We start from the raw sequence: 57,671 nt of genomic DNA on the forward strand, positions 1-57,671 counted from the left end.
AGCAATGGAAAAACAATCTACGATTCAGGTTCAGGGTATAAAGAAAACAACTTTATTACCGTAAAAAACCCAACGCACGTAAACAACAATGGAGATCAAAATGTGTACAATATGTATGCAGATAGAGAACCCCGTTTTTATGCTGCGGTAGGATACAACGGTAAAAGCTGGCACCTTCATGCCAATGAACATAATAATCCAAGTGGCGTGTACTACCAATGGTATGGTCGAGGAAAACCATCGGGAATTGCAGGAGGCGAAAACTGGCCTAGAGCCGGATATCTGTTGTACAAATTCAAGCATCGCAGAATTGCACAAGGAAGGACATCTATAGCAGTTGCTGGCGCATCAGGATCACCATTTACCGTGTACACCTCATGGTCTAGGCCATCCATCCTATTCCGACTGGCAGATTTCTACTTGTACTATGCAGAAGTGTTAAACGAGATTAATCCAAATGATCCCAAAATTATTGAATACATAGACAAAATTCGTATCCGAGCAGGTATACCAGGCTACGCGCAAATGAACGCGAACCAAACAAAGACCGGTGTGATAGGCAATAAAGAGGCACAATTCAAAGCTATTGTACAAGAACGTCACGTGGAATTACTCGGAGAAGGCCAACGTTGGTTTGATTTACGCCGCTGGATGATCTGTGATCCCGTAGAGACAAATCAACCCGATAAAGGCGGAGTCGATGGTGATATGACACGAATGTCAGGGATGAATATGAATGGTTTTGATAATGTCGCAATAAAATATGGTAATACCACAACAACGGTAAAGCCTTTGGGAGATCCAGACTCTTTCTTCCAACGAACAAAAATAGAAAACCGTCGATGGGTCAAAGAATACTACTGGTATCCGGTGCCACAAAATGAAATTAATAAAAGCAAAGGCCGCCTGTTGGTGCAAAATCCATTATGGCCTGTTGTTATTTAATCGCAATCAATTTTAATGCTTTCCAATAAAAAAGCGCCCTACTAATCAGGGCGCTTTTATTATTTAAAAAACTAGCGTCGGTGCGTACTATTTTGCAAACTTGCGAAACTTACCAAACACCCCTAAAGGTAATTTTGGTCCTGCTGTCGCTTGCAAATACAATTCACCAATTTCTAAATTCTCTACCGCCGGAAAAGCAGTTTTAATCAAATTCTCTACAATTACAGAAGAAAAACCTAACGAATAGGTATTTAAAATCAAGAAGTGCTCCTTCGGATCCAACAACTGCACAACATCCGTCATCATTTCCATGATATGATCTTCGAGTTTCCATTTCTCCCCTTTAGGACCATGCCCATAGGCTGGTGGGTCCAAGATAATACCATTATACGTATTCCCACGTTTCAGCTCGCGTTTCACAAACTTCAACGCATCTTCAACAACCCAACGGATATTATCTAAATCCGAAATCTCCTGATTCTCATTGGCCCAGGTTACAACCTGCTTGATCGAGTCAACATGCGTTGTATCTGCCCCAGCGGCCTTCGCCATTAATGAAGCTCCACCCGTATACGCAAAAAGGTTAAGTACTTTAGGTTTCTCCGTCTGGAAACTCTTTACAGATTCCGAGATATAGTCCCAATTGACAGCCTGCTCCGGAAAAATACCAACATGTTTAAACGAAGTCAATCCTAAGCGAAATTTAATCGCAGCGTCTTTATTTTTATACGTAATGTGCCAACGATCCGGTGTATGTGGATTCTTCTTCATCCACTCCCCAGAAGTTGCCGACCGTCCCCTAAATTTAATGTGGTAACGTTTATTCCATTCGGCATCGCCTAAAGTTTTCGGCCAAACGGCCTGTGGCTCCGGACGAATCAAAATTAGATCACCAAAACGTTCTAATTTTTCGAAATTACCACAGTCGATTAATTCATAATCTTTCCAATGTTGTGGTGTAAGAAGTTGTATTTGTGTTGTTGTCGACAAAGTATTAAAATTTGGGGCAAAGATACATCATTTATTTTATTGTTGATCGTGCGGCTTTCATCAACGGACTGGCAAACACAAAATCGTTTAATTCCTGAACGTCTGATTGAAGCATATCTTTGTTCGAACCTTCCCAAAACTTCATTCCTTTGTACAAAAAGAGAATGTAATCTCCAATACCCATTACCGAATTCATATCGTGCGTAACCACAATAGTTGTACACTGATACTCCTCGGTAAGTTCCTGAATCAGCTCATCAATAAGGATGGCTGTTGCCGGATCAAGTCCAGAGTTAGGTTCATCACAAAAAAGGTACTTCGGACTCATACTAATCGCCCGAGCAATTCCCACCCGCTTCTTCATTCCGCCAGACAGCTCTGAAGGATAAAGCTTATTTGTGTCCTTTAAGTTTACCCGATCCAAGCAAAAATTTGCACGCTCCAACTTCTCTTTACGACTCATGTCCGTAAACATATCTAAAGCAAAAACAATATTCTGTTCCACCGTCATAGAATCAAAAAGAGCCGAATTTTGAAACAACATACCAATCTCTCGACGAATAGATACGCGTTCATCGGCATTCATGACCGTAAACTCCTGTGCATCGAAGAAAACATGGCCTTCCTCCGGTTCATGCAAACCAACAATACACTTTAATAAGGTACTCTTTCCCGATCCTGACCCTCCAATAATCAAACTCACTTTCCCCGGCTCAAAAGTAGCATCAATCCCGTTAAGGACATGATTATCACCAAAGGACTTATGAATATTTTGTATTTCAATCATCTTTACAACATCAATGCAGTAATTATATAATCACAAGCAAGAATAGCAATACAACCGATTACCACCGCTTGCGTCCCTGCCTGCCCAACTTCGAGCGCTCCCCCACGCACATAAAACCCTTTGTACGCCGGTACCGAAGTAATAATGAAACCGAATATAAACGCTTTCACTAGTGCAACGACAATGGTAAAACCATTAAAGCCACCCTGAATACCCTGAATATAGTCATTCGGTGCAACGGCACCCGACATAGCCCCACCGATCAAACCTCCACAAATAGCACAAAATATAGCGATAATAACGAGTACGGGCATCATGATAATGCCGGCAACTATTTTAGGTAAAATCAAGTAACCCGGCGCGTTAACACCCATAATTTCTAAAGCATCAATCTGCTCTGTCACACGCATAGAACCGATCTGCGAAGAGATGGAAGAACCGACCTTTCCCATAAGAACCAATGCCGAAATCGTAGGGCCTAATTCTAAAATATTAGAATCTCGATTTATCTGCCCAATTACAGTCGACGGAATCAAATCGGAAACCAACTGAAACGCGATTTGCAAGGTCATGACGGCACCGATAAAAGTAGAAATAATCAAAATCAACCCCAATGAACCGATACCTATTTCATTCATTTCATGAAAAATCTCTTTCAAATAAATTTTCCATTTCTCTGGTCTTCTAAAAACGCTCCGTAGCAGGAGTACATACTTACCGAAGTGGTGGAATATCATAGAATGCTATTCATTTATTGTTAATACTATCGCAATATACGCATTAGGGGAAGAAAACTTACCGATACAAAGGTTTATTTCACCGACTATAATAACAAAGTAGCCTAAAAGAGGTTTGATAAAACGACCGTAAATTTTACTTTCGCATCATACAAAGTGACGCGCTGCAAACCGAAAACAAGGTGAATTAAAGCAAAGTGAAGGTGCTTTTGGAACGCTTATCCGTGCGCCATTAAAAATTGCACATGAAAGCAAAATTATATAAGTTTACATAGAATTAGAACGTATGGAAAATAAAATAACTTCGGGAATCTGGTTTGTCTTTATAGGATTGATTCTGCTGCTGCATAATTTAAACGTTATTGACTTCAATTTCTGGGCTACCCTAAAATTTTGGCCGCTCCTGATTGTGATCATCGGAATAAATCTGATGGTACAGAATAAGACATATGGCACCTATATTAAGATTGGCGCGAACGTTCTCTTTTTGGGATGGATATTATTCGTCGGTCTTACCTCCCGCAGTTCCGATTGGCGGGAAGCATTATTTACAAACAGGAACGTAAACATAAGCGACCTGGATGGTGATGAGCACTTCGCTAGTGAGGTCAGTTTACCATTAGACAGCCTCACCACAGAAGCAAAACTGGAATTCAATGGTGGAGCAGGCACATTCAACTTAAAAGCTGAAGCCTCAAATAACCTCATTCACGGAATCAACAAAGACAACTCTTCGGGACTATACGTAAAAGGAACGGTGTCAGATAGCATGCCAAAGGTAGAACTCAACGTGAAACCTATGGAAAAAAAACAAAAGAAAGCTGGTCCAACAGACATCACACTTAATTCCAATGTACTATGGAACATGGAGTTAAATTATGGCGCAGCAACCATTGCCGGAGACCTTTCGACCCTACGGGTTAAAACACTGGAAATTAATACCGGAGCAAGTACCATGAGCCTGAAGCTAGGCATGCCCCAATCGGGAGTATCATCAATTGAAATCGCAACAGGAGCATCCACAATTGATTTCAATATTCCAAAGGATGCAGCGGTACGCGTGAAATATTCAGCCTTCTTATCCAGCAACAGTTTCGAAGGATTAGAAACCAAAGGAAAGGGAGTCGCGCAGACACAAAACTTTGATGCCGCTACAAACAAATATGAAATCCAGATTGATGGAGCAGCAAATACCTTTTCGATTCACCGTTACTAAGTAGAAAATACCTAACTTTGTAGGTAGAGATGGACACAGAAAACGCAAGCACACTGCCGGGGTTATATTGTAACTCCAAAACAACATATAGTCGCTTTTTAACCAGAGAAGTTACCATTGGAGATGTTCCAATGGGCGCACATCACCCAATCCGTATCCAAAGTATGACAACAGTCGATACCATGGATACGATGGGATCCGTAGCCCAAACCATGAAGATGGTTGATGCCGGTTGTGAATATGTGCGTATCACGGCTCCAAGTATCAAGGAAGCAGAAAATCTTGGTAACATAAAAAAAGAACTTCGTCTACGAGGATATAATGTGCCCCTAGTAGCAGATATACATTTTACGCCGAATGCAGCCGAAGTTGCAGCACGGATCGTCGAAAAAGTACGTGTCAATCCCGGAAATTATGCCGACAAGAAGAAGTTCGACCAACTGGAATATACCGATATGGCTTACCAGGGGGAGCTCGAACGTATCTATAAAAAGTTTGCCCCATTAGTCGGTATCTGTAAAGAATACGGGACAGCCATGCGTATCGGCACCAATCATGGATCCCTATCGGATCGCATTATGAGCCGCTACGGCGATACCCCAGAAGGGATGGTAGAATCAGCCTTGGAGTTTATGCGTATCTGTGAGGATCTCAACTTCTACAATCTTACGGTCTCAATGAAATCGTCCAACCCACAAGTGATGGTACAAGCGTACCGTTTGCTGGTGGAGAAAATGGTAGCCGAACAAATGAACTACCCGCTCCACTTGGGAGTCACCGAAGCGGGAGACGGTGAAGATGGCCGGATAAAATCGGCAGTCGGCATCGGCACTTTATTGGAAGACGGTCTCGGGGACACGGTGCGTGTTTCGCTTACCGAAGAGCCAGAAAAAGAAGCCCCTGTAGCCATTGCTCTAGTCAACAGGTACAGCAACAGAGCCAAGCAATTATCCACTGCGCCAACGCGCGAAATCATTAATATATCAGGAAACACAAAGACCGAACCCTATCAAGCTGCCGAAGTAAATACATTTGTGGGCGGAGCCTTGGTTCCACGTGTAATCGTAGATATCTCTCGCGAAAACCTTAAAGACCCGTTCATCTTGACCGCCGTAGGATATCGATACGATGCCCTAAATGACAAATACCATATGGGCGATCAGTCTGTCGATTTTGTGTATTTAGGAGATGCCTTGCCATCGTTCACTTTACCAGGAAACCTGAAAGTCTTGTACAATTATGCAACATGGTTGACACTAAAAGACAAAGCGAATAAACATCCGGTATACACCATTACTGCTTTTTTGGACGCAACCGATAAGGACGCCTCCTTGAACCTCGTTCGAATCACGAATGACGACCTCCTGACAGATGAGTTTGCACATCTATCGTTGGATAAGACTGTCGTTTTCCTACTCGAAACAACACATACCCACGGTATGGCAGACCAGCGTCAATTTTTTAATAATATAAAGTCAATCGGTCTCGACACACCGGTGATCATCCGAAGAAGCTACCCCGCAGCTGAATTTTCAGGACCTGTAGGCGACATCATGGACCCGGAAGAACCGATTTCCAAATTACAGCTATACGCAGCGACTGACTTAGGTGCTTTGTTAATCGATGGACTAGGCTCCGGTATTTGGATCGACTCTCCTGCCACATCAATAAACCACCTGGCTTCGATTTCCTTTGGTGTGTTACAAGCTACACGCTCACGCATCTCAAAGACCGAGTATATATCGTGCCCAAGTTGTGGCCGTACACTTTTTGATCTGCAAGAGACAACACAGATGATCCGAAGCCGCACAAGCCATCTAAAAGGACTAAAAATAGCCATTATGGGCTGTATTGTAAATGGCCCAGGTGAAATGGCAGATGCCGATTATGGATATGTTGGCGCAGGCCCAGACAAGATTACTTTATACCGTGGAAAGGAAGTCGTAAAAAGAAATGTAGGCGCGACAAAAGCGCTCGATGAACTCATAGATATTATCAAGAACGACGGACTTTGGGTCGATGTCGACCTTGCGGAATCGATCGAAAATTAATCCAAAAAAACGATCCGTACTTAGTACGGATCGACATCAATTGAAATCCGTACGGATCTATTCTGTTTATCAATCTCAAAATGGGTGATCGCCTGTCGGATCAGCTCCTTCACTTTTACGATGCTAACCTGCCCACGTTCAATTTTTAACGTAATCGTTTGAATAAAATAATTCCTTACCCGTGATATCAAAGGCGGCTCAGGACCTAAAACACGTGCGCCTAAACTTCCGCGAAGCAAACTCGCCAATCGCACTGCAGCATCATGAGTTAGCTGCAAGTCTGTATGTTTCACATCAAGTTTAATGATACGATAAAACGGTGGATATTGATAATTTTTTCGCTCCTTCACCTCCGTCATGAACATCCCCTCATAATCATTGTGCAGCACTTGCTCTAAAACCCGATGATTGGGCGTATGTGTCTGAATAATCACCTTTCCTTGTTGATCCCGACGTCCCGCTCTTCCGGCCACTTGAGAGAACAAAGAAAAGGCCCGTTCATAAGCGCGGAAGTCTGGGAAATTAATCATCGCATCTGCACTGATAATACCAATAAGACTAACACGACCGAAATCTAATCCTTTGGCCACCATTTGCGTTCCGATCAGAATATCAAACTCATGATCATCAAATGATGTTATAATCTTATCAAAGCCATGCTTCCCCTTTGCCGAATCCATATCAAGTCGACCGATGCGCGCTTCAGGCAACAGCAGCTCAAGCTCCTCCTCGATCCGCTCCGTACCAAAGCCTTTACTTTCAATATGTGCCATCCCACACCCCGGACAAATCTGAATCGGTGGTTCATGATGTCCACAGTAATGGCAATGTAGGTGATTGGTCGACTTATGATACGTTAAGCTCACATCACAGTTCACACATTTTGCCACCCACCCACAGGTGTTACATTGCACAAAAGGCGTATGTCCACGTCGGTTCTGAAAAAGAATAACCTGCTCCTTTCGTCCGAGTGCATCCGTGATCCCTTGCAATAGAGTACCACTAAAATAATTGAACATTTGTCCTTTGCGGCCGGCCTCCGCAACATCCACCAATTCGATGATTGGAAGTTGAGAAGCACCGTAACGTTCCTTCATTTCCACCAAACCATATTTTCCTGCTTTTGCATTGTAATAGGATTCGATCGATGGCGTGGCCGATCCCAATAATACCTTCGCTTTATGAATACCAGCTAAATAAATCGCGGTATCCCGTGCATGGTAACGTGGGGCTGGTTCATATTGTTTATAGGAACTCTCATGTTCCTCATCAACAATAATCAATCCCAGCTCCTGGAACGGTAAAAACACAGATGACCGTGCACCAATAACAACTTCATACTCCCCATTTAGAACCTTACGCCACACCTCCGCACGTTCATTATCATTGAACTTCGAATGGTATACTCCTAGCTTATCTCCAAAATGAAGACGCAACCGCTCCGTAATTTGCGCAGTTAGTGCAATTTCCGGCAACAGGTACAATACTTTTTTTCCAGATGCAATCGCAGATTCGATTAATCGAATGTAAAGTTGGGTTTTCCCTGAAGCGGTAACACCATGGAGCAAAACCACATCCTTTGCTTGAAAGTCAGCCTCAATGCTCGCCAATGCTGCCTCCTGCCTCTCATTCAATGTAAAGTCGGCCGTAATCTCCAGATCTTCCCCACCCAAGCGAGAAACAATCTTTTCTTGAAGGACAAATACGCCCTTCTCAATTAACGAAGCAACCACGCCGGCACTAATACCTGCCGCCTCCATAATATCTTGCCGAGTAATATCTTCTTTCGTCTTTTGTAACTGCAGCAAAGCCAACACCGCATCTTGCTGCTTAGGAGCTTTATTCAAGGAATCTAACAAAATACGTTTCCCCTCCGCATCCGAAAATTGAGAATCCAAAGAAAGAAACGTCTTGACTTTCGGCTTATACCGATCCTTAATTTCCTCTGAAATCAAAAGGTATCCTTCGTCAAACAAGGTTTTTAATAGCGGAAAAACTGTTTTCTGTCCCAATAACTTAACGACATCGTTAATCGTTAATTCTCCAGCAACATCCAACGCCTCCATAATCATATATCCCTTATCGGTAAGGAGAGAACGATCCAGGTCTTCATTTTCCGCAGCAACAATTTTGGTCTCACTGGCCATTTTCATAGCCGCAGGTAATGCGGCCTGCATAATCTCCCCCAGATAGCACAAATAATAATCTGCCATCCATTCCCATAAAGTCAATTGCGTGGGATCGAGGATCGGTTGATCATCGATTACATTCAGGATATATTTTGCTTCATAGCCCAAAGGAGCCTCATGGCTAACCTTATGTACAACTGCAGCATAGATCTTATTGCGCCCAAATTGCACAATAACACGCTTCCCTACCGCCACATGATCGTTCCATTCCACAGGAACACGATACGTATAGGTCTTTGCGATATACAAAGGCAAAATAACTTCCACGAAGTAGGTTTCCTGACCGGCACTAAACAAAGATGATGCTACCATACCCAACAAATATAACGGAAGTTTTTCGGTCTCTATAGTGGGTACCTATAAAAAGATACGTTACCTTTTCATGGTAACGTATCTCCTATAAAATCTAAAACATAAACGTATTAATAGGTATACAACACCTGATGCATTTCATGCAACTCGTCAACAGGTATCTTAATAATTTTACGATCATACGTCATCAATCCATTCGTTTCAATCTCCACATCGGTAGTCTGGGTATAGACAGCAGCCGATAGACCACGTGGGATCAACTTATGAAGGTCTTTTACCAAACCCGCATACCTTTTCTTAAGCTCCTCCCCATTTTTAAAAGACTGATAACCCCAGTTATCTTTTTGTTGCCAGGTGTGTCCTTCTACCGGTAGACCTAATCCTCCAAATTCGCCCAACGCCAAGACAAAATCCTTTCCAAACAGCCCTGGATCAGGCATTGCAGCATCCGGGTAATTATGTAGATCAAGGATATGGCCCACATACGCAAAGTTACCTCCACTAGCACTATTGACCAATCGGGAAGGATCATACTTCATGGTCCAATCTGTAATTTCTTTCGTCTTAAATTGCCCCCACGCTTCATTAAAAGGAACCCAAATAACAATGCTTGGGAAATTGTGTAAAGCATCCATTATTGATCGCCACTCCTTTCTATACATCTTTTCAGAATCAGCACTCCGATCTTTATCATGCTGGCCACTGGAAATCTTTCCAGGATGCATATCCCATGCATTCCCGCCTAAATCCCCGCTAGGCATGTCTTGCCACACCAAAATACCAATGCTATCGCAGTAACGATACCAGCGAGCAGGTTCTACTTTGATATGCTTGCGAATCATATTGAATCCCATCTCCTTCGTCTTTTCGATATCAAACTTCAATGCTTCGTCCGACGGAGCAGTATGTAAACCGTCCGGCCACCAGCCCTGATCCAATGGTCCGTAATGGAAAACAAACTTATTGTTCAACAACATGCGCTGAATCCCTTTATCATCTTTTTGCATACTGATCTTCCGCATAGCGAAATAGCTCTTCACCTCATCCACAACCTTCCCACTTCGCATCAATTTCACGCGTAAATCGTAAAGCTTAGGATGGTCCGGGCTCCACAAAGAAATACCCGGTAACGACAGCTTAGTCTCTACACCATGCTTCGTTTTCCAATCTCCAATTTTAGTCGCACCATCATACGCCTCCACAACCACCTCCTCATCCCCTCGAGCCGATGCAATATCCGCCGAAAAGAACAAAGCGGATTCATCAACATTTGGCGTCTGTTTTGTTTTAGCAATATAACTGGTCGGCACACCTTCTAACCAAACGGTCTGCCAAATACCAGTAACAGGGGTATACCAGATACCATGTGGATTTCTAATTTGCTTCCCACGAGGCTGAGGGCCGTCGTCTGTCGGATCCCAAACACGCACCACAATCTCTTGCCGCTCTCCTTTTTTTAACACGTCGGTAATATCAAAACTAAAAGGATCAAAACCTCCCTCATGTTGACCGATATGCTGCTTATTCACGTACACATCACAACTCCAATCCACAGCGCCAAAATGCAACAACACTTTTCCTTTCCGTAAGCTGTTATCTACGGATATTTCCCGTTGATACCATAAAGATTGGTTGGTAGCAACGGTTTTCCCCACGCCAGAAAGCGCAGATTCGATCGCGAAAGGAACAACAATATCGCCATCCCAATGTGTTGGAATCTCTTTTTGATCTTGGTCAACAACGGTATATCGCCATTTTCCATTTAAATTTTTCCAATTGCCTTTTCGCTCAAGCTGTGGCCGTGGGTACTCTTGATGCGGACGTAGTGGATCAAGGGTCTCCCCCCATCTCGTCTTTATCTTATGCCCAACGACATTTCCCTCCTGCCCAGACGTGGAAAAAAAGCTTACCATCATCAAGCAAAAGGCGGTCATTTTCATTTTCATAAAATAATGTGGTTTTTATAGGTGATTAGTTTGATTTAAATCTTATTTAGCTTTCGTGCGGAATTTTATATCCGTTGTGGTACGGTGCGGCCAGGTATTTGTTCGCCTCACTATCGGTAAACCGCTGCTTACCCTTATCCCAATAGATTTTTCGCCCCGTCCGATACGCCACATTTCCCATCTGCGAAAAAATAGCGATATGAGCCCCCGCTTCTAAGGGTGCTTTTAACATCCCTTTATCTTTAGCAACAATAGCATCTACAAAATTAACCATATGCTTTTCTAGTCCATTATCACTTGATTTCTGCAACGGAACAGCCGGCCCGCCATCTTTCTCCGGAATAACTTCCCAACCGTTTCGATTCACAATCAATGTCCCGTTATTCCCAATAAATGCAACGCCATGTGTCCGGTCATAAGGACCTAGATCCATCCCCAATGCATGCTCCCATTGGATATAAAAATTATCAAATTCATAAACAGCAGTCAATGTATCAGGTGTTTCAGCAGCACCATTAGGATCCGCAAAATTACCACCGGTAGCCATAATCGATTTGGGAGTAGTCGCCTTCATCCCCATCAACGCATAGTCCAACATATGCACCCCCCAGTCTGTCATCAATCCCCCGGCATAATCCCAGAACCAACGAAATTCAAAGTGAAAACGATTGGGATTAAAAGCTCTTTTTTGTGCTGGGCCCAGCCATCTATCATAATGCACACCAGCGGGCACAGCGGTGTCCGGTTTCTTTACAATATTCTTTTTCCACCCAACATAGGACCACGCTTTCACAAGTCGTATATTCCCGAGCTTACCTGAGTGAACATAGTCTAACGCATCCTGAAAGTGCTGCTGGCTACGTTGCCATTGCCCAACCTGTACAATAACATTCCCCTTCTTTTCCGTAGCTAGCATAACCTCACACTCGCGGATAGAGTTCCCAATTGGTTTTTCTACATAGACATGCTTTCCGGCCTTCACGGCATCAACAAACTGCAGACAATGCCAATGATCAGGCGTAGCAATAATAACGGCATCCACATTACTATCACGAAGCACATCTTTATAATCCACACAAGTCTTCACCTCGATACCACGCTCTTTGAGCTCATTGGCACGTTTTTGTAACACATTCTCATCGATATCGCACAATACAGTACAAACTGCTCGATTCGTTTTTAACAAGGCATTTAAATTAGACCATCCCATACCATTAGCGCCAATAAGAGCGACGCGAATCTGTTGATTAAAGGAGGTAAGAGGATGAGCAAACGACTTCAGGTAAACAGTAGAAGCTGCTAATATAGCAGATGCTTTAATAAAATCTTTTCTATTCATTCGGTTTAGTTATTGATTAGCTGGTAAAAGGCTCACGTACTTTTTCGTATCACACTGTAAGATAGCATTGTTTCGCGAATTTTCGAAAGACCAACACTATGCTACAAAAATATTACAATGTCCTAAAAACAACAAAAGCCACGCTGCGAGCAGCGTGGCTTTCCATTTATTCTTTACGTGCCTTAGGAACGATTTCTCAAGGCGGCGATAAATAACCCAATCCAACCGACAATGAAAAACAATCCACCGATCGGGGTCACTGGACCCAAAAATTTAAACCCCTCTAAGCCTATTAAATCTCGCACACTTAAGAGATATAAGGAGCCCGAAAACAAAATAATACCTACCGTAAATGCCCAAAAAGAAACCCGGATAGAAGCATTTTTTGCCCGCGAAAAAGTAGATAAAAACAAAAGAGCAAGCGTATGATAAAAGTGATACTGGTTTGCTGTTTTCCACGTCCCCAAGTGGTACTCATCAACTTTACCTTCCAAACCATGTGCTCCAAAGGCACCTAATATCACGGCAAATACGCCAAACAACGACGCCATTAATATAATCTGTTTATTCATAAAAGGGATTAATTGCTCAAACTTAATTACGCTTATAAATGTATAAAATATACTCCATAAAAACACGATTTTTGTCTTTTTTGTGGCGAGAATCACTATTTAGCCCCCTTATTGGACGCCCTTAAAGGAGGCACCAAAACGGCACATGACAACTATATAATTAAGTGATATTTTACTATTTTTGTTTTATTCACCATCAAAACCTAAACCGAAAACACACATTACCTGAATGTTTATGATTTTTATGATACATAAGCAAAGGCATTAAGGATATTGTTTACTTTTGGTTTTGATACAGATTTGTGCGTAATGAGAAACACCATAATTGTCACCGTTTTACTGTTTATTGCCGTAATAGGTGCTTCGATATACTATTTTTCAGGATTAAATAGCGAGAAAAAGGAAACCGTAAAACCCCTTACCTTCTTGCCAGAGGAGACTTTTTTGATTACTGCTTTTCAAAATGATCCAACTACCGATAATATTTTCAAGGATTTTGAAATATTTGAAGCCATCCTCGGAAAGCAAGAAACAAAACAACTGCAACTACTAAAATCCAAACTACTACGAAGCACTGCATTGCAACCCTATGTGGAGGCAACGGAAATATACGTCTCTTTCCACCCCGAAAAAGATAAAATTAGCACCTTGATCACAATTCCTACAGTGGATAAAATTAAAGATGTTGATCTTCCGGCTCTACTCACCAGTTTAGAAAAAAGCTTTAAAGTCAACAAACAAGATACCTTGGGTCACACCCTTTTTAGTATGGACTATGGTGCTAAAGACTCTCTATTATATGTTACCTATGTAAAAGATATTTTCTTTGCCTCACCATCGAAAGAACTCATACTCCTGGTTCTGGATAACAACAAGCCTAAACTAGATAAAGCCCATATCAATTATTTTGTAGATAACAACAGTAGAAAAGCGCCATTAAGCGTCTATTTTATTCATGATCAGGTAAAGAATATGGGGTCGCATATACTTCGTTCCAAGTACGGTAAGACAATAGCCCTTTTCGATAATCTTGGTGGACAATCCGCATGGAATCTCAATTTTAAAAACGATGCGCTCATTCTCAGTGGTGAGAGTGAAACGGAACACAAAAAAGAAAACTACATCGAATTGTTCAGTTACCAAACAAAAACAACACAAAGTTTATACAATTACTTCCCCGACAATACGGCCTCCTATTTATCGTTCTCCATCAGCAATAATGATCGATTCAAAGAAGACCTACGCCAACTTTTTGAAAAAAGGAACGAACTCAAGACGGTCAACACCTTGCAAGAAAATATTCAAAAACAAAAAGGGATTCATATTGGAACAGACATCGGTGCCATACTGGGCAGTGAATTCGCTGTTGTGGAGCAAAGTAACCAAGCAGAACTTCTCTTTATAAGACTAAAAAACAAATCGACCATTACGTCACGATTGGCACGACTAGCCTCAGCAGTAACAGATTCCATACAACGGTTTGACCAATCAAATATTCTATACAGCCTATTGGGTGATCCCGCAAAAGCCTTCCCTCGGCCATATTTCACACAAATAGGTGATGTATTGGTGTTAGCAAATAGCTTACAAACTTTACAGGAATACCAAAAAGATTGGCGACGCGCAAACCTATTGGTAGGCACATTAGGGTTTAAGAACTTTGAAAAAATACAAGGTAACGAAGCTAATATAACCTACTTCTTACGCATGAGGACATCCTCTTCGTTAATTCAGAGATTGTTGAAACCAGCCTATCAGAAAACATTCACCAATAAAGACAACTATGGATACCAAGATTTCTTCTCTTGGTCGTTCCAGATTTCGGGAAACAATGGTCGTTTCTTATCAAGCATATACGGTATTTTCAAAAGCAAAGCTGCCCTGGGAGCCACCCCGGAATGGACATACGAATTTGAAAACCGACCGATTACGCAGCCCTGGGTCTTCCAACATTCGGACACCAGTCAGTTTATTGTAGTACAAGAACAAGACCATACGATTCATGGTATACATCCCGCAGGAAAAAAACTGTGGTCAACCGTATTCTCCGGCAGAGTGGTCGGTGAAGCACAACAACTAGACGATCGCTCCATTATCCTTCTCACCGATAAAGACAGACTTTATCGCTTTGACACATCCGGCAAACCTTTGCCTGGTTTCTCCATTTCACTGCCAGCAACGCCAACAGCAACGCCAACGATTGCCCAAATAAACAACGAACAATTGATATTCATACCCGCGGGACGCCGAATGCTCGTATATGATATTCAGGGCAAAGAAGTCGAAAGTTGGAAGAATAAAACAATAGACGGACAAATCCACTTTGATATAAAAATACAAGAAGGTCATGTCTATGTTGGAACAGATAACGGGCATTTTTACCAGTATGATGACCATGGAAAACTTCTCAAGGAAGAAATTCTATACAGTACGACCTTTAAGAATCCTATTACTGTAGCCCCGAACAGCGACAACAAATCTGTACTATATACGGTCGACACCGATGGTTACCTGTATACCCTGGACTTTGTGAACAAACCAACAAGAAGAAAGATATCCAACTGGGATAGCAAAACACGCTTAGCCTTTGAAAGTACCGTGAACCGGAACAACCCGTTGATGGTTAGTTTAAATAAGAAAGAGCTGGCCACATACAGCGTAAGGGACACGAGTAAAATATTCGGATTCAACTTTACGCAAGAAGTAACAGATAGGCCTCAATTTTTCCGAAACGACGCGAACAGTGTCTTTATTGGTGTCGCAGAACGCGCGAATAGCTTAATTTATCTATTCGACGAAAAAGGGGCTGTCGTAAATGGTTTTCCGATCGAGGCTCTTCCTAATTTCTACTACGGCAAGATCGATTACAACAGTGGAAACTACCTGCTATGTATACGGAGAGACAAGAAGTTATACGCTTTCAAAAACTAAAAAAAACTGCGCCTAGAAATACATACTCTCAAGTAAAAAATTTCAATAAACAACAAAATTGTAGTAGGTTTGCAGTCTTATACTATTTATGCTTACAGGAGAAAATAATTTACAATTACTAGCCACACCGCAAAACATTATCATCACAACACATCACAAGCCTGATGGCGATGCGTTGGGTTCATCACTTGGACTATACCATTGGTTGCAGGCCAAAGGACATCACGTTGAGGTGGTTCTATCATCCGACTTCCCATCCTTCTTGGATTGGATGCCTGGACGGGACAATGTAATTATTTACCCCCAAGAGGTGGAACGGACAACTAAATTAGTTGAATCTGCGGATATCATCTTCTGCCTGGACTACAGTGCGTTGAGCCGGACAAATATTTTGGAGCCTCTTATTCGCGAAGCCAAAGGACAAAAGTGGATGGTTGACCACCATTTAGACCCCGAAGATTTCGCACAATTAACCTATTGGGACTCCAATGCCGCAGCAACAGCCCAGTTAATCTACACCTTTATTGCCGAAGTAAACAACGATTGTGAAGGCATAACAGCAGATATTGCAACCTGTTTATATGCAGGTATTATGACAGATACGGGATCTTTTCGCTTTCGATCCACAACCGCTGCCGTACACCATATCCTAGCTCATCTTATTGATGCTGGGGCAAAAAACTGGGAGATCCACGAAAAAGTATATAATAGTTCCACCGAAAACCGGTTGAAATTCTTAGGATATAGTCTTTTAAACTGTTTAGAGGTTATCCCCGAATACAACACGGCTCTTTTTGCGATTACCAAAGAAGATTTAGCAAAATTCCAGGTTACAACCGGAGACACGGAAGGTTTAGTGAATTATGCTTTATCGATTAAAGGAATTCGTTTGGCCGGTTTATTTATTGACAGAACTGAATTAATTAAATTATCTTTGCGCTCGATAGGGGAAATCCCTTGCAATGAGATTTGTAAGAAATATTTTAACGGAGGAGGACATCTCAACGCATCAGGTGGTAGCTCAACAGAAGAGCTCGAAGCTGTTGTAGAGCGGTTCAAATCTATATTACCAGAATACAAAGAAATATTAACAAAGTAACTTAGTGATTATATCAAAAAAATGAAGAAATCAATTTTATTCCTATCGGCAGCTGTTACCCTATTAGCGACGGCAGCTTGTCAGAATTTCAAAAAGGGAGATGGTGGTCTTGAATACAAGATCGTGAAGGATGAAGGTGCTGAAAAAGCAAAAGCAGGTGATTTATTATCGGTAGATATGACAGTAACGTCAGACCGTAAAGATTCGTTGCTACAAAGTACGTACGATATTGGTTTACCACAAATTATCAACATAGCACCAGATTCAATCCCTGGCTTATACGCGGGAGATTATAACTCTATGTTTAAATTCTTAGGTGAAGGCGATAGCGCTGTTTTCCGTTTAAACTTGGATACAATGGCCGCAAAAACAGGTCAACCAAAACCTGAATTTGCAGATAAATTTGTTACATTCACTGTTAAAGTTAGAAAGCACTTCAAAAAAGGCAACCTAACAGACTCGGCACTTTATGCACAAATCGACACTTACTTTAAAGGCGAAATCGAAGGATTGAAAAAAGCCGAAGAAGGTAAATTAGCAAAATACGTTGCCGACAAAAAATTAGAACCTAAAAAATCTGCTTCTGGTTTACAGTACATCATCAGCCAAGAAGGTAAAGGTGATAAAGTTGTAGTGGGTGATACAGTTGTTGTAAACTACACTGGAAAATTAGTAAACGGTAAAGTATTCGACACAAACAGTGCAGAGACTGCGAAGAAAGAAAAAACATTCAATCCGATGAAACAATACGAGCCTATTCGTTTCCGCGTAGGTCACGATCCGGTTATCCAAGGATGGACTGAAGGTATGCAGTTATTGAACAAAGGTGCAAAAGCTACATTCTTAGTTCCTTCGAACTTAGGATACGGCGAGCGTGGTGGTGGTACAATCCCTCCATATGCTCCTTTGGTATTCGAAGTAGAGGTTGTGAATATCATTCCTGGTCCAAAAGGGGATGCTCCAGCAGCAACTTTACCAGTAGATTCAGCAGCAACAAAAAAATAACATCGCTGAAAAAATAGCAAGGAAAACGCAAGATTTTTAAAAATCTTGCGTTTTTTTATGTTCTATTAGGTCGTCTAATACGAAAAGCCTAAATTTAGGCCGATTATCAAGCATATATGCATTCTAAACCCTACATACTTACCGACACACATACGCACATCTACTACCATGCCGGCACAGAAAAGCTAAAGGAACAGATGGACCGTTGCTTTGATCGGAACATCCAGAAACTGTTCCTCCCAAATGTCGATACGGAGTCAATACCCTTGGTAATGGATACCGTTCATGCATATCCAACACATTGTTTCCCCATGCTCGGCCTACACCCTTGCTCCGTAAAAGAAAATTACAAGGAAGAATTGGCTAACATAGAAAAAGCTATTGCAGAACATAAAATATATGCGATTGGTGAAATTGGTTTAGATCTATATTGGGACAAGACAACACTCGAAATACAAAAAGATGCCTTTCGGACACAAGTAGCATGGGCCAAGTCATTGAACTTACCCATAGACATACATTGTAGAGCAGCATTTGATGAATTGTTCGTCTTACTCGAAGAACTGAAAGATGACAAACTCTTCGGCATCCTCCATTGCTTTACAGGAACGCTGGAGCAGGCTAAACAGGCAATTGACCTGGGATTTGCACTCGGTATCGGAGGCGTAGTGACATACAAAAATTCAGGCTTGGATCAAGTAGTTAAACAAGTTGATTTAAAACATATCGTTTTGGAAACAGATGCACCTTACCTGGCACCTACCCCATTTCGAGGAAAAGAAAACGAAAGCAGCTACCTATACCATGTAGCCGAGAAAGTCGCCGATCTACAGGAAGTAACGATCGAGACCCTAGCTACAATTACCACCGAAAATGCGAAACGTATTTTTGGAATTTAACAACAAACGATGCAGAATATATTTATTGTTTACACAGGAGGTACGATCGGGATGGTTCAGGATCCCGAAACAGGCACATTTGTACCTTTTGACTTCGAGCTGATCGCACGTAATTTGCCAGACCTAGCTCGCCTTAATTACAAACTTACCGTACATTCCTTCAACCCAATCATCGACTCCTCAAACATGAAGCCTTCGATATGGGTAGAAATGGCACAAATTATCAAAGATAACTATGACCATTACGATGGTTTTGTAATTCTACATGGTTCAGATACTATGTCCTTTTCCGCTTCGATCCTCAGCTTTATGTTGGAAGGACTACAAAAACCCGTCATCCTATCAGGGTCACAACTTCCAATCGGAGAAATACGAACAGATGCCCGGGAGAATATTATGACCGCATTAGAAATAGCATCTGCCAAAGAAAATGGTAAATCTATTATTCAAGAGGTATGTGTCCTTTTTGATAATAAGTTATTCCGAGGCAACCGCTCTTTTAAATACAATTCAGCCAAATTTGAAGCCTTTCGTTCACCAAATTATCCGGTTTTGGCAGAAGCAGGAATCTATATAAACTACAACCGCGAAGCCCTTTTGGACAATACAGATAAAGAGTTTATTATGCACACCAAAATAGACAACAAAGTGGCCGTGCTTAAACTCTTCCCTGGCATAGACCCCGAGACGATCAAAGCAATCTTGAATTCTAATGCACGAAGTATCATTATGGAAACATTCGGCTCCGGAAATACGATGACCGACGAGTGGTTCCTAAACCTTATCGGTGAAGCAATCCGTAACGGAAAAAACATTCTAGATATCTCCCAATGCAAAGTTGGATCTGTAGAGCTGGGGCGCTACGAGACTTCCCAAGGACTAAAGGTACTCGGCGTATTGAATGGATACGATATGACTTTTGAGGCCGCTGTAACCAAACTGATGTACTTACAAGGCCACTTCGAAGACCAAGCATCTGTGGCCTATTGGATTGAAAAAGATATTCGAGGAGAACTTACGGTTAACGACTAGTCGTTAACCGGTTTTCTCGGTTCCATACGTACCAAATACTGATCATTCTCATCCTCAAAGAGAATCTGTACCACCCAATTCTCCTCCCGAGCAATACGTATCAACTCCGTTTGATCAATATAAAGCCAATCAAATGGTTTCCCCTTATGCCCTTTATACTCATATTGATATTTTATCTGCCCCAGGTAATGGCTAGGTTTAGCAATACGGTACTCTTCATAGAGATACGATATATCGGAAGAATCGAAAATCAACTGGCCTCTTTCCGTTAATAAATTTTTACTGTACCGCAGTAGATCTCTAAAGCCTTCTACGGATCCGGCCAAACCTATCCCATTCATCAAAAAGAGTAACGTATCGTACCGTTGTTCTTTTAGTTCAAAGAAGTCTTCGTGAAGCAAATGCTGCACCCCCCGTTTTGCCATAATATCGCATGCCGTCGCAGATATCTCTAAAGCCGTTACATCAAATCCCTTTTCTTGTAAAAAGAGTGCGTGACTACCAACACCAGCACCGACATCCAACACCTTACCATCGCACAGTGCCAATGCAATATGCTCTAATTCAGGAAAATCATCGGCATCACGGTAAAAAACCTCAACAGGCATCTCTTCAATATCCCCATAGCTACTATGTAAAAGCAAGGGCTCACCCAGCTCACCGAGCGCTAAATAATCGTACAGCGCTTCGCCATACACATCTCTCTCCATTAATCGTTTATATTAAGAATCTTTTTTGCAATCGTTATCTCATCCTGTTCACCGGTATGTTTATTGGGTTCATCCGATAGTTTAATTACAGGCGTCCAAGCACTATCTTCAGGCTTAGCCTCCACCATCTTTAGCACGATATTCATACGTGGTAAACCCACATCATTCGTAAAGTCGGTACCGATACCAAAGGAATGACCAATCTTACCTTCGCAGAACCGAACAATGGTTTCTACTTTATCGTAATCTAATCCGTCAGAAAAAATAATCTCCTTCGATCTCGGGTCAATCCCCTTACTTTTGTAGTGATCAATCGTTAATTGGGCAAACTCAACAGGATCACCACTATCATGTCGAACACCGTCAAAAAGCTTGGTGAGCTTCTTATCGAACTGCTTAAAAAACACCGCTGTCGTATAGGTATCCGAAAGTGCAATACCAAGGTCCCCACGATACACGTCAGACCAATGTTCCAAACCCAGAAGGTTTGCCATTTTGTACCCATACTTAGCCGCATGAAACATAAACCATTCATGTGCATGCGTGCCAATAGGCGTGGTTTGGTATTTCATCGCAAAGTGTACATTGCTCGTCCCAATAAATGTTTTCGAAAGATTTGCCTTTAGGGTTTCAATAACCAAATCGTGCACCGCGTAGGAATGACGACGACGCGTACCAAAATCGGCGATGGTAATATTCAGTTTGTCGTACTTTACCATTTTATCTTGCACAATCTGTCGTACCGCATCATCATCAATCCGTTCTTGTTCAGTAAATTCATAAAAAAGCTCACAGATCAAAGACATGATAGGCACTTCCCATAAAATCGTACGATACCAATAGCCTTCGATACGTACCGTTAGGTCTTCCCCTTCTTGAACAATATGAACCTCCTCCGGGTCGTACCGATAGCCTTCTAGAAAATCAAAGTAAGTAGGATCTATATAGGGACACTTAGCGGCAAAGAAAACCTTCTCTTGTTTCGATAATTTCAAACCCGCCATCTCGGCAATCGCCTCCTTTAATTTATGATCAAAACCAGGGGGAAACTTGTGTTTTCCCCGATTTATAAATGCATACCGGGCACGAGCCTTCGGAAATAATTTAACCACTGCATACTGCATGGTAAACTTATAGAAATCATTATCTAAAATAGACGTTAGTTTTGCCATCTTTATACCTTTATTCCTAAAAATAACAGATGAAGTTATGAAATTGTTAGGGCAAAACAAGTAATAATCCTAAAAACACTCAGTATCAAGTTGTACAAAAAACCTAAATAAAAGAAAAGCCCCTGTGTGTCGCCTAGTAGCAGGCGACACACAGGGGCGCATTTTTTTTACAGTAAACCTTTATCTACTTCCTCGTTCGCCAGAACGCTCTCCTCTACTGGCAGAGCGACCTTCAGACTGCCCTCTAGAGCTTGTACTACGCTCCACAGCAGGTGCGCTTGTACTCCGTTGGCTCGCTTGGAAAACACGTTCACTACTACCCGTTGATTGTCTAGAAGGAGCCCCCTCCCCACGACTAGAACGCTCCCTAGTAGGTTGTTCCCGACTAGGTTGTTGTCTCGGTGTAGCTTCCCGATTGGATGGCATTGCTTCCCGGCCAGATGACGCTCTACCGGAATTGTTAGGGGTAGAACCAGATCGCATATCGGTGCTTGTTCCACGCTCCGGCGTAGTTCGACGTTCAACGTTTGTGTTACTACGGTCCGAACGACCGCCTTCCGTTCTTGATATGGAAGAATTACCGCGAGAAGACTCTCGTGTACCTACCGTACTTCCGCTACGTCCCGATTCGCGAGACACCGTTCCTTCACGACCATCACCGCGTGAACTTGTTCCCGTACGCGTTCCTACACGCGAAGAGTTATCGATCCTGTTATCACGTGTCGATGTACGGTCATCTCCGCGTGAAGAAGATGTACCCCGTGTAGCACTACGATCCGGTCTATAAATCGAAACCGAACGGTCATCTACCCGTGTACCTGTCCGCGAATTCGACGATCGAACTGTACGCACATCTACACGACGTCCTATGCTACGTTCAACATCGCGGTGGCTAGGCCCGCCATAGTAATGATGATTATTTACAATATACGTGTTATTAATTATCGTAGTTCTGTTATACACATTTCTATGCCCATAGCTCCAATAGCGGGGCATATTCCGTTCATAGATACGTCTCGAAGGCATAAAGATCCACAAGTCAATAGGCAAACCAACCGATACCGATACATGCAAAGAAGGTCCCATTGGTGCCCATCCGTAGTAACCGCCACCTGTGCGCCAATCTACCCAAGCAGGTCCCCACTCGTATCCGGGAATCCAACCCCAACCATTGTATCGGGTATATACCCAACGGCCGTAATGAAATGGTGCCCAACCCCAATCGTAATTAGAAACCCATGTATTACCATATTCCGTCATCACCCAATAACCATTCGTACCATACGGACGAAAATCACGATTAGTACGAGGAAACCAAATATCACCGTACTGTGGATCCTGCTCCCAATAACCGTACGGAGAAAGCTCATCGTAAAACAAGTCAAAGGAAACGCGCTCAAAAGGCTGTGCTACTCCATGCTTAGGCGCCAAAAACCCTAGTAAAATGGCTACTAACGCGACAATAAATGCGGATGTCTTTCTACTTTTCATATGCCCAATATTTACACTTTTTATTTTTCTGCATCCCCTATTGTCTGTCACCATACACCAGTGGTTTTGCAATTTGATAGTAGGACTATCAAAAGAGTGCAAAGGTTTAGCGTCGCCAAACAGAAAACACAAAAACAACGACCTGTCAGGCACTTATAAAAAAAGCGGAGTCGCCCAAAGGCCACTCCGCTTTCGCAATATGAACGGAAAATCCCGCTTAATCGATATATTCGAATCCGGTGTAAGGAACCAAAACTGCAGGAATACGAATTCCCTTTTCTGTTTGATTATTTTCCAAAATAGAAGCCACAATACGGGGTAATGCCAAAGCAGATCCATTTAATGTATGTGCCAACTGCATCTTACCTTCCTCATTTTTAAAGCGAACCTTTAAACGATTAGACTGGTAGGTTTCAAAATTAGAAACAGAAGAAACTTCTAACCAACGTTCCTGCGCAGAGCTATACACTTCCATATCGTATGTCAGTGAAGATGCAAATCCCATATCCCCACCACACAAACGCAATACGCGGTAAGGTAACCCTAATTTTTGCAACAACCCTTGAACATAGCTGCTCATTTCTTCCAACACCGCATAAGACTTTTCTGGGTGAACGATCTGAACTGCCTCTACTTTATCAAATTGATGTAATCGGTTCAACCCACGTACATGCGCACCGTAAGAACCCGCCTCACGACGGAAACAAGGCGTGTAAGCACAATGTTTAATCGGAAACTGTTCTTCTTTCACGATCACATCACGATACATATTAGTGACAGGAACCTCCGCAGTAGGAATCAAATAAAGATCATCCTCGGTAACATAATACATCTGCCCCTCCTTGTCTGGTAGCTGGCCTGTAGCAAAAGCTGAAGCTTCATTCACCATAATAGGCACCTGTACCTCTGCATATCCCGCCTCAGCAGCTTGATCCAAGAAAAAATTAATTAAAGCACGTTGCAGACGCGCACCTTTTCCTTTATAAACCGGAAAACCAGCACCTGTAACTTTCACGCCTAACTCCAAATCAACAATATCATACTTCGTAAGCAAGTCCCAATGCTGCAGGGCTCCTTCTGACAGGGTTGGAATTTCACCGTGCTCCAGCACAACCTCATTATCATCCGCAGAAAAACCAACAGGCACGGATATATGAGGTAAATTAGGCAAAAGCACCAATTTATTATGCAAAGCTAATTCTACTTCCGCTAATTTGTCTGTCAATTGTTTTACTTGTTCCTTATATCCGGAGGACTGCGACTTTACGACTTCAGCTTCTTCTTTCTTGCCTTGACGCATTAAGTCTCCAATCTGCTTTGCCGCAGCATTTGCTTCCGCCGCAATCGCATCAGATTCGTTCTGAATTTTACGACGCGACTCATCGAGCTGAATTAAGGCATCAACGATTTCGACATCTTTAAAATTCTTTACAGCTAATCGTTCGATTACTGCATCCCGATTTTCCCGGATATAATTTAACTGTAACATATAATGAATAAATATTATGAGGTACAAAGATAAGAAGTGAAATTGAAATACCGTATTTTAGTAAAAACAGCAACAAAATGCCGTCAAAAATAAAATAATCACACCAAAACCTTGCATATTTTATCTTTATTTTATATATTTACGATTATAGTGATTTATTTAACAAAAAATTCATGTATGAATAATACGGAGTTTACACATAAAGACGATCATTGTATTAATAAATAAAAAGAATATGATTAAAGATTTAGAACTATTTGAATTTGAAACGTACACAGAGCTCCAGGAGCTTTCTTACGACGGTGATGACTTCGTGAACTTCGAAGATTAAGCGTAAAAAACGCGATTCCTATTGGCATTTCCTCGCCAACAATCTCAATCAAAAACAACTTTCTTAACAAAAATCCAAGGTAAAAAAATCTTACCTTTGACTATGTTATATTTAGTACCCACCCCTATTGGCAATCTGGAGGATATGACTTTCCGTGCTATCCGCATACTAAAAGAGGTCGACCTTATTTTAGCGGAAGATACGCGTACCAGTGCCCCGCTATTAAAACACTTCGGAATCGAGAAAAGGGTGTTCGCACACCATCAGCACAACGAGCATAAAGCAGTAGCTGAGATCATAAAATTTCTCAAAGAAGGGCAAAATATCGCCCTAATCTCCGATGCGGGTACACCGGCAATTTCAGACCCCGGTTTTTTACTTGTTCGCGAAGTAATCAAGGAGGGACTTGATGTACAATGCCTCCCCGGTGCAACGGCATTTGTCCCCGCATTGGTGAACTCCGGACTTCCAAATGATCGTTTCTGTTTCGAAGGGTTCCTACCGGTAAAAAAAGGAAGACAAACACGAATGAAACAGCTTACAGAAGAGAAAAGAACAATGATTTTTTATGAATCACCGCACCGTATTCTCAAAACAATAGACGAGTTCATCACCTACTTTGGCGCAGAAAGACAAGCCTCAATATCACGTGAACTCAGTAAACTTTATGAAGAAACAGTGCGCGGTTCCCTTCAGGATTTAAAATTACATTTTGAAAGCCATCCGATTAAAGGAGAATTCGTATTTTGCGTAGCAGGATTAGAAGACTAATCGTAAAACGACGCTTCTGACCCAAACCAAGAAATGGTTTTTATTTTTTGACTTATAGATTGATTTAATAATGAGCATAGTAAAATTTCTACAAGACGGACAAGATCCAAAGGTTGTTGAGAAAATTCACGACAAAATATTGGACATGCTTACTTCTGGTGAATTTATACAATATATTTCCCTACAGAAAAAACCGGCAGTGACCCTATTACCGGATAGTATAACGGTAAGCAACAAACGTATTTTCTTATGCGAATTTACCAAATTGGGACTCGCAACGAACTTCGAGATATTCTCTTGGAGTGACATCAAAGATATTGCCTTTAAAGAAGAGATTTTCGGCTCTAAAGTAACAGTAATACCCTTTACAGGAGAAAACCTTACCGTAGATTACATCCCTAAGGTACAGGCAAGAAAACTGTATCAACTAATAAAAGAAGCTTTAGAAAATGTGAATAATCCTGCGTTCAAAATAGAAACGGAAACAACGGTAACACCGATTCCTACAACACCGGCTTATCAGGATGAACCTAAAGTAGAAATCCATGCACCGCAAGATCACACGGTCGTAAACAAAGAAGCTGAAGCAACTTTCGAAATCACAAATTTACAAACCCCAGAGGAATTGCCTAGCGCAACCGAACCAAAACCAGTGATCCACGAAGAACCAGCGATCGTAGAAGACGATGAATTAACGCTGAAATTAAAAAAACTCAAAAACTTGTACGACCGTCAGCTGATCACACAAGCCGAATACGAAAACAAAAAGTCTGACTTACTCTCTCAGCTATAATCTGTGAAGAATAAAATAATACTTGCTCTTCTGAGCGCATTTTTACTATGGCTCGGGTGGCCGCCAGTGCCCTACTCTGCACCTGTACTCTTTGTTGCCTTTGTTCCTTTATTGGTAGCAATCGAACAAGTGATCCGTAGCCACGAAAACAATAAAGGACGCCAGGTTTTTTGGCTTAGCTTCCTGACAGGGTTTGTTTGGAACACTGCTTCGATCTACTGGGTGTATAATGCAATGAACGCCTACCTCCCAGGATATATATCGCTGCTGATCGCACTCATCCCGTTCACCCTAGCACCGCTATTGATGGCGACAGCCTTTCGGTTATATTATCAACTGCGAAAGAAAAAATCAATCGTATACAGTTTTGTTGGGCTGGTCTCTTTTTGGTTGAGCTACGAGTTTTTGCACCAATCATGGGACCTAGCCTTCCCATGGATGACACTCGGAAACGGTTTCGCAAATTTCCATCAACTTGTTCAATGGTATAGCATAACGGGAGTTTATGGCGGTAGCCTATGGATTTGGATGGTTAATATCCTCCTTTTCTTATTGATTTGGCAAAAGATGAATAAGATAGAAGCGATTCCCAATCTACGTCTTTGGATTATTACGCTTCTCGTCGTTACTATACCAACGGTCCTTTCCCTCGTTCAGTACAACACATTCGAAGAACATAGCAACCCTTCTGAAATCGTGGTGGTGCAACCGAACATTGATCCGTACCAGAAATTCGGTAGAATTACACCCGAAGAGCAGCTAAAGACTTTGATAGCACTATCCGAAAAAGTCGCTAAACCCAACACGGAGTTCTTTATTTGGCCCGAAACCGCAATCTCGGCGCAACAAGGAATCAATGAAGATGAATTTAGATCGCAAACCGCTTACAGCCGAATTATAACTTTTCTCGATAAATACAAAAACGGAAATGTCCTTTCTGGAATTGAAAGCTACCGCGTCTATAACGCACAAAAAACACCAACAGCACGCAAATGGAGCGCCAATACATATGTAGATGCCTTTAATGCGGCAGTCCTTGTTGATCAATCCAGCAAGCTGCAATTTTACCATAAATCTAAACTCGTACCAGGCGTCGAACAAATGCCATTTAGTGACGCATTGGCTTTCATGAAGCCACTATTTGCACACTTTGGCGGGACCACAGGAGGTTATGGAAGTCAAGAAGAGCCTTCGGTTTTTTACGCCGCCAGCGGGATCGGTGCAGCACCAGTGATTTGTTATGAGTCGATCTGGGGCGACTATGTCGCAGAATATGCACGACAAGGGGCACAGTTTATTGCCATCGTAACAAATGACGGCTGGTGGGGAAATACGTCCGGAAAAGATCAACACCTGCAATATGCAAAGTTGCGAGCTATTGAGAACCGACGCTGGGTAGCCCGGTCAGCAAACACCGGAATATCAGGCTTCATTAACCAGCGTGGCGATATCGTACAAAAAACAACCTGGTGGCAACCCGATGCGCTTACCCAAGAAATTAATCTCAATGAGGAACTAACCTTCTATACCAAACATGGTGACCTTCTAATATATATCGTGTTGGTTTCAAGTTTATTCTCCTTGTTACTAATTATCATTCCAAAGCGGAAATAACATTATTTTTACAATTCCATTCCTTAAATTTGCAGCATGAAAGTATATTTAGACAATGCAGCTACGACACCTTTAGACCCTGAAGTTATAAAAGTGATGACCGAAACGATGCAGGAAAACTATGGTAATCCATCATCTATCCATGCACACGGCCGTCAAGTAAAAACTATTGTGGAAAAGGCTCGTAAGACAGTAGCGCATTTGTTAAAAGCCTCGCCGGCTGAAATATTCTTCACATCCGGAGGTACAGAAGCCGACAATATGGCTATCGTACGCTCTATTATGGATCTAGGGATCAAGCATGCAATTACTTCTCCCGTAGAGCATCACGCAGTTTTGCATACGCTAGAAGAGCAAGAGAAATTAGGAAATATAACGCTTAATTTAGTACGTGTTGATGCAGAAGGCAATGTTGATCTTGCACACCTCCGGGAGCTCTTAGCAGAGAACCCGCGTACTTTTGTATCGTTGATGCATGCCAATAATGAAATCGGTAATTTGACCGATATCAAAAATGTATCCCAAATATGCCGTGAATTCAATGCTGTTTTTCATTCCGATACAGTACAAACCATGGGGCACTATCCACATGACCTTACCGATATAGACATTGACTTTATTACAGGAGCAGGACATAAATTCCACGGACCAAAAGGCGTAGGTTTCTTGTATATTAATGCAAAGAACAAAATTAAGCCTATGATTTATGGGGGAGCGCAAGAACGGAATATGCGTGGAGGGACCGAAAATGTTTATGGTATCGTTGGTCTGGCGAAGGCCCTTGAGATTAGCTACGAACAAATGGCCGAGCATCATGCCCATATTCAAGCCTTAAAAGAGTACATGAAAGAAGAGCTTCAAAAAGCTATCCCTGATGTACGATTCAATGGCGTAACAACGGCAAATAACTCGCTATATACCGTACTAAACGTTTCTCTTCCTTGTACCGGAATTGCAGATATGCTATTGTTTAGCCTCGATATTGCAGGTGTTTCTGCATCCGGAGGAAGCGCATGTAGTTCCGGCTCTGAGATTGGAAGCCATGTACTACAAGCCTTGAACTGCGATGCTAGTCGTCCATCCGTACGTTTTTCATTTAGTAAATACAATACAAAAGAAGATATTGATTTTGCAGTAAAAACGTTAAAAGATTTATGTGAGGAAAAGTAGGAGATTTTCCTACTTTAAGGAAGCTGCCGTAGTATATAGCGATCGGCTAACTCTCCAGCAATCTCTTTTCCCGAAAGATCCAACTGCCGCAATTGCTTATCCTCAACTTTATACCTATAGTCTAAGTCCGAGAGATCGAGTTCCGTGTTGGATAACTCCCATTTGCCAGATTTAGAAAATGCCTCTTGGCTTTTTCCAACATAAATATACTCTAGCACATACTCTTTATTTTCAGTCAGCGTAAGCACAGTCTTGATTGCTTCACAATCTGTACAAGGTAAGTCTCCTTTATAAACACCTATTACCTTACTTTCTGTTACTTTACCAAATTTCCCTGTATCTGCGGTATTACTTGTCGCATGTTGATTCATACAAGCGGTAAACAAACCCGAGAGCACAAATAATACAGAAATAGAGACAATCCAGCGCATAACAAAATCATGTAATACCTATACCTTATCAAAAAAAATACCACAAAATGTTAATGAAATGTTATATCGAAAGAAAGCCGAATAAAACTAGCGTACGGAGATACGCTTTACTACAGTTTCGGCACCTGATGACACGCGAACAAAGTAAACCCCAGTAGTCAGCTTACTGTTACTTTCAAAAGATAAATTTTGTATGCCGCCATCCAAACGTCCATTCATTAGATTTAAAACCTCATTCCCTAAGGCATCCATTACTTTAATGGTAACATTGGCTTGCTTACCGAGCTTAAAATTTACAGTTACTTGTTCTGCGATCGGATTATAAAAAACTTTTACATTATTTATAAGCTTCTCAACCGCTTCATCTGCACGTTCATTTTTATCAATAAAACCTCGGGTTGATTCGACCGAACGAGCAACAACTGTCCCTGCACCTAGCGTATAAACGCAAAGCATAAAGAATACAGCTGCTTTAGTTATCGATTTTATCATCTTGGTATACTGACTAAAAAAAGGTTGTTTGGTTTAAATACTTTATAATTTCACGCTTCAAGTCCCAATCACCTCATACAAATCTAGTTCTTTTTTATAGAAGTAAAGTGTAATAATTGAAATAAAGTTTTGCATTTAACAATTTTTAACAAGATTATACGTTATCAAACTTTTTTGCCTAGATTGGCACACTTTTTAACACAGGTGTTTCGCATAATCTTTACTAAATGAAACCAACAAAGCACGATGACGTGCACAAATTAAGCCTCGCGGGGCTTTTAATTAGCTTAGGGATAGTTTTTGGAGACATTGGTACCTCTCCTCTCTATGTATTCAAAGCCGTATTCCACCAAGGTACTATCGATCGGGATTTAATTATTGGAAGTCTGTCCTGCGTTTTTTGGACATTAACGTTACAAACAACAGTTAAATATGTTTGGATTACTTTAAACGCAGACAACAAAGGCGAAGGCGGTATCCTATCCTTGTATTCTTTAGTACGCAAAAAAGCCAAATGGCTGATTATTCCGGCAATTATTGGTGCCAGTGCACTTCTTGCTGACGGTATGATTACGCCGGCCATCACGATCTCCTCAGCAATTGAAGGGATCGCCATTCATAACCCAACCGTACCCACAGTTCCGATTGTTGTCGTCATTATCAGCCTGCTGTTCCTGATCCAACGCTTTGGAACATCCATAGTAGGCCGGGTATTTGGCCCCTTAATGCTTATTTGGTTTACAACAATAGCCACCCTAGGCGCAATGTATGTGCACCATTCGCCCGAAGTACTATACGCCCTTAATCCGTATTATGCCATTAAAACAATTGTAAATCACCCACAAGCTTTAATTCTTATCGGTGCTATTTTCCTATGTACAACAGGTGCCGAGGCATTATACTCAGATATGGGGCACTGCGGAAAGAAAAATATACGTATAAGCTGGATCTTTGTTAAAATTGCACTGGTTCTCAACTACTTGGGACAAGGGGCTTGGCTCCTAGAACATCAAGGGAGTGTCCTCGGCGACAGAAACCCTTTCTACGCCATTATGCCCGATGGTTTCATTGTATATGGTATTGCCATTGCAACAATGGCGGCAGTAATTGCCAGTCAAGCCATGATTTCGGGGTCTTATACCTTAATATCAGAAGCCGTGCGATTAAATATATGGCCTAAAGTAGCTATACGATACCCAAGTGACCAAAAAGGACAACTATATGTCCCTTCGATTAATCTTATTTTGTATCTCGGTTGTATGCTAGTTATCGCTGTATTTAAAGACTCCAGTAAAATGGACGCAGCATACGGTTTAGCAATCAATCTAACATTCCTGACCACAACGATCTTAATGTGCTTCTTCTTGGCTCGTGTTCATGTACACAAAATTTGGATCGCCTTATTTGGTACCTTTTACTTTGTAATAGAGTTTGGGTTTCTTTTTGGTAACCTCTCCAAAATACACCATGGAGGTTGGTTAACATTACTATTGGCAGCCGTTTTATTCACCGCCATGTTTTCTTGGTATGGGGCGCGCAAAATCAAAAATAGGTTTGTTAAGTTCAATGACATCCGAAACTACTACCCGATTATCTCCGAATTAACAGAAGATAAAAGTGTTCCTTTATACGCCTCGCATCTCGTATACTTGACAAGCGCCAACAAAAAGAACGAAATTGAATCAAAAATAATTTATTCGATTATCAATAAAAAACCAAAGCGTGCTGACGTGTATTGGTTGGTTCACGTAGACGTGATGGATAATCCACACACACGCGATTATGTCGTAGACCAACTCATCCCGAACAAACTAATACGGGTCGACTTTAAACTCGGTTTCCGCGAAGAACAACGCATTAGCTTACTGTTCCGTAAAGTAGTGGAAGATATGGTGCAGAAGGGTGAAATAGATATCACAAGTAACTATGAAACATTGAAAAAGCACAAAATAGCTGGTGATTTTAACTTTGTAGTTCTTGAAAAAATCATTTCTAAAACACACGACCTAAAGTGGCATGAGAAAATCATCCTGGAGATCTATAAACTACTAAAACGCTTCTCCCTTTCTGAAGAAAAAGGATTTGGCTTGGACAGCAGTTTTGTGACACTAGAACGTGTCCCGTTAAACATCCCAACTACAACGGATGTAAAACTGACACGATTAACAAAATAACACAAAAAGAGACCTCTTAACAGAGCTATCTGTCCTTAGATAACACTTCGACAGGCGCAGGATGACCATCGCTTAGGAGAAAAGTAAAAAAGCCTCTTTCGATATGAAAGAGGCTTTTTCTATAACAAAGAGAAAGCTTAATTAGCTTCCACCTTTTTGTTCAATTTCGAATGTTTATAACCGTACACAAAGTACACCGTTAATCCAATCGCCAGCCAAATTAAAAAGATAATCCAATTGCTCGCCCCCAGTTCTGTCATTAAATACAAATTCACCAAAATCCCCATCACAGGCAATAGCGAGAAATTAAACTTATACGCCATACCAGCAAGCACAATCCACACAAGCCAAAAAAGGATCGTTAACGATTTATGCTCTATAATGTACAGCGCACTTAAACTTTTCCATTCATTAATAACATCCTGCCCATAGTAAAACAGCACAAAACAAGCCGCAACAAAACCTAAACCCACTAGATATTTACCATTGATATAGGGAACCTTAAATTTCGATTTCTTAGACAATCCCGAATGATCCATATACAATACACCCGCACAGACTAAAATAAATGCAAAAAATGTCCCCACACTGGTAAGATCGACAAAGAAGTCCATCTTAAAAAATAAGGAAGGTACTGCCACCACAAGACCCGTTACAATCGTCGCAAAAGATGGAGTCTTGTATTTCGGGTGGATACGTGCGAATTTCTTTGACAATAAGCCATCTCGACTCATCGTCATCCAGATCCGAGGTTGCGCTAACTGATAAACCAACAAAGCACTTGTAATAGCTATAACCGATGTAACAGAGATGATCCCAGCCATATGGTCAAAACCGACATACTTAAAGACAAAGGCTAACGGATCTTTTACATTTAACTCCGTATAATGAACCATCCCCGTCAAAACCAAAGTAATCGCAACATAAAGAACCGTACAGATAATCAAACACCAAATCATAGCTCGAGGCAAATCACGTTGTGGATTTTTACACTCCTCAGCCGTAGTTGAAATAGAATCAAAACCGATAAAAGCAAAGAAAACAGCGGCTACAGAACGTAAGACACCTTTAACACCGTTCGGCGCAAAAGGAGACCAATTCTCTGGTTTAATAAAGAATACACCCCCAATAATGACAGCCAAAATAATCCCAACCTTAATCATTACCATGATATTGCTAGCGCGCTGAGACTCCTTAATTCCCACGTATACCAACCACGTAACGAGCACCGTAATAAGTCCAGCGGGAAAGTCAAAAATAATAGGAATATCACCAATGCGTGGTGCCGATAAGTAAGCCTCTAACCCTGCTTTATCTGCGATAGATAAAGCAGACATTCCCTCCGCGAGGTACTTATCATGAGCTTCAATCGCATAGGCCGGGGCCATGCTCAGCCATCCCGGAATATGGATGCCAAATCCTTCTAGCATCGAGCAAAAATACTGAGACCAAGAAATAGCGATTACCGTATTGGAAACCGCATATTCAAGCACTAACGCCCAACCAATAATCCATGCAAAAAGTTCCCCGAAGGCTACATAAGCGTACGTATACGCACTCCCCGAAACGGGAACGGTAGATGCAAATTGCGCATAAGCAAGCGCCGTAAATACACAGGCAAATGCGGTAAACACAAATAACAAAGATATAGCAGGTCCACCCTCAAAACTGGCCAACCCAATGGTGCTGAATATACCTGCGCCAACAATGGCGGCAATCCCTAAAGAAACTAAATCTCTAACCCCCAACACTTTCGATAGGCCCGATCCTTCTTGCGCATCTATAAGAATCTGGTCTACGCTCTTCTTCCTGAAAAGTTTACTCATCATACGTTTATGTTAATAATTTGACTTATGTATTACAAACTTAGATAAATTTGCTTTCATACACAGTATAAATCGATGACATATAACATAAAAGTTAACGACGACTCCGAGAATTAGAAATGGGTTACGTTAAACCATCCTGTACAAAAAGGAACACAGCTCGAAAGTCGTGCATATTTTGAGAACAATAATCGCGTAAAACAATAGTTAATGCCTCTCTTTGCTCGGCATCCACTTCAAAAGCCCATATACGTTTACAAATATTGAAAAGCGCATAACTCAGGTTAGGAATTTCAGCGTATTGTACAATATATTTAGATTCCAGAAATCGATCGTAGAAAACCATAAAACGGGCTACATCTACGGTTTCTAAAATCTCTATCGACCGCTGTAATACGGGACGCTTAACAGCCTCTAAGTGCTCATACAGACGTAAAGGATTCACTAGATCTTCAGCAATCAATAGATGATCCAATAACAACTCCACCGCAATATGCGCCATGAAAGAAGGTCGAATAGGCGTTCCCGCTAATACAGGAACCAAAAGCTTGCGCAATACATGACAATGATTTAAAAAATATGGAGAACCATGAAATAATTTATCTACCTCCACATGCCGGTACCAACCCTCCAAGATATGCGTCGTATCGGGGCTGTTAAAAAAAAGGGACTCGTAACGTTGCGGCTGAAAATTATAACCCTTATCTACATTCTTTAATAAATCAGGCAACAAGCCTCCTAGCACGCGCTCCGAATGTCCCGTATAACGCTCAAAATAGTAATGTGATAGAAAATTCACTAGCTTAACTTATCCTTTTATTTATCGTAAGATACAGGTTAATTCTCGTATCTTTGCAATCTTAAATATAAAAATCTTAACCCTAGAAAGATGAGTTTTGTAGAAGAATTACGCTGGCGAGGTATGCTTCAAGATATCATGCCTGGAACCGAAGACTTATTGAATAAAGAAAAAGTGTCCGGATATATAGGCTTTGATCCCACCGGAGATTCATTACATGTGGGACACCTAACACAGATCATGACGCTGATCCATTTCCAAAATGCAGGACACAAACCTGTTGCTTTGGTGGGCGGCGCTACGGGTATGATTGGTGACCCTTCATTTAAATCCGCCGAGCGAAACCTACTCGATGAAGAGACCTTACAGTTTAACGTAAACAGCCTCAAAAAGCAACTTACAAAATTCTTGAACTTTGGAGAAGGCGAAAATGACGCCCAAATGGTCAACAACTATGACTGGTTCAAAGATTTCAAATTTTTAGACTTCATTCGTGATGTTGGTAAATTGATTACCGTGAATTACATGATGTCAAAAGACTCTGTAAAAAAACGCCTAGAAGGCGAAAATGGTCTCTCTTTTACAGAATTTACCTATCAGCTGATCCAAGGATACGATTTTTACTACTTGTGGAAACACCACAACTGTAAAGTACAGATGGGAGGCTCCGACCAATGGGGAAATATTGTGACAGGTAGCGAGATGATTCGTCGCCAAGATCAAGGTACCGCCTATGCGATTACCACGCAATTGATCAAAAAAGCAGATGGACAGAAATTCGGTAAAACGGAATCGGGTGCCGTATGGTTAGACCCGAAGAAGACATCGCCTTACAAATACTACCAGTTTTGGTTAAACGCAACGGACGACGATGCCAAAATATGGATTAAGATCTTTACACTAAAGACACAGGCTGAAATCGAATCCATTATTGCGGAACATGATGCAGCACCACACCTTCGATTGGTACAAAAAGCACTTGCTAAAGATATTACGATCCGTACGCACTCGGAGGCAGACTATGAAACCGCAGTAAAAACTTCGGAATTCTTATTCGGCAATGGTTCCTTGGAATTCCTAGAAAACCTGGAGCACGATGCCGTACTGGATGTTTTTGACGGTGTACCACAATTTACCATCGCGAAAGAATCCCTTGCCAATGGCATAAACATTCTGGATTTATTAGCGGTAGACACACAAGTATTCCCATCGAAAGGTGAAGCTAAAAAGATGTTACAGGGAGGTGGTGTTTCGCTTAATAAAGCTAAACTTACCGATCTGGAACAAATAATCGACACCAAAGATCTAATCAGCAACCGTTACCTTGTTGCGCAACGCGGCAAGAAAAACTACTTCTTAATTATAGCAGATTAACACAAATGCTGTAAAGTAGGCGCTACAAGTCGACTTTTCTCGATATAAAAATAGCTTATTCAGGAGTTTTCTAACCCAGAATAAGCTATTTTTGTTTTTAACCTTTTTCTAGATATATGAAATTTAAAGCATACCTACTCTTCTTTTTTTTCGGACTTATGTACAGTTCTTTTTCCACCGCACAGGAAAACAAAGTTATCCATCTCGATAAAAAAGGAAAACCGACAAAAGATGAAGCTCAATCATTCTCGTACCGCATCGTGGTCAAAGATCCGGCACAGCCGAACCTTTTTAGATATGCGGAATTTTACACCGGAAGCGACGTCGTAAAAACGACCGCATGGATTAAAAATGCAAGTCTTCCCCATACCGCTGTTGGTGAAAAGCTAACCTACCATGTCAACGGTCAGCTGCATACCCGTGAACAATACAATGAGAAATATCAATTGGTCGATACCGCCTACCGCTACTATGCTAACGGTGTAACCGAGTCTATCAAAATATACAAACCCCAAAAAGAGGCCAAACAGGATGTCTATTTTGTATTGACCCAAGATAGCTTAGGTAACAAAGAGGTAATCCATGGGAATGGAAATCTACGGTATAGATTTAGTGCCGACAATATAGAAGAAGGTCCTTTGGTAAACAACAAAAAAAATGGAGAATGGACGGGGAAAAGTAAAAAAAGCTCCTACACCGAACAATGGGAAAATGACGTTTTAATCAGTGGTGTTTCGACAGACTCGACAGGAACGATTACCACGTATGATAAAGACAACTACGAGGTATCTCCCGAATACCCAGGCGGCATCAATGCATTACGCAAAATTGTGGGAGCCAATTACCGATACCCAGCGAAGGCCGTACGTGAAGGTCTCTCTGGAACGGTGATACTGAGTTTTCTCGTAGAAAAAGATGGAAGCATGAGTACCATCAAGATCGAACAAGATTTAGGCAGTGGCACCGGAGAAGCGGCCATGGATGCGCTCCGCCAGGTAAGACAAAAATGGAGCCCAGGTATTCTGCGCGGCAACAAAGTACGAGTAGCTTATCGTCTACCTATTACCTTAAGCTTAAATCAGTAACAGGTAAACTTAGTCCGTATTTTTTCTGACAGTCCCTCAAACAGAAAAACTATATTTGTTGAATTGTACTATGAATATATTATGAAACACATCACATTTTTCCTGTTAGGCATGGTCTGTTATTTCGCATCCATTGCGCAGCAAAAGACATATTTTGATCAAAAAGGTAACAAGGCAACAGACTCCACGAGTGCTTACGTGTATCGTACATTCTCAAAGGACAGCTTGAATCCAACCTATTTTAAGTATGCAGAATATTACCTAAAGGGAGATGTATTACGGGTTTCTGCCTTCGTTAAAACACCCCATGTGGTGAGTTCGGTCGTTGGACAAAAGCTGGCTTATTATCCAAACGGAAAACTATATACACGGGAACAATACAATCAATGGCACCAGTTAACAGACACCGCTTATCAGTACTATCAAAACGGAGCGATAGAATCCATAAAAGTGTACAACCCAGAGAAAAAAAATGCCGATAAAATCGAATATATACTCTTACAAGATAGCCTTGGTAAAAAACTCGTTGTCAATGGAAATGGCTTCTTACGTCTCGTGTATAGTGACAACTATTACGAATCAGGACCTATAGTCAACAACAAGAAAGATGGACAATGGACAGGAAAGTATATGAAGGATACTTTTGTCGAAATTTGGGAAAACGAAGAGCTCGTCAGCGGTACACTTAAAGACTCCTCCGGTGTTTCATCAACCTACAATAAAGACAATTATTACCTGGAACCGGAATATCCGGGTGGATTAAACACCTTACGAAGAAATCTTGGAAACAACTATCGATATCCTTCAAAAGCCATGGCCGAAGGCATTTCCGGGACTGTAATTGTTGGCTTTATTATAGAACGTGACGGCACAATGAGCAACTTTAAAGTAGAACAAGATCTTGGACATGGTACCGGCCAAGAAGCCATTAGGGCACTTCGCCAAACCAGCCAAAAGTGGAAACCAGGAATACAAAGAGGGAAACCCGTGCGAGTCGCATATCGAATTCCCCTGACCCTGAATCTGCAGTAACAACAAGGCAATAGCACGCCAGCTTCAGCCTGACAATTATTCTGTAAGAAATAGCACACTAAAACACATATAATCTCCCACTATAATCGGGCAATTTTGTTTATGTTTGTATTTAGGAGGGTTATCGATTTTTCATGTCAAATAAAGGAAATAGTTTCAAAAGTTCAGGTGGAAATAGTGTTTCGAGCAAGCGCACAGCGCGTGTCCCAAACAACACCATACAAGCTAAAAAAGAACGATTTAAGTCGTTTGAGCATATAAATTTCTCGGAAGGACAACGTAAGGCACTCAAGATATTGGGAATATTCTTGCTTTTCCTATCTTTTATCTTTGCCGTATCCTTTGTCTCTTACCTATTCACATGGAAGCAAGATCAAAGCTATATTGCACAAACAAATGGAGGTTGGTCAACGCTATTTCAATCGGCCGATGAAATAGCCGATGAAGCAATCGACCTGCCCGTCGTTGAGAATAAACTCGGGAAACTTGGTGCGCTTCTAGCCAATCAATTCATATATGAATGGTTTGGAGTAGCCTCTTTTCTCTTCGTCTTGGTCTTCTTTGTTGTGGGGTATAAATTCTTGTACAAAAAATCTGTACTCCCAATTTGGAAAACTATAGTATATACTTTTCTAGGTATTATTTTCATCTCCGTAACCCTCGGTTTTCTCCAAGATTTTATAACGGATTCACCGCATATCCTTGAAGGAAAATTTGGATACTGGACCAACCAACTCTTAAAAGCACAAATCGGCTCCACCGGAGTCGCAGGGCTTCTTATCTTCGCCTACTTAACTGCGCTCATCGTCATCTATAATTTTGACCTCAAACTAACCTGGTTCCCGCGCAAAGAAATTCCGGAGGAAGATCTAGAAGACCATGCCGAAGATAATTTTGAATCGTTCACGCGTGTAAATGCACAGAACCGTAGCTTCGACCGAACAACTAGTCCAGATCGTACAATCGAGGAAGAAGATATTATTTCGAACACCGCAGAAGCACAACATAACCTCATAAAAGCACCTTTTCAAGAAGAATTATCTGCGATCACTCCTGAAGCTGAAGAAGAGGAAGAAGCAAACGAAGAAGAACTTAACTTTTCATTTTCAATCTCAGCACCTGAAAGTGATGCAACAAGCATCCCGCTCTCTATTGATCCTGCAGTAGAAATTCCGGAAGAAGAGGAAGATTTATCGCTCGCCGTTGAAGATATCATTGAAGAAAAAGCAATCACTTCAGATGACTTGGTTGCTCAATTCGGTGAATATGACCCTAAATTAGACCTATCTGGTTATAAATATCCAACATTGGATCTATTAAAAGATTACGGTGCAGGTAAAATTACGATTAACCAACAGGAACTCGAAGCCAATAAAAACAGAATCGTCGAAACCCTTCGCAATTACAATATTGAGATTGAACATATCAAGGCAACTATCGGCCCAACGGTAACCCTGTATGAAATTATCCCAAAACCTGGCGTACGTATCTCTCGTATCAAAAATCTGGAAGACGATATCGCATTAAGCCTTGCCGCGCTCGGCATTCGTATTATTGCTCCAATGCCGGGTAAAGGAACAATTGGTATCGAAGTGCCAAATAGCAGCCCGGAAATGGTCTCCATGCGGTCTGTACTGGCAACAGAAAAGTTCCAAAAGACAGATATGGACTTGCCGATAGCATTAGGAAAAACAATATCCAACGAGGTCTTTATTGCGGACTTGGCCAAGATGCCTCACTTACTGGTTGCCGGAGCAACAGGGCAAGGTAAATCAGTAGGTATCAATGCCATCCTCACCTCGCTATTATATAAAAAACATCCAGCCGAACTGAAGTTCGTGATGGTCGATCCAAAGAAAGTAGAGTTATCCTTATTCAAAAAAATTGAACGACACTTTTTAGCGAAGCTTCCAAACGAAGAAGAGGCCATCATAACCGATACTAAAAAAGTAATCAACACATTGAACTCATTGTGTATCGAAATGGATCAACGTTACGACCTACTAAAAAATGCGCAGGTACGTAATTTAAAAGAGTATAATGTAAAATTTGTAAACCGCCGATTAAACCCTCAGGAGGGTCATCGATTCTTACCTTTTATAGTTCTGGTAGTTGATGAGTTTGCAGACTTGATGATGACCGCAGGTAAAGAGGTAGAAACACCAATAGCGCGATTAGCACAATTAGCACGTGCCGTGGGTATTCACTTAGTGATTGCGACACAGCGCCCGTCCGTCAATATTATTACAGGTACGATCAAGGCCAATTTCCCGGCACGATTAGCATTTAGGGTATTGTCAAAAATCGATTCCCGTACAATTTTGGATACAGGTGGAGCTGATCAGTTGATCGGTCGAGGGGATATGTTATTGTCTACAGGAAGTGATTTGACACGGATTCAGTGTGCCTTTGTGGATACACCGGAGGTCGATAAAATCTCTGATTATATTGGTAGCCAACGCGGATATCCATCAGCATTCCTTCTTCCGGAGTATATTGACCCGAATGGAGAGGAAGGTGCCGTAATGGATTTTGATGCTTCAAGTAGAGATCAACTGTTCGAAGAAGCAGCACGATTGATCGTAATGCACCAACAGGGATCCACATCATTGATTCAACGTAAATTAAAACTCGGCTACAACAGAGCGGGGCGAATAATCGATCAATTGGAAGCGGCTGGTATTGTCGGTCCATTTGAAGGCAGTAAAGCACGAGAAGTGCTTTACCCTGATGAATACTCGCTGGAACAATATTTAGAAACGTTGCGAAAAAATGATTAACATGAAAAAAACAGTATTATTATTGCTAAGCGTATTTGCCCTGATCAGTGCATTTGCGCAGACAGATGCTGCCGCAAAAAAATTACTGGATGAGGTCTCTAAAAAGTACGATAGCTACCGGACAATCCAAGCGGATTTCACCTTTGATGCACAACAACCGCAGGGCGCACCTTATTCGGACAAAGGAGTACTTTATTTAAATAAACCTAAAAATCAATATAGAATTCAACTGACCGCCCAAAACTTGATCAGCGATGGTAAATCGACCTGGTCCGTCCTTAAGGAAGACCAAGAGGTGCAGGTAACGGCAGCAGATAACAGCAACGATGCTATTGGTCCTAACAATTTATTTACCTTCTACAAAACAGGTTTTAAATATGTCAGTATGGATAACGAGCGCGTAGGTCAAGACGTTCTTAACATCATCGAGCTAAGCCCTATTGATACAAAGAAAAACTACTTTAAGATCAAACTCCGTATTAACAAGAACAAACATATTCATGATGTCCTGATCTTTGATAAATCTGGAGCAAAATATACCTATACCATAAAATCGCTTTACGTAAACCATCCAATCAATGCGTCTCAGTTTACGTTCAATGCAAAAGATTATCCAAAGTACGAAATTGTTGATTTACGATAATACGAAGTAGTCTGTCTATGGCAAAAGTTACCTTAAAGAGTCTAGCGAAAGGATTAAATATGTCCGTCTCCACTGTTTCTAAAGCATTAAATGACAGCTATGAAATCAGTGAGGAAACAAAATCAAAGGTTAAAGCGTATGCCACCGCGCATAACTACCAACCTAATATTATAGCGCAAACGCTCAAAACAGGGAAAACGAATACAATTGGCGTTATAATTCCCAAAATGAGTAGCCCTTTTGAATCCCAGATTATAGAAGGAATACAAGAGGCAGCAACCAAAGAGAATTTCCGTGTGGTGATTATGAACAGCATGGAAAATGAAGCCATGGAGAAGAGTAATATCAGCTCTATGGTCGCTAAAGGGGTCGATGGAATACTCTTTTGTCCTATCCATGAGCACTCCAACATTAATCTGGTTAAACAGATCTCGGAAAACACACCATTCGTTATTTTTGACCGCACCAACTACGCCATAGATACACATAAAATTGGTGTTCTGAATACAGAAGGTACACATGCGGCTTGTCAGCACCTCTTTGATATGGGGCACCGAAAAGTAGCCATCTTAGGAGGAGCACATCAAGGTATTACAGCAGATCGAGTTGCAGGCTATAAACAAGCACACAAGGAAGCTGATATCCCCGTTCAAGAAGAATATATTATTTACCTCAATGTAAAAAGTGTTGCAGAACTACATGAAGGCTTAAGTCGGAACATACAGAAACTACGAAACCTCCCAGAACCACCAACTGCTGTAGTTGGTATTTCTGATACCATCACCACACATTCTTTAGGGATTTTATCACAACTCGGTATTAAAGTGCCACAAGAGATTGCCGTTATCGGATTTGCAAATACAGACTTAGCATTCTCACTCAATCCATCATTGAGCACCATATATCAACCCGCCAAAGATATTGGAGCAATTTCATTTGCCAAGGTGTTAGATATATTGAATAAAAAGTATAGAAATCAAATAGAATGGGAAGATATTAAACTTCCCACTACCATTCAACTTCGAGAATCCACAAAAATAAACCTATAGGTCTGTTACGATTTTCATTTGTGGAACCAACTTTTTCATAATACACCAAGCGATCAAATAAGAAATACCGCAGATCGAGAATATAATAAAATAACCGGCTTCCAATCCGTGAAACCCAAAGAATGACAGGCCTGCGGTTTCGGCGTAATCAAATAAAACACCCGAAGCTTTATTAATGATAAAAGCCCCTACACCACCGGCCAAACCACCAATTCCAGTAACCGTTGCTATCGCTTTTTTGGGAAACATATCTCCTATCGTCGAAAAAATATTTGCCGACCAAGACTGATGGGCAGCCCCTCCAATTCCAATTAAAATAACAGGAACCCAGTATGAAATATGGCCTAAAGGCTGTGCCAACAATACGACTAATGGGAAAAAAGCGAAAATCAACATCGCACGCATCCGTCCTTCGTATGCATTCAACCCTTTCTTTTCAACAAAATACGTAGGTAACCAACCGCCAATAATAGACAATAACGTAATCATGTAAAGCACAAAAATGGCAACCTGTCCTTCTGTATCAGAGGATTTAATATCATACACAGAACTCAGATAAGCAGGCATCCAAAACAAAAAGAACCACCATACCCCGTCGGTCATAAACTTGCCCACAATAAAAGCCCAGGTTTGGCTATATTTCAAACACTTTAATATAGATACCTTCTCTGCCAAAGCAGCGGGCGAATCTTGATCTTTCAACAAGGTATCGTGATCAATATAATCCAACTCCGCTTGATTTACTTTAGGATTCTGCTTTGGTTTATAGTACATAAAGTGCCAAAAGCCCATCCAAACAAATCCTAAAGCACCTATAATAATAAAGGACATTTCCCACCCCCATTGCTTTGCAATCAAAGGAATAGTCAATGGAGCCAACAATGCGCCAATAGTCGCGCCCGCATTAAAGATACTCGTGGCGAAAGCACGGTCCTTTTTGGGAAAATACTCCGCAGTGGCTTTAATCGCCGCCGGAAAATTCCCGGCCTCTCCAACAGCGAGCACAAAGCGCGCAAAAATAAATAAAACAACACTCACGTTAATGACCCGAGATACATCCTTTACTGTCGCAATAATCGCCTTAGACTCATGAAAACCAACCCACCAGTTGCCCGTGATAACGCCTGACGTAGCAATCCCACAAAAAGCATGTAAAATTGCACCTACTGACCATACACCAATCGCCCATTGAAATCCCTTCTTCGTATCCATCCAATCCACAAAACGCCCCGCAAATAGCATGGAGACAGCGTAGAAAATAGAAAACAAAGCTGTAATATTTCCGTAATCATTATTTGTCCAATGAAATTCCGGCGCAATGAAGTCTTTCCAAGTCAAAGACAACACTTGTCGGTCAAGGTAATTTATAGTTGTAGCGAAGAACAGTAAAGCACAGATGGTCCATCTATACGTTGTCGGTTTAGTCATCATAATTGGTTTATCATACAAGGTTAAAAATCAGTTTGGTTTTATTTAGGAAGAGCGAATAATCCCCAATTCTAATCCCCGCAATTCGGCCAATCCACGTAGTCTTCCAATAGCCGAATAGCCCGGAAAAGTCTCTTTATGTAAATCATCCAACATCTGATGGCCATGGTCAGGTCGAAACGGAATAGGCACATCTCGCTTTTGATTTTCAGCGACCAACTCTTTCATCACCGCATACATATCAACATCCCCATCCAAATGATCAGCTTCATAGAAGCTACCCAACACATCGCGCTTTACATTTCTTAAATGCGCAAAATGAACACGATCTTTAACTTGTCGAAACATATCAGGAAGGTCATTCATTGGTCCTGCACCAAGTGAACCCGTACAAAAACAAATCCCATTAAATGGCTTATCAACACCTTGAAGAATATATAATAGGTCTGATAGGTTACTCGCTATTCGAGGTAATCCCAATATGGGATATGGTGGATCATCAGGATGAATTGTCATCTTTATACCAAGCTCCTCACAAACACCGGCAATAGCCGACAAGAAGAAAAGAAGATTGTCCCGCAGTCCTTCGAAACCAATTTTTTGATAGACCTCAATACTATTTTTAAGATCAAGCAAAGACGCATCCTTCTCTCCGGGAATGCCCATAAGGACATTATTTTTCAATGCTTTTTTATCGGCCTCCACAAAAGAACTGTATTTCTCCTGTGCCTGCTCTACAACAGCTTCTGGATAGGAATCCCTTGCGTCAGGTCTTTCGAGGATAAAAATATCAAAGATAGCCAGATCGATCCAATTGAAGTAAAGTGCTTTTGAACCGTCGGTCATCGTCAAATCAAGCGCCGTCCGCGTCCAGTCGAGGACCGGCATAAAGTTGTAACAAACAGTCTTTATACCACAGGCCCCAAGATTGCGTAAACTCTGTTTATAGTTTTCGAGGTAATGTGTAACATTTCCTGAACGCGTCTTAATTGCTTCGTGCACGGTCACACTTTCTACCACCGACCAGCGTAACCCAGCCTCTTCAATGATACGTTTTCGCTCCATTATATCAGCTATCGGCCATATCTCCCCATGCGGAATATGATGTAATGCCGTGACTACACCAGTCGCGCCTGCTTGCTTGATATCTTGTAATGTTACAGGATCATTGGGACCGTACCAACGCCATGTTTGTTCTAAGAAAAGTTTCCCCATTATACACCAGTCCATGCATTAAAACCACCATCCACAAAAACTGTCTCCCCCGATATAAAGCTTGCAGCATCACTCAGAAGATAAATTAACGTCCCCTCCAATTCGGATGGATCACCTAAACGCGAAAATGGAGTCCCATTAACAATACGTTGCGCACGATCCGTATAGCTGCCGTCTTCTTTTGTTAGTAAAGAACGATTCTGCTCCGTCAAAAATACCCCCGGTGCAATAGCATTTACACGAACCTTGTCCGAATAACGTAAAGCCAATTCAGCAGCCATCCATTTGGTAAAACCATCAATACCGTGCTTCGCAACGGTATAGCCGAGCACCCGTGTAAAAGGTCTTTTGGCAGTCAATGAAGAAATATTCACGATTGCGCCACTCCCCCGCTTGGCGATTACCTCGCCTAAAACTAGCGTGGGAATAATCGTTCCATATAAATTAAGCTCAATTGCCTTAATAGTATCCGAAATCTTATTATCGAAAAGATCCTGATCCGGCCCAATAGTTGCCCCAGGGATGTTACCACCCGCCGCGTTGACCAAGCCATCTATCGTTCCCCATTTACGCAGGATAACATCCTTTGCCAATATCATGGACTGTTCATCCATCACATCGGCAACAACGGCAATAGCTTCCGCTCCATACGATTCCGCTAACCGGACCCGTTCTAACGCCTTTTCTTCACTTCGCCCAATAATACACAACTTAGCACCCGCCTCGGCGATCGCCTTTACAAAAGATCCCCCCAAAACGCCCGTTCCGCCGGTGATCACGATAACTTTCCCTTTTAAAGAGAAACGCTCTAAAACATTCATTTTGATAACACAGTTTATAATACCCAATAATACTTATTTTCTGTGGGCACAACGAATTTTCGCCTAATAATCAACGATAACGATTGCGTAAAAACGAAAGCCTCAAATAGAGAAAATTAAAGTAACTTAAAGCCATTAAACCGAAAACTCAGTATGAAAAAGATTCTTGCATTTGGCGAAATCCTTATCCGGCAGCAAAGTGTTGGTACAAGCTTTTTCGAAGCAGAAAATAATTTTTTATCTATTTACCCTGGTGGCTCAGAAGCCAATGTCGCAACCGCATTGGCACAGATGGATAATGCCGTGAGCTATGTAAGTGCTTTTCCCGAAAATGCATTGTCGAACGAGATTATTGATATCTTGAAGAAGTATGGCGTAGATACTGCTAAAACACTTTTCAAGGGTGATCGCATAGGAACCTATCTCCTACTGTCAGCAAATGGTTTATCCAAAGGAGAAGTCATCTACGATCGAAAGTACTCCAGTTTCAGCCAACTAACCCGCGCAGATATCGATATAGACGATCTCCTACAAGATGTAGATTGGTTACACTGGACAGCCTTGACCCCCGCATTAAATGAAAACCTCACGCTAGTGATGCAACAGATACTACAGGCCGCAAAGGAAAGAGGAATCATAATCTCCGTAGACCTAAATTATCGAAACAAGTTATGGCAATATGGTGTGGAACCATTGGAGGTAATGCCAACGCTCATATCGTATTGTGATGTGATAATGGGTAATATTTGGGCCGCTAACAAAATGTTGGGAACCCAAGTGGATAGCAACCTAGACCGCTACACATCGAAAGAGACATATATGAAAGCCGCTCAACAGTCGGCAAATGAAATATTTCAAAAATTCACAACCTGTAAACATATCGCTTATACGTTCCGCTTTATGGATAACCCGACACATAATCTTTTTTACGGAACATACCATACAAGAGAAAACCATACCGTATCCGCAACACATGAGACCAACGCGGTAATCGATCGGATCGGAAGCGGCGACGCCTTTATGGCCGGTTTTATACACGCGCTTCGACACAAGATGACGCCCCAGCAAATCGTCGATACAGCCACCGGAGCAGGCTTTCAAAAGCTATTCGTAAAAGGTGATTTTGGAAATGGAAAAATAGACTAACATGGAAAATATACTGAACCACATTAAAACATATCCCGCGATTCCCGTTTTTTATCACGACGATCTGGAGACCTGTATTGCGGTTGTAGATGCATGCTACCGTGGCGGGATACGCGTATTTGAATTCGTACACCGTGGAGAAAAAGCAGTCGAAAATTTTGAAGCATTATTGGCGTATAAAAAGAAACACCTGATCGACTTAAAACTAGGCATCGGAACCATTAAGACCCCCGAGTTAGCGAAAACATACGTTAAACTTGGTGCTGAATTTATTGTGAGTCCTGTCATCGTACCCGCTATCGCAAAAGAAACACTGGAAAAAGGTATTCTTTGGATTCCAGGCTGTATGACGCCAACTGAAATCGCGCAAGCGGAAGCAGTACAAGCTCCTTTAATAAAATTGTTTCCGGGTGATACATTAGGACCCAACTTCTTAAAATCCATCAAGCCACTCTTCCCGAATACCAAATTTATGCCAACCGGTGGGGTTGATGTGGAGGAAAACAATATTGACGCATGGTTCAAAGCGGGGGTATACGCTGTAGGACTCGGGTCCAAACTGTTTCAAGCACCTCCAGATGCGACAAACGACGAGTGGTTGTCTGAGCGCTGCAAATTACTCCTATCTTGGGTACAAAAAAAAGGTTAGTGCTTGCGCACTAACCTTTTTTATTAAATAGTATCGTCTAATTAATCTTCTTCTTTAGAAGCTAACAATTGATCGTACTCTTCGCGAGAACCTACGATGATACTTCCGTACTCACGTAAACCAGTACCTGAAGGAATCAAGTGACCAACAATTACGTTTTCTTTCAAGCCTAACAAGTCATCACGTTTACCTGCGATAGCGGCCTCGTTCAACACTTTCGTAGTTTCCTGGAAGGAAGCTGCTGAAATGAACGATTTCGTACCTAAAGAGGCTCTTGTAATACCTTGTAACAATGGACTCGAAGTTGCAGGAATAGCATCACGCACTTCTACTGTTTTTTGATCCTGACGTCTCAAAGTAGAATTCTCTTCACGTAACTTACGCAACGTTACAATCTGTCCTGGACGAAGGGTTGTAGAATCACCTGCATCAACAACAACTTTCTTGTCGAACAACGAATCGTTCTCGATCATGAAGTCCCATTTGTTAGCAGCTTCTTTCTCTAAGAAACGTGTATCTCCTGGATCCTCGATATTCACTTTCTGCATCATTTGGTGAACGATGGTTTCAAAGTGTTTATCATTGATTTTTACCCCTTGCAAGCGGTAAACCTCTTGGATACCATTAACGATATACTCTTGAACCGCTGCAGGGCCTTTGATCGAAAGGATATCAGAAGGTGAAATCGAACCATCAGATAATGGCATACCCGCTTTCACGAAGTCATTATCCTGTACTAGGATGTGTTTAGAAAGTGGAACCAAGTATTTCTTGATCTGTCCATCTCTAGACTCGATCGAAATCTCACGATTACCACGTTTAACGCCACCTAAGGTTACCACACCATCAATCTCTGTTACAACAGCTGGGTTAGAAGGGTTACGCGCTTCGAATAATTCCGTTACACGTGGTAAACCACCTGTAATATCTCGGGTCTTACCTGTCGCACGAGGAATCTTAACTAAGATCGTACCTTCTTTGATTTTCTGACCATCCTGAACCGAAACGTGCGCCCCTACAGGAATGTTGTATGAACGTAACGCATCGCCTGTTAGATCTGTAATTTTGATCGTCGGGTTTTTCGTTTTATCACGAGTCTCGATAATAACCTTCTCTTTGTGACCTGTCTGATCATCAGATTCGTCACGGAAGGTTACACCTTCGATAATCGCCTCAAATTCAATCTTACCTGCAAACTCAGAGATAATAACAGCGTTATATGGATCCCAGTCAACAAGAAGCTTTCCTTTTTCAACTTTATCACCTTCATTTACATACAAGTTAGCTCCGTAAGGAATAACTTGTGTATAAAGAACTTTCTTATCATCATTTACGATACGAAGCTCGCCAGAACGACCAATTACCGCTTGGTAAGGGCCATCTTCGCCTTCTTTCGCAACCGTACGAACGTTTTCAAATTCGATTTTACCTTCATACTTCGCCACGATACTAGAGTCGGCCGCAATGTTAGAGGCCGTACCACCCACGTGGAAAGTACGAAGTGTAAGCTGTGTACCTGGCTCACCGACAGACTGTGCTGCAATAACACCAACCGCTTCTCCAAGTTGTACACGTTTACCAGACGCCAAGTTACGTCCGTAACAGGAAGCACAAACACCACGCTTAGACTCACATGTCAATACCGAACGAATTTCGATACCTTCAATACCAGCCGCTTCGATAGCTGCTGCAATCTCCTCATCGATCTCGCCATTCGCAGCAACGATAAGTTCGTCTGTCTCCGGGTGAACAACATCATTTAGAGGCGTACGACCTAAGATACGATCGAACAATGGTTCAACGATATCGTCGTTCTCTTTAAGTGCAGACTTATAGATACCACGAAGACCGTTACAATCTTGTTCAACAACGATCATATCTTGAGCAACGTCATGTAAACGACGAGTTAAGTAACCCGCATCGGCTGTTTTCAAGGCCGTATCGGCAAGACCTTTACGCGCACCGTGGGTAGAGATAAAGTACTCGAGTACCGATAGTCCTTCTTTAAAGTTGGACAAAATCGGGTTTTCGATAATCTCCCCGCCTGATGTACCAGATTTCTGTGGTTTAGCCATCAAACCACGCATACCACAAAGCTGACGAATCTGCTCTTTGGAACCACGCGCTCCAGAATCCAACATCATGTATACCGAGTTGAAACCTTGATTATCGTTCGATAAAATATCCATTACGTGTGCCGTCAACTTGTTGTTGATACGCGTCCAGATATCGATAATCTGGTTGTAACGCTCGTTGTTCGTAATGAAACCCATGTTATAGTTGTTCATTACCTCATCAACCTCATTGGTCGCTTGTGCAATCAAATCAACTTTAGCAGCTGGGATATTTAAATCTTGCAAGTTGAACGACAAACCACCTTTGAAGGCTGTTTGGAATCCTAACTCTTTCATATCATCCAAGAACTGTGCAGCACGAGCCATACCCGTATTTTTCACAATCTCACCGATGACATTACGCAACGATTTCTTAGTCAACAATTCGTCAATGAAGCCCATCTCCTCAGGAACAATCTGGTTAAAGATTACACGTCCTACTGTTGTTGGGATAATCGAATTAACGATTTGTCCTTGTTTGTTTTTATTGTTTGTCTTAACCTTGATGTGGGCATGTAGATCAATCTGATTCTCATTCAAGGCAATGATTACCTCTTCAGCAGAATAGAAAGTCATGTCCTCACCACGCACCTTACGGTCTGCAGTTGAACGACGGCCTTTAGTAATATAGTAAAGACCCAATACCATGTCTTGAGATGGTACCGTTACTGGAGAACCGTTAGCCGGGTTAAGAATGTTGTGCGAAGCAAGCATTAAGATTTGGGCTTCCAAAATTGCAGCATTACCTAAAGGTAAGTGAACCGCCATCTGGTCACCGTCAAAATCCGCGTTGAAGGCCGTACATACCAATGGGTGTAACTGAATTGCTTTACCCTCAACTAAGGTTGGTTGGAAAGCCTGGATACCCAAACGGTGAAGCGTAGGTGCACGGTTTAATAACACTGGGTGTCCTTTCAATACATTCTCTAGGATATCCCATACAACCGGATCCTTACGGTCAACGATTTTCTTAGCTGATTTTACAGTCTTTACGATACCTCTCTCAATCATCTTACGAATGATGAACGGTTTGTAAAGCTCCGCAGCCATATCTTTAGGAAGACCACATTCGTGGAGCTTCAAGTGAGGTCCTACAACAATTACCGAACGTGCCGAGTAATCCACACGCTTACCAAGTAAGTTCTGACGGAAACGACCTTGCTTACCTTTTAAGATATCGGATAATGATTTTAAAGCACGGTTACCTTCTGTCTTAACCGCATTTACTTTACGCGAGTTATCGAACAATGAATCTACCGCTTCTTGAAGCATACGCTTCTCGTTACGTAAGATTACCTCTGGTGCTTTAATCTCGATCAAACGCTTAAGACGGTTGTTACGGATAATTACACGACGGTATAAATCGTTCAAATCGGATGTAGCGAAACGACCACCATCCAAAGGCACCAATGGGCGCAACTCTGGTGGAATAATAGGAACGATCTTCACGATCATCCACTCCGGACGGTTCTCGATACGTGTATTAGCACCACGGAATGCTTCCACCACGTGAAGACGCTTTAACGCCTCATTTTTACGCTGCTGCGAAGTTTCGTTCGCCGCTTGGTGACGCAAGTCGTATGATAACTGATCTAAATCAATACGTTTCAATAACTCTTCTAATGCCTCAGCACCCATCTTAGCGATGAATTTCTGTGGATCATTATCATCCAAGTATTGGTTTTCTTTTGGTAACGTATCTAAGATATCTAGATATTCCTCTTCCGTTAAGAAGTCCATAAAGCTGATACCATCATCCTCTTTGATACCGGCTTGGATAACCACATATCTTTCGTAGTAGATGATCATATCCAACTTCTTAGTTGGAAGACCTAGTAAATAACCAATCTTGTTCGGAAGCGAACGGAAGTACCAAATGTGTGCTACAGGAACAACCAAGCTGATATGTCCCATACGCTCACGACGTACTTTCTTCTCTGTAACTTCAACACCACAACGGTCACATACGATACCTTTATAACGGATACGCTTGTATTTACCACAGTGACATTCGTAGTCCTTTACAGGACCAAAAATACGCTCACAGAATAAACCATCACGCTCGGGTTTGTACGTACGGTAGTTGATCGTCTCTGGTTTCGTAACCTCACCGCTAGAACGCTCCAAAATTGTTTCTGGAGACGATAAGCTAATCGTAATCGATGTGAAGTTACTTTTAATTTTATTATCTTTTTTGTAAGACATACCTTATAAAAAGTTAAAGCTGTATGTAAAAGTCTAACAAGTACATGCATACTTGTCAGACCTATTACTTTTATTAATCTAATGTGATATCTAAACCTAATCCGCGCAATTCGTGAACCAATACGTTGAAAGATTCAGGAACGGAAGGTGTCGGCAAGTTATTGCCTTTCACGATCGCTTCGTAAGTTTTAGCACGACCCACAACATCATCGGACTTAACAGTCAAGATCTCTTGCAAGATGTTAGATGCACCGAATGCCTCAAGTGCCCAAACCTCCATCTCTCCGAAACGCTGACCACCAAATTGTGCCTTACCACCTAACGGTTGCTGCGTAATCAATGAGTATGGTCCGATTGAACGTGCGTGCATCTTATCATCTACCATGTGACCTAATTTCAACATGTAGATAACACCCACGGTAGTCGGCTGATCGAAACGCTCACCAGTAAGACCGTTGTACAAGTATGTTCTACCTGATTTTGGTAATTCTGCTTTCTCGATCCACTCTTCTACTTGTCCCATTTCGGCACCATCGAAGATTGGTGTAGCGAACTTCATACCTAACTTCTGGCCAGCCCAACCTAAAACGGTTTCGTAAATCTGACCCAAGTTCATACGTGAAGGTACCCCTAGTGGATTCAAAACGATATCGACTGGTGTTCCGTCTGCTAAGAAAGGCATATCTTCATCACGTACAATACGTGCAACGATACCTTTGTTACCGTGACGACCCGCCATCTTATCACCTACTTTTAGTTTACGCTTTTTAGCAACATAAACTTTAGCCATCTGAACAATACCTGAAGGAAGCTCATCACCGACTGAAATAGCGAATTTATCGCGTTTGAAAGCACCTAGCTCTTCATTAACTTTAATGTTATAGAAGTGTAGAGCCAATTTGATCAACTCGTTTTTATCGTCGTCTGTAGTCCATCCAGTTGGGTTGATGTGCGTATAATCCAAATCCATAAGGATTTTTTGTGTGAACTTCGCTCCTTTAGGTACTAAAAGCTCTTTATACACATTGTATACACCTTGGCTCGTTTTACCATTTACAACTGTAAATAATTTCTCAACCAAACGCTCTTTCAATGACTTCACCGCTCTATCGTGCGCTACTTCTAGTTTATCTAAAGCTTTTCTTTCAACTTCTTTAGACATTTTCTTCGCACGCGAGAACAATTTAGTGTCGATAACAACACCTTTCAATGATGGAGAAGCTTTCAAAGAAGCATCTTTCACATCACCTGCTTTATCACCAAAGATCGCACGTAAAAGTTTCTCTTCCGGTGAAGGATCAGACTCTCCTTTTGGCGTAATCTTACCGATCAAGATATCACCACCATTAACTTCAGCACCAATACGGATAATACCGTTTTCGTCTAAGTCTTTAGTCGCTTCTTCTGATACGTTCGGGATATCAGCTGTTAATTCCTCCTCACCACGTTTGGTGTCACGTACTTCTAATTCGAACTCTTCAATATGTAATGAAGTGAACAAATCTTGTGATACAACACGCTCAGAGATTACGATCGCATCCTCAAAGTTATATCCTTGCCAAGGCATGAACGCTACTTTTAAGTTACGACCTAATGCTAACTCACCATTTTCTGTCGCATAACCTTCACATAATACTTGACCTTTGAAAACTTTCTCGCCTTTGATAACGATTGGTTTCAAGTTGATACATGTATTCTGGTTGGTTTTCTTGAACTTAGTAAGAGTATATGTCTTGATATCATCATCAAACGAAACCAAACGATCATCGTCTGTACGTTCGTAACGAATCTTAATTTCATTGGCATCTACATACTCCACAACACCATTACCTTCTGCGTTGATCAATGTACGTGAATCAGAAGCAACACGTCCTTCCAATCCTGTACCTACGATCGGTGCAGATGGGCGCAACAATGGCACCGCTTGGCGCTGCATGTTCGATCCCATCAAGGCACGGTTGGCATCATCATGCTCCAAGAAAGGAATCAATGAAGCCGCGATAGATGTAATTTGGTTTGGCGCAACGTCCATATAATCCAAACGCTCAGGCTCAATAATCGGGAAGTCACCCTCATATCTAGCTTTTACTTTTGGATCCTCAAAGTTACCTTTATCATCGTACTGTGCGTTTGCTTGTGCGATAGTTTTACCGTCTTCATCTTCCGCAGATAGATAAACAACTGGCTGGTCAACAACGACTTTACCATCTTCTACCTTACGGTATGGTGTTTCGATGAAACCTAAGTTATTGATCTTCGCGTGTACCGCTAGAGAAGAAATCAAACCAATGTTTGGACCCTCTGGCGTTTCAATAGTACAAAGACGACCGTAGTGTGTGTAGTGAACGTCACGAACCTCGAAACCGGCACGCTCACGAGAAAGACCACCAGGACCTAAAGCTGACAGACGACGCTTGTGCGTAATCTCCGCCAATGGGTTGGTTTGGTCCATAAACTGAGACAATTGGTTCGTTCCGAAGAAGGAGTTGATTACCGATGATAACGTACGCGCGTTAATCAAATCTGTAGGCGTGAATACCTCGTTATCACGAATATTCATACGCTCACGGATTGTACGAGCCATACGAGAAAGACCAACACCAAATTGAGCGTATAATTGCTCACCTACCGTACGTACACGACGATTCGATAAGTGGTCAATATCATCCACCTCAGCCTTAGAGTTGATCAAGTTGATTAAGTACTTCACGATCGCGATAATATCTTCGCGCGTTAATACTTTTGTTTCATCAGGCGTATCAAGTTTCAATTTACGGTTGATGCGGTAACGACCAACATCACCTAAATCGTAACGTTTATCCGAGAAGAACAAGCGTTCGATGATACCACGTGCTGTTTCTTCATCAGGTGGTTCCGCGTTACGCAATTGACGGTAGATATGCTCCACCGCTTCTTTTTCGGAGTTTGAAGTATCCTTCTGTAATGTATTATATATGATAGAGTAATCCGCGTTGTTCGAAGCATCTTCTTTTGCAAGAATGATAGATTTAACACCCGCGTCAATGATCAAGTCAATGTGATCTTCCTCTAAAACAGTTTCACGTTCTAAAATGATCTCATTTCTATCGATAGAAACCACTTCACCAGTGTCCTCATCAACGAAATCTTCGATCCATTTTTTCAATACCCTAGCCGCTAAACGACGACCAACGTATTTCTTTAATCCCGATTTACTAACCTTAACCTCGTCTGCAAGATCAAATAATTCTAAGATATCTTTATCCGAATCGTAACCGATCGCACGTAATAAAGTAGTAACTGGGAATTTTTTCTTACGGTCGATGTAAGCATACATCACGTTGTTTACGTCTGTAGCAAACTCGATCCATGATCCTTTAAAAGGAATTACCCTTGCAGAATAAAGTTTAGTACCGTTTGTGTGTCTACTCTGACCAAAGAATACGCCAGGTGAGCGGTGTAACTGCGAAACGATTACGCGCTCGGCACCATTGATAACAAATGTACCTTTTGGTGTCATGTAAGGGATTGTTCCAAGATATACATCCTGTACAATGGTTTCGAAATCCTCGTGCTCCTCATCATTACAAGACAACTTTAACTTAGCCTTCAATGGAACGCTATATGTGAGCCCTCGTTCAATACACTCTCGGATATCGTAACGCGGTGGATCAATAAAGTAATCCAAAAACTCCAGTACAAAGATGTTTCTTGAATCAGAAATAGGGAAGTTTTCTGCGAAAACCTTGAACAGCCCTTCCTGATGGCGGTTGTCAGAAGTAGTTTCAAGTTGAAAAAACTCCTTGAAAGATTGCAATTGCACGTCCAAGAAATCCGGATAATCGATTACCTTCTTACTTGTAGCAAAATTCACTCTTTCGTTTTGAATATTATTGTTTGCCAAGGGAATAAGATTTTTAGTTTTAAAAAAACTGAGCTAACTATGCTGAAATCATGGTTTTGTCAAATGTCAGCACCCATTTGACACATGTAATAATATAAAACAGGAATAGACTCTGTCAAAAACTTGACAGAGTCTAAACCTTTTAGGTGCTTTAATATGTGAGATTACTTGATCTCAACAACAGCTCCAGCTTCTTCTAATTGTTTTTTCAACGCTTCAGCTTCGTCTTTAGTAACACCAGCTTTCAACTCTTTAGGAGCGCCGTCTACTAAATCTTTAGCTTCTTTCAAGCCTAGACCAGCTAAATCTTTAACCAATTTAACTACAGCTAATTTCTGACCACCAGCTTCTTTCAAGATAACATCAAAAGATGTTTTCTCTTCAGCAGCAGCAGCACCGCCTTCAGCAGGAGCAGCAGCAACTGCAACAGCAGCAGCAGCAGGCTCAATACCGTACTCGTCTTTTAAGATATCAGCTAATTCTTTAACTTCTTTTACCGTTAAGTTAACCAACTGTTCAGCAAGTTGTTTTAAATCTGCCATTTTATTTTGAATTTTTGAATGTACTTAATAAATAATTTTTAATTAATGCACGAACTGTTTTTTGAAAAGAGTGTTCGTTAGTCTCTTTGTTCTAAAGCTTTTACTAAACCTGAAATAGTATTTCCACCTGATTGAAGTGCAGAAATAACATTTTTCGCAGGTGATTGTAGTAATGCGATAACGTCTGCAATAAGCTCGTCCTTAGATTTAAGGGTAACTAATGCATTCAATTGATCATCACCAACAAACGCAGTTTCTTGGATGTAAGCTGCTTTTAAAACAGGCTTATCACCTTCTTTACGTAATTGTTTGATCAACTTAGCAGGCGCATTTCCACTCTCAGAAAGGAATAATGTAGAAGCGCCTTTAAGAACGCTACGTAATTCTTCTGA

General features: G+C 41.6%; 43 protein-coding genes (2 of these 43 running past the window's edge). 21 read left to right on the forward strand and 22 right to left on the reverse strand.

What is annotated here, in order from left to right; translation table 11 throughout:
- Positions 1-945, forward strand: the end of a protein-coding gene (locus B9Y69_RS06460) for a RagB/SusD family nutrient uptake outer membrane protein (protein ID WP_085472205.1). 1,107 nt of this gene lie to the left of the window's left edge; the window shows 945 of its 2,052 coding nt (coding positions 1,108-2,052); its start codon lies beyond the left edge, outside the window; its stop codon occupies positions 943-945.
- An 87-nt stretch (positions 946-1,032) separates the two neighbouring features.
- On the opposite strand, the gene B9Y69_RS06465 is transcribed toward B9Y69_RS06460, so the two are convergent.
- Genes B9Y69_RS06465 through B9Y69_RS06475 form a run of 3 tightly spaced genes read right to left on the reverse strand, consistent with a single transcriptional unit; the run spans position 1,033 to position 3,459 of the window.
- Positions 1,033-1,935: a class I SAM-dependent methyltransferase gene (locus B9Y69_RS06465; protein WP_085472206.1), complete on the reverse strand. Its 903-nt coding sequence runs from the start codon at positions 1,933-1,935 to the stop codon at positions 1,033-1,035.
- Positions 1,936-1,966: 31 nt separating this feature from the next.
- A complete protein-coding gene (locus B9Y69_RS06470) occupies positions 1,967-2,722 on the reverse strand; it encodes an ABC transporter ATP-binding protein (RefSeq protein WP_085472207.1) in 756 nt (251 codons plus the stop codon).
- A gap of 2 nt (positions 2,723-2,724) precedes the next feature.
- Positions 2,725-3,459 (reverse strand): MlaE family ABC transporter permease, encoded by a 735-nt coding sequence (locus tag B9Y69_RS06475; RefSeq protein WP_085472208.1) that lies wholly within the window; start codon positions 3,457-3,459, stop codon positions 2,725-2,727.
- Between the two features lie 286 nt (positions 3,460-3,745).
- On the opposite strand from B9Y69_RS06475, the gene B9Y69_RS06480 reads away from it, so the two are divergent.
- On the forward strand, positions 3,746-4,675 hold the full coding sequence (locus B9Y69_RS06480) for a LiaI-LiaF-like domain-containing protein (protein WP_085472209.1): 930 nt from the start codon (positions 3,746-3,748) through the stop codon (positions 4,673-4,675).
- Between the two features lie 29 nt (positions 4,676-4,704).
- Positions 4,705-6,726: a (E)-4-hydroxy-3-methylbut-2-enyl-diphosphate synthase gene (ispG, locus tag B9Y69_RS06485; RefSeq protein ID WP_085472210.1), complete on the forward strand. Its 2,022-nt coding sequence runs from the start codon at positions 4,705-4,707 to the stop codon at positions 6,724-6,726.
- Positions 6,727-6,746: 20 nt separating this feature from the next.
- Here ispG and priA read toward each other — a convergent pair whose 3' ends face one another.
- The 4 genes from priA to B9Y69_RS06505 form a co-directional block, all read right to left on the reverse strand.
- Positions 6,747-9,227, reverse strand: coding sequence for a replication restart helicase PriA (gene priA, locus B9Y69_RS06490; RefSeq protein WP_085472211.1), 2,481 nt, complete (start codon positions 9,225-9,227; stop codon positions 6,747-6,749).
- A 110-nt stretch (positions 9,228-9,337) separates the two neighbouring features.
- Positions 9,338-11,173, reverse strand: a complete 1,836-nt coding sequence (locus tag B9Y69_RS06495) for a glycoside hydrolase family 2 protein (protein WP_085472212.1) — start codon at positions 11,171-11,173, stop codon at positions 9,338-9,340.
- Positions 11,174-11,219: 46 nt separating this feature from the next.
- Positions 11,220-12,512, reverse strand: a complete 1,293-nt coding sequence (locus B9Y69_RS06500; RefSeq protein ID WP_085472213.1) for a Gfo/Idh/MocA family protein — start codon at positions 12,510-12,512, stop codon at positions 11,220-11,222.
- Between the two features lie 182 nt (positions 12,513-12,694).
- Positions 12,695-13,084 carry a DUF423 domain-containing protein gene (locus tag B9Y69_RS06505; RefSeq protein ID WP_085472214.1) on the reverse strand — a complete coding sequence of 130 codons (390 nt, stop codon included), beginning with the start codon at positions 13,082-13,084 and terminating at the stop codon, positions 12,695-12,697.
- A gap of 309 nt (positions 13,085-13,393) precedes the next feature.
- Between B9Y69_RS06505 and B9Y69_RS06510 the strand changes: the two genes are divergently transcribed.
- The 5 genes from B9Y69_RS06510 to B9Y69_RS06530 all read left to right on the forward strand — a co-directional run bounded on the left by B9Y69_RS06510 (position 13,394) and on the right by B9Y69_RS06530 (position 20,050).
- Positions 13,394-16,015, forward strand: coding sequence for a PQQ-binding-like beta-propeller repeat protein (locus B9Y69_RS06510; protein ID WP_085472215.1), 2,622 nt, complete (start codon positions 13,394-13,396; stop codon positions 16,013-16,015).
- An 88-nt stretch (positions 16,016-16,103) separates the two neighbouring features.
- Positions 16,104-17,114: a DHH family phosphoesterase gene (locus tag B9Y69_RS06515; protein WP_085472216.1), complete on the forward strand. Its 1,011-nt coding sequence runs from the start codon at positions 16,104-16,106 to the stop codon at positions 17,112-17,114.
- A gap of 21 nt (positions 17,115-17,135) precedes the next feature.
- Positions 17,136-18,119: an FKBP-type peptidyl-prolyl cis-trans isomerase gene (locus B9Y69_RS06520; protein ID WP_085472217.1), complete on the forward strand. Its 984-nt coding sequence runs from the start codon at positions 17,136-17,138 to the stop codon at positions 18,117-18,119.
- Between the two features lie 116 nt (positions 18,120-18,235).
- Positions 18,236-19,018: a TatD family hydrolase gene (locus B9Y69_RS06525; RefSeq protein ID WP_085472218.1), complete on the forward strand. Its 783-nt coding sequence runs from the start codon at positions 18,236-18,238 to the stop codon at positions 19,016-19,018.
- A gap of 9 nt (positions 19,019-19,027) precedes the next feature.
- Positions 19,028-20,050: an asparaginase gene (locus B9Y69_RS06530; protein ID WP_085472219.1), complete on the forward strand. Its 1,023-nt coding sequence runs from the start codon at positions 19,028-19,030 to the stop codon at positions 20,048-20,050.
- Here B9Y69_RS06530 and B9Y69_RS06535 read toward each other — a convergent pair.
- From B9Y69_RS06535 to serS, 4 genes are all read right to left on the reverse strand, one after another.
- Positions 20,047-20,760 (reverse strand): class I SAM-dependent methyltransferase, encoded by a 714-nt coding sequence (locus B9Y69_RS06535; RefSeq protein ID WP_085472220.1) that lies wholly within the window; start codon positions 20,758-20,760, stop codon positions 20,047-20,049. The two genes, B9Y69_RS06530 and B9Y69_RS06535, sit on opposite strands and share 4 nt — an antisense overlap.
- Entirely contained in the window at positions 20,760-21,932 is a 1,173-nt protein-coding gene (gene pncB / locus B9Y69_RS06540; protein ID WP_085472221.1) for a nicotinate phosphoribosyltransferase, read from the reverse strand. The genes B9Y69_RS06535 and pncB overlap by 1 nt, the downstream gene beginning before the upstream one ends.
- 180 nt (positions 21,933-22,112) lie before the next feature.
- Complete coding sequence (locus B9Y69_RS06545) at positions 22,113-23,423, reverse strand: DUF6600 domain-containing protein (protein WP_134430602.1); 1,311 nt, start codon at positions 23,421-23,423, stop codon at positions 22,113-22,115.
- Between the two features lie 217 nt (positions 23,424-23,640).
- Complete coding sequence (gene serS, locus B9Y69_RS06550) at positions 23,641-24,912, reverse strand: serine--tRNA ligase (RefSeq protein ID WP_085472223.1); 1,272 nt, start codon at positions 24,910-24,912, stop codon at positions 23,641-23,643.
- A gap of 433 nt (positions 24,913-25,345) precedes the next feature.
- Between serS and rsmI the strand changes: the two genes are divergently transcribed.
- From rsmI to B9Y69_RS06570, 4 genes are all read left to right on the forward strand, one after another.
- Positions 25,346-26,014, forward strand: coding sequence for a 16S rRNA (cytidine(1402)-2'-O)-methyltransferase (gene rsmI, locus B9Y69_RS06555; RefSeq protein ID WP_085472224.1), 669 nt, complete (start codon positions 25,346-25,348; stop codon positions 26,012-26,014).
- Between the two features lie 70 nt (positions 26,015-26,084).
- Complete coding sequence (locus B9Y69_RS06560; protein WP_085472225.1) at positions 26,085-26,807, forward strand: PH domain-containing protein; 723 nt, start codon at positions 26,085-26,087, stop codon at positions 26,805-26,807.
- 3 nt (positions 26,808-26,810) lie between these two features.
- The gene (lnt, locus tag B9Y69_RS06565; RefSeq protein WP_085472226.1) at positions 26,811-28,421 is read left to right on the forward strand and encodes an apolipoprotein N-acyltransferase; all 1,611 of its coding nucleotides are present in this window, start codon (positions 26,811-26,813) and stop codon (positions 28,419-28,421) included.
- Between the two features lie 36 nt (positions 28,422-28,457).
- A complete protein-coding gene (locus B9Y69_RS06570) occupies positions 28,458-29,591 on the forward strand; it encodes a cysteine desulfurase family protein (protein ID WP_085472227.1) in 1,134 nt (377 codons plus the stop codon).
- A gap of 14 nt (positions 29,592-29,605) precedes the next feature.
- Here B9Y69_RS06570 and B9Y69_RS06575 read toward each other — a convergent pair whose 3' ends face one another.
- Both B9Y69_RS06575 and B9Y69_RS06580 read right to left on the reverse strand, forming a co-directional pair.
- Positions 29,606-30,022: a copper resistance protein NlpE gene (locus tag B9Y69_RS06575; protein WP_085472228.1), complete on the reverse strand. Its 417-nt coding sequence runs from the start codon at positions 30,020-30,022 to the stop codon at positions 29,606-29,608.
- A gap of 87 nt (positions 30,023-30,109) precedes the next feature.
- Positions 30,110-30,514 carry a T9SS type A sorting domain-containing protein gene (locus B9Y69_RS06580; RefSeq protein ID WP_085472229.1) on the reverse strand — a complete coding sequence of 135 codons (405 nt, stop codon included), beginning with the start codon at positions 30,512-30,514 and terminating at the stop codon, positions 30,110-30,112.
- Positions 30,515-30,741: 227 nt separating this feature from the next.
- Between B9Y69_RS06580 and B9Y69_RS06585 the strand changes: the two genes are divergently transcribed.
- The gene (locus B9Y69_RS06585) at positions 30,742-32,688 is read left to right on the forward strand and encodes a KUP/HAK/KT family potassium transporter (RefSeq protein WP_085472230.1); all 1,947 of its coding nucleotides are present in this window, start codon (positions 30,742-30,744) and stop codon (positions 32,686-32,688) included.
- A gap of 137 nt (positions 32,689-32,825) precedes the next feature.
- On the opposite strand, the gene B9Y69_RS06590 is transcribed toward B9Y69_RS06585, so the two are convergent.
- The gene (locus B9Y69_RS06590; protein ID WP_085472231.1) at positions 32,826-34,517 is read right to left on the reverse strand and encodes an amino acid permease; all 1,692 of its coding nucleotides are present in this window, start codon (positions 34,515-34,517) and stop codon (positions 32,826-32,828) included.
- 121 nt (positions 34,518-34,638) lie between these two features.
- Positions 34,639-35,313 (reverse strand): hypothetical protein, encoded by a 675-nt coding sequence (locus B9Y69_RS06595; RefSeq protein ID WP_085472232.1) that lies wholly within the window; start codon positions 35,311-35,313, stop codon positions 34,639-34,641.
- Between the two features lie 90 nt (positions 35,314-35,403).
- Here B9Y69_RS06595 and tyrS point away from each other — a divergent pair, with 90 nt between their 5' ends.
- The 6 genes from tyrS (at position 35,404) to B9Y69_RS06625 (ending at position 43,276) form a co-directional block, all read left to right on the forward strand.
- Positions 35,404-36,687 (forward strand): tyrosine--tRNA ligase, encoded by a 1,284-nt coding sequence (gene tyrS / locus B9Y69_RS06600; RefSeq protein ID WP_085472233.1) that lies wholly within the window; start codon positions 35,404-35,406, stop codon positions 36,685-36,687.
- A 116-nt stretch (positions 36,688-36,803) separates the two neighbouring features.
- Positions 36,804-37,772: an energy transducer TonB gene (locus B9Y69_RS06605; RefSeq protein ID WP_085472234.1), complete on the forward strand. Its 969-nt coding sequence runs from the start codon at positions 36,804-36,806 to the stop codon at positions 37,770-37,772.
- Between the two features lie 81 nt (positions 37,773-37,853).
- On the forward strand, positions 37,854-38,804 hold the full coding sequence (locus B9Y69_RS06610; RefSeq protein WP_085472235.1) for an energy transducer TonB: 951 nt from the start codon (positions 37,854-37,856) through the stop codon (positions 38,802-38,804).
- Between the two features lie 134 nt (positions 38,805-38,938).
- Positions 38,939-41,584 carry an FtsK/SpoIIIE family DNA translocase gene (locus B9Y69_RS06615; RefSeq protein WP_085472236.1) on the forward strand — a complete coding sequence of 882 codons (2,646 nt, stop codon included), beginning with the start codon at positions 38,939-38,941 and terminating at the stop codon, positions 41,582-41,584.
- A 1-nt stretch (position 41,585) separates the two neighbouring features.
- The gene (locus B9Y69_RS06620; protein ID WP_234991121.1) at positions 41,586-42,227 is read left to right on the forward strand and encodes an outer membrane lipoprotein periplasmic chaperone LolA1; all 642 of its coding nucleotides are present in this window, start codon (positions 41,586-41,588) and stop codon (positions 42,225-42,227) included.
- Between the two features lie 17 nt (positions 42,228-42,244).
- Entirely contained in the window at positions 42,245-43,276 is a 1,032-nt protein-coding gene (locus tag B9Y69_RS06625; protein WP_085472238.1) for a LacI family DNA-binding transcriptional regulator, read from the forward strand.
- Here B9Y69_RS06625 and B9Y69_RS06630 read toward each other — a convergent pair.
- The 3 genes from B9Y69_RS06630 to B9Y69_RS06640 are packed head-to-tail and all read right to left on the reverse strand — an operon-like array spanning position 43,271 to position 46,740.
- Positions 43,271-44,707 carry an MFS transporter gene (locus B9Y69_RS06630; RefSeq protein WP_085472239.1) on the reverse strand — a complete coding sequence of 479 codons (1,437 nt, stop codon included), beginning with the start codon at positions 44,705-44,707 and terminating at the stop codon, positions 43,271-43,273. The two genes, B9Y69_RS06625 and B9Y69_RS06630, sit on opposite strands and share 6 nt — an antisense overlap.
- A 42-nt stretch (positions 44,708-44,749) precedes the next feature.
- Positions 44,750-45,934, reverse strand: coding sequence for a mannonate dehydratase (gene uxuA, locus B9Y69_RS06635; RefSeq protein WP_234991122.1), 1,185 nt, complete (start codon positions 45,932-45,934; stop codon positions 44,750-44,752).
- Positions 45,919-46,740 carry an SDR family oxidoreductase gene (locus B9Y69_RS06640; RefSeq protein ID WP_085472241.1) on the reverse strand — a complete coding sequence of 274 codons (822 nt, stop codon included), beginning with the start codon at positions 46,738-46,740 and terminating at the stop codon, positions 45,919-45,921. Before B9Y69_RS06640 ends, uxuA begins: the two co-directional genes overlap by 16 nt.
- Positions 46,741-46,893: 153 nt before the next feature.
- Here B9Y69_RS06640 and B9Y69_RS06645 point away from each other — a divergent pair, with 153 nt between their 5' ends.
- Entirely contained in the window at positions 46,894-47,886 is a 993-nt protein-coding gene (locus B9Y69_RS06645; RefSeq protein ID WP_085472242.1) for a sugar kinase, read from the forward strand.
- Position 47,887: 1 nt separating this feature from the next.
- The gene (locus B9Y69_RS06650) at positions 47,888-48,535 is read left to right on the forward strand and encodes a beta/alpha barrel domain-containing protein (protein ID WP_085472243.1); all 648 of its coding nucleotides are present in this window, start codon (positions 47,888-47,890) and stop codon (positions 48,533-48,535) included.
- A gap of 41 nt (positions 48,536-48,576) precedes the next feature.
- Here B9Y69_RS06650 and rpoC read toward each other — a convergent pair whose 3' ends face one another.
- The 4 genes from rpoC to rplJ all read right to left on the reverse strand — a co-directional run.
- On the reverse strand, positions 48,577-52,854 hold the full coding sequence (rpoC, locus tag B9Y69_RS06655) for a DNA-directed RNA polymerase subunit beta' (RefSeq protein ID WP_085472244.1): 4,278 nt from the start codon (positions 52,852-52,854) through the stop codon (positions 48,577-48,579).
- Between the two features lie 73 nt (positions 52,855-52,927).
- On the reverse strand, positions 52,928-56,737 hold the full coding sequence (rpoB, locus tag B9Y69_RS06660; RefSeq protein ID WP_085472245.1) for a DNA-directed RNA polymerase subunit beta: 3,810 nt from the start codon (positions 56,735-56,737) through the stop codon (positions 52,928-52,930).
- Between the two features lie 164 nt (positions 56,738-56,901).
- Positions 56,902-57,279, reverse strand: coding sequence for a 50S ribosomal protein L7/L12 (rplL, locus tag B9Y69_RS06665; protein ID WP_085472246.1), 378 nt, complete (start codon positions 57,277-57,279; stop codon positions 56,902-56,904).
- Positions 57,280-57,356: 77 nt separating this feature from the next.
- On the reverse strand, positions 57,357-57,671 hold the 3' portion of the coding sequence (gene rplJ / locus B9Y69_RS06670; RefSeq protein WP_085472247.1) for a 50S ribosomal protein L10. 204 nt of this gene lie beyond the right edge of the window; the window shows 315 of its 519 coding nt (coding positions 205-519); its start codon lies off the right edge, out of view — the gene reads right to left on this strand; it ends in the stop codon at positions 57,357-57,359.

It is taken from the genome of Sphingobacterium psychroaquaticum (genome assembly GCF_900177625.1).
Taxonomy (GTDB): Bacteria; Bacteroidota; Bacteroidia; order Sphingobacteriales; family Sphingobacteriaceae; genus Sphingobacterium; species Sphingobacterium psychroaquaticum.

Excerpts from the sequence above, each read along its gene's own strand:
- B9Y69_RS06520 (WP_085472217.1), top strand. The coding sequence starts at position 17,136 with ATGAAGAAATCAATTTTATTCCTATCGGCAGCTGTTACCCTATTAGCG.
- B9Y69_RS06525 (WP_085472218.1), top strand. The coding sequence starts at position 18,236 with ATGCATTCTAAACCCTACATACTTACCGACACACATACGCACATCTAC.
- B9Y69_RS06535 (WP_085472220.1), bottom strand. The coding sequence starts at position 20,760 with ATGGAGAGAGATGTGTATGGCGAAGCGCTGTACGATTATTTAGCGCTC.
- B9Y69_RS06650 (WP_085472243.1), top strand. The coding sequence starts at position 47,888 with ATGGAAAATATACTGAACCACATTAAAACATATCCCGCGATTCCCGTT.
- B9Y69_RS06640 (WP_085472241.1), bottom strand. The coding sequence starts at position 46,740 with ATGAATGTTTTAGAGCGTTTCTCTTTAAAAGGGAAAGTTATCGTGATC.
- B9Y69_RS06470 (WP_085472207.1), bottom strand. The coding sequence starts at position 2,722 with ATGATTGAAATACAAAATATTCATAAGTCCTTTGGTGATAATCATGTC.
- B9Y69_RS06530 (WP_085472219.1), top strand. The coding sequence starts at position 19,028 with ATGCAGAATATATTTATTGTTTACACAGGAGGTACGATCGGGATGGTT.
- rsmI (WP_085472224.1), top strand. The coding sequence starts at position 25,346 with ATGTTATATTTAGTACCCACCCCTATTGGCAATCTGGAGGATATGACT.
- B9Y69_RS06480 (WP_085472209.1), top strand. The coding sequence starts at position 3,746 with ATGGAAAATAAAATAACTTCGGGAATCTGGTTTGTCTTTATAGGATTG.
- B9Y69_RS06610 (WP_085472235.1), top strand. The coding sequence starts at position 37,854 with ATGAAACACATCACATTTTTCCTGTTAGGCATGGTCTGTTATTTCGCA.
- B9Y69_RS06615 (WP_085472236.1), top strand. The coding sequence starts at position 38,939 with ATGTCAAATAAAGGAAATAGTTTCAAAAGTTCAGGTGGAAATAGTGTT.
- B9Y69_RS06620 (WP_234991121.1), top strand. The coding sequence starts at position 41,586 with ATGAAAAAAACAGTATTATTATTGCTAAGCGTATTTGCCCTGATCAGT.
- B9Y69_RS06605 (WP_085472234.1), top strand. The coding sequence starts at position 36,804 with ATGAAATTTAAAGCATACCTACTCTTCTTTTTTTTCGGACTTATGTAC.
- B9Y69_RS06630 (WP_085472239.1), bottom strand. The coding sequence starts at position 44,707 with ATGATGACTAAACCGACAACGTATAGATGGACCATCTGTGCTTTACTG.
- B9Y69_RS06495 (WP_085472212.1), bottom strand. The coding sequence starts at position 11,173 with ATGAAAATGAAAATGACCGCCTTTTGCTTGATGATGGTAAGCTTTTTT.
- B9Y69_RS06545 (WP_134430602.1), bottom strand. The coding sequence starts at position 23,423 with ATGAAAAGTAGAAAGACATCCGCATTTATTGTCGCGTTAGTAGCCATT.
- B9Y69_RS06515 (WP_085472216.1), top strand. The coding sequence starts at position 16,104 with ATGCTTACAGGAGAAAATAATTTACAATTACTAGCCACACCGCAAAAC.
- B9Y69_RS06570 (WP_085472227.1), top strand. The coding sequence starts at position 28,458 with ATGAAAGTATATTTAGACAATGCAGCTACGACACCTTTAGACCCTGAA.
- B9Y69_RS06510 (WP_085472215.1), top strand. The coding sequence starts at position 13,394 with ATGAGAAACACCATAATTGTCACCGTTTTACTGTTTATTGCCGTAATA.
- B9Y69_RS06560 (WP_085472225.1), top strand. The coding sequence starts at position 26,085 with ATGAGCATAGTAAAATTTCTACAAGACGGACAAGATCCAAAGGTTGTT.
- B9Y69_RS06500 (WP_085472213.1), bottom strand. The coding sequence starts at position 12,512 with ATGAATAGAAAAGATTTTATTAAAGCATCTGCTATATTAGCAGCTTCT.
- rplL (WP_085472246.1), bottom strand. The coding sequence starts at position 57,279 with ATGGCAGATTTAAAACAACTTGCTGAACAGTTGGTTAACTTAACGGTA.
- B9Y69_RS06585 (WP_085472230.1), top strand. The coding sequence starts at position 30,742 with ATGAAACCAACAAAGCACGATGACGTGCACAAATTAAGCCTCGCGGGG.
- B9Y69_RS06625 (WP_085472238.1), top strand. The coding sequence starts at position 42,245 with ATGGCAAAAGTTACCTTAAAGAGTCTAGCGAAAGGATTAAATATGTCC.
- B9Y69_RS06645 (WP_085472242.1), top strand. The coding sequence starts at position 46,894 with ATGAAAAAGATTCTTGCATTTGGCGAAATCCTTATCCGGCAGCAAAGT.
- B9Y69_RS06590 (WP_085472231.1), bottom strand. The coding sequence starts at position 34,517 with ATGATGAGTAAACTTTTCAGGAAGAAGAGCGTAGACCAGATTCTTATA.
- B9Y69_RS06580 (WP_085472229.1), bottom strand. The coding sequence starts at position 30,514 with ATGATAAAATCGATAACTAAAGCAGCTGTATTCTTTATGCTTTGCGTT.
- uxuA (WP_234991122.1), bottom strand. The coding sequence starts at position 45,934 with ATGGACTGGTGTATAATGGGGAAACTTTTCTTAGAACAAACATGGCGT.
- B9Y69_RS06505 (WP_085472214.1), bottom strand. The coding sequence starts at position 13,084 with ATGAATAAACAGATTATATTAATGGCGTCGTTGTTTGGCGTATTTGCC.
- tyrS (WP_085472233.1), top strand. The coding sequence starts at position 35,404 with ATGAGTTTTGTAGAAGAATTACGCTGGCGAGGTATGCTTCAAGATATC.
- B9Y69_RS06475 (WP_085472208.1), bottom strand. The coding sequence starts at position 3,459 with ATGATATTCCACCACTTCGGTAAGTATGTACTCCTGCTACGGAGCGTT.
- priA (WP_085472211.1), bottom strand. The coding sequence starts at position 9,227 with ATGGTAGCATCATCTTTGTTTAGTGCCGGTCAGGAAACCTACTTCGTG.
- serS (WP_085472223.1), bottom strand. The coding sequence starts at position 24,912 with ATGTTACAGTTAAATTATATCCGGGAAAATCGGGATGCAGTAATCGAA.
- ispG (WP_085472210.1), top strand. The coding sequence starts at position 4,705 with ATGGACACAGAAAACGCAAGCACACTGCCGGGGTTATATTGTAACTCC.
- rpoC (WP_085472244.1), bottom strand. The coding sequence starts at position 52,854 with ATGTCTTACAAAAAAGATAATAAAATTAAAAGTAACTTCACATCGATT.
- B9Y69_RS06575 (WP_085472228.1), bottom strand. The coding sequence starts at position 30,022 with ATGCGCTGGATTGTCTCTATTTCTGTATTATTTGTGCTCTCGGGTTTG.
- pncB (WP_085472221.1), bottom strand. The coding sequence starts at position 21,932 with ATGGCAAAACTAACGTCTATTTTAGATAATGATTTCTATAAGTTTACC.